This is a genomic window from Sphingomonas endophytica (assembly GCF_001476895.1).
Taxonomy (GTDB): domain Bacteria; phylum Pseudomonadota; class Alphaproteobacteria; order Sphingomonadales; family Sphingomonadaceae; genus Sphingomonas; species Sphingomonas endophytica_A.
The window spans coordinates 1-46,847 of sequence record NZ_LDTB01000056.1; the positions used below are offsets into that span (position 1 = coordinate 1).

Sequence of the window (46,847 nt, forward strand, 5' to 3'; positions counted from 1 at the left end):
ATCCCGAACCGCTCGCGCAGCATGATGAAGCGATCGTCGTCGCGGTTCAGCCCCACCCGCGCCCGCCCGCCCTCGATCAGCGCGTCGCGGATCGCGCGCGCGATCTTCAGCGTCACGTCCTTCTCGCGCAGTCCGGTCGCGGGGTTGATCGCGCCCGGATCGTTACCGCCATGCCCGGCATCGATCACCACCAGCGGTCGCCCCGCCGGCCCCGCGATCCGGGGCAGGCGCACCCCGCGCGCAGGGGGTGGCACCGGCACCGTCACCTTGCGCGGCGGCGCATCCCCGCGCGACTTCCACGGCAGAAAGTCAAGCTGCGGCCCGACCGCCCCGGCTGCCGTCGCGATCGTCAGCGTCAGGCCGATCGCCAGCGCGGCGCATCGTGCGCGTCGTGTCGTTCCTCGTGCCCCCATCGCTCCTTCCCGCGTGCGTTATGTTCGTGCGTCGTGGCGTTAGCGTGCGTTGCGTGTGCGGGTGGTTAACGACATTCGACAAGAAAAACGAGCCTGTTGAAGAGCGGGCAATGCAATGCTACGTCACGCGATGACCGGAATGTTGCGCGAAGGTCGCGCGACGCAGCTCCGGTGCCACTGCCCGACCGGCGACATGCCGGCTCCGGGGTCATCAGGTTGACGCTCGCAATGCCGCATTCCGCCCGATCGCTGTTCCGCCCGGCTCGTGCCGGCGGCGGCACGATCGCGGTCGGCCAGTCCCGCTCGGTGGAGCGGGCGGCATCGCGAACCGCAGCAGACATCATCATCATCCGCGCCGCCGACCCCATCGGGCGGTCGGCCGCGCCTTATCATCGCGCCCCTTCCCCACTGGCGGAGGGCGGCGCGCGGAGAGTTTTCAATGACCACGCGTATGCTGATCGACGCACGCCACCGGGAAGAAACCCGCGTGGCCGTCGTCAAGGGTAACCGGATCGAGGAATTCGATTTCGAAAGTGCCGAGCGCAAGCAGCTCAAGGGCAACATCTATCTCGCCAAGGTGACGCGCGTCGAGCCGTCGCTGCAGGCCGCGTTCGTCGATTACGGCGGCAATCGCCACGGCTTCCTGGCGTTCAGCGAAATCCACCCGGATTATTACCAGATCCCCAAGGAGGATCGCGACGCGCTGCTGCGTGAAGAGGCAGAGCACGCCGCCGAGGAGGCCGCGCTGCGTGCCGAGCAGGACGCGCTCGATGACGGCGATTTCGACGACGACGCCGATCACGACGACGACCATCATGACGATGGCGAGCATGACGAGACTGCCGAGGGCGACGCCCCCGCGCCACGCCGTGGCCGGTCGGGCGGCAACGACGATCAGGTCGAGGCGCTGCGCCAGCGCCGCATGAACCTGCGCCGTCGCTACAAGATCCAGGACGTCATCCATCGCCGCCAGGTGCTGCTGGTGCAGGTCGTCAAGGAAGAGCGCGGCAACAAGGGCGCCGCGCTGACGACCTATCTGTCGCTGGCGGGCCGTTACTGCGTGCTGATGCCCAACACGTCGCACGGCGGCGGGATCAGCCGGAAGATCAGCAACGCCGCCGATCGCAAGCGGCTGAAGACGATCATGGCCGATCTCCAGCTTCCGGCGTCGATGGGCTGCATCGTCCGCACCGCGGGGCTTCAGCGCACCAAGACCGAGATCAAGCGCGATTTCGACTATCTCGCCCGCCTGTGGGACGAGATACGCGAAAAGACGCTGACGTCGAGCGCGCCGGCGCTGGTCTATGGCGACAGCGACCTGATGAAGCGCGCGATCCGCGACATCTACAACAAGGACATCGACGAAGTCATCGTCGAGGGCGACGACGGCTATCGCCAGGCGCGCGAATTCATGCGGCTGCTGATGCCGACGCACGCCAAGAAGGTGAAGCATTACAGCGACCCGGTGCCGCTGTACCAGCGCGCGGGCGTCGAGGATCAGCTTGCCGCGATGTACCACCCGGTCGTCCAGCTGAAGTCGGGCGGCTATCTGGTCATCAACCCGACCGAGGCGCTGGTGTCGATCGACATCAACTCGGGACGCTCGACCCGCGAGCACAATATCGAGCAGACCGCCACCGCGACCAATCTGGAAGCGGCGCAGGAAATCGCGCGTCAGCTCCGGCTTCGCGACATGGCGGGTCTGGTCGTCATCGACTTCATCGACATGGATAACGGATCGAACGTCCGTAAGGTCGAGAAGGCGATGAAGGAGGCGCTGAAGAACGATCGCGCGCGCATCCAGGTCGGCCGTATCTCGGGCTTTGGCCTGATGGAGATGAGCCGCCAGCGACTGCGCACCGGCGTTCTCGAGGCATCGACCCGCCCGTGCCCGCATTGCGAGGGCACCGGCTTCGTCCGCACCGCCTCGTCGTCGGGCCTGTCGGCGCTGCGGCTGCTGGAGGATGAGGCGGCGCGCGGTCGCGGCTCGATCCTGACGCTCCGGTGCAGCAACGAGGCGGCGGTGTACGTCCTTAACCGCAAGCGGTCGGACATCGCCGAGATCGAGGACCGCTACGGCGTGACCGTCGAGATCATCCCGGACGGCGAAGAGGAAGGCGCGCGCATGTCGGTCGAGGCATCCGGCCCGCCGCCCGCGCATCCGCCGAAGTTCTCGCGCCCGATCGTCGAGGACGATCTCGACGACCTGGTCGAGGACGAGGTCGACGAGGAAGAGGAAGAGCTGAAGGAAGAGGAGGAGACCGTCGAGGCGGCTCCGGCTTCCGAGGGCGAAGGCGGGCGCAACGGGCGGCGCCGGCGTCGTCGTCGCGGCCGTCGCGGTCGCGATCGTGTCGAGGGCGGTGAGGCCGAGACGGGTGCCGAAGACGCCGTTGCCGCCGAGGCGGACGAGGACGAGCCGGTCGAGACGACTTTCGGGGGAGAGGGTGACGCCGGCGACAGCGAGGACGCCGAGCGCGAGGGCGGCCGTCGTCGTCGTCGCGGTCGTCGCGGTCGTCGTCGCGAGGGCGATCGGGCTGCTGCCGATGGAGCCGTGACCGAGAGCGCCGTCGAGGAGGCCCCCGCCGCTGCCGAGGCAGAGGTGGAAGCGGACGTCGAGGCCGAACCGGCCGTGGCGGAGGAGCCGGTCGCGGAAGAGGCTGCCCCGAAGACGCGTCGGCGCCCGCGGGCGCGCGTCGCCGCCGAACAGGCACCGGCCCCGGCCCGCAAGCGCGGTCGCGCGGCTGCCGCCGCGACCCCGGTCGTCGAGGAAGCGCCCACGCCGGTCGAACCGGCTGCGGAGGAGGCGCCGGCCAAGCCGAAGCGCACGCGTCGCAAGAAGGCGGACGCGACGGTGGCCGAGGCTGCCGACGCCGCTCCGGTCGCCGATGCGCTCCCCGCGCCCGTCGCGGAGGAAGCGCCGGCCAAGCCGAAGCGGACCCGCAAGAAGAAGGTCGCCGAGCCGGTCGCGGACGCCGCGGCCGCCGCGGCCGCCGCGCCGGAGACGGCCGCCGAGGAGGCGCCGGAAGCTCCGGTCGCGACCGGGGCGACCGACGACGCCGCCGCGCAGCCGCGTCGCGGCTGGTGGCAGCGCACCTTCGGCGCGTGACGCGCACGGCCGGGCCTTCAGCGGCGGTTCAGCGGAACCGGCGCACAGGCCCGGCCGATGCCGGTATTCCTCCTCATGATCCGGCGGCGCGATGCGTAGGCTGAACCGCATCGTCGCCGCCGTCACGGGCGCGATCCTGCTGATCGCGCAACCCGCCCAGGCGCAGTCGTTGCTGCGCGATGCCGAAACCGAGGCATTGCTCCACGACATGTCGGCGCCGCTGGTGACGGCGGCGGGACTGCGCCCGACCGACGTGTCGTTCGCGCTGGTCAACGACGATTCGATCAACGCGTTCGTCGCGGGGGGCCAGACCGTCTATATCCACACCGGACTGCTCCAGCAGGCCGACAGCGCCAATCAGGTGCAAGGCGTGATCGCGCACGAGTTGGGGCATATCGCCGATGGCCATGTCATTACCGGCGCGCAGGCGCAAAAGCCGGCGATGGGCGTCTACCTGCTGTCGATGGTCCTCGGGCTGGCGGCGATGGCGGCGGGCGGCGGAGAGGCCGGCGCCGGCATCCTCGCGGCCGGACAGCAGGTGGCGATGGGCAAGTTCCTCGCCTTCAGCCGCGTGCAGGAGGCGACGGCCGACGCCTCGGCGGTCCGCTATCTCGACACCGCCGGGATCACCGGCAAGGGGATGCTGGAGTTCTTCAAGAAGCTGCAACAGCAGGAATATCGCTATGGCACGAAGAACATCGACCCCTTCATGCAATCGCACCCGCTGTCGGGCACCCGCGTCCAGACGCTGACCGCCGATGTCCAGGCATCGAAGGCGTGGAACAAGCCCGCCGATCCGCGCTTGCAGGAGCGTTTCCTGCGTGTCCGCGCCAAGCTCGACGGCTATCTGATGCCGCCGCCGCAGGCATTGCAGAAGTATCCCGACAGCGACCAGTCGCTCTATGCGCATTACGCGCGCGCTTATGCCTATCACCGCGCCGGCTATCCGGAGAAAGCGGATGCCGAGGCCGAGGCGCTGGTCGCCAGCGAGCCGAACGATCCGTATTTTCAGGAGATCATGGGCCAGATCCTGCTGGAAGCGGGCAAGCCGAAGCTGGCGCTTGCGCCGCTGAAGCGCGCCACCGAGGGCTCGCGCTCCAACCCGCTGATCGCCACCACCTATGGCCATGCGCTGATCGCGACCGAGGATCCGAAAAACTACGACGAGGCCAAGCGTGTGCTGCGCACCGCCGTGGCAAGGGACGACGAGAATCCGTTCGCGTGGTTCCAGCTCGGCACCGTCTATGAACTGACCGGCGACGAGGCGCGCGCCGCGCTCGCCAGTGCGGAGCGCGCCAGCATGATGGGCGACGACCGCACCGCCGTCGACCGCGCACGCTATGCGATGGCCGGCATCCCCAAGAACACGCCCGACTGGATCCGCGCACAGGATATCGCGATGACCGCCCAGAACGAGGTCGACAAGAACGGAAAGAAGAGACGGCGTTGAACCGGTTGATGGTGTTGGGGCTGGTCGCGATCGGCCTGTTGTTCGGGGCCGGCGGCATGTGGTTGGCGGATCGTGCCGCACCGGGGGCGATGGACGAGGCGCGGGTCGGGCGGATCGTGCGCGACTATGTGCTCGCGCATCCCGACCTGATCCCCGAAGCAATTGAAAAACTGCAACAGCGGGAGTCCGGCAAGGCGGTCGCCGCCAATCGCGGCAAGATCGAGGAGCCGTACGGCAATGCCTGGATCGGCAATCCGAAGGGCGATGTGACGCTGGTCGAATATTACGACTATAATTGCGGCTTCTGCCGCGCCAGCCTGCCGACGATCGAGAAGCTGGTCGCCGCCGACAAGAACCTGCGGGTCGTGTTCAAGGAACTGCCGGTGCTGGCCGACAGCAGCCGCACCGCCGCCCGCGCCTCGCTGACTGCCGCCGCACAGGGCAGGTTCAAGGCGTTCCATGACGCGCTCTACGCCGCCGGCCCGGTCAGCGACGCGACGATCGCGCAGGCGGCGCGCGCCAGCGGCGTCGATCTGGCGAAGGCGCCCGCCGATATCGATGCGGTGATCCGCGACAATCTCGAAACCGCCGCGAAGCTGGGCGTGACCGGCACCCCGGCGTGGGTGGTCGGCGATCAGCTGCTGTCCGGCGCACTCCCGCTTGATCGCCTGCAGGAGGCGGTGGCGAAGGCGCGGGCGTCGTGAGGTCGATCTAACCGATCGCCTCAGTTCCCCTGCCCCAGTCGCCAGCGCAGCATCCGCACGAACGGCTCGGGGTCGTCGAGCCGGAACGCAACGCGCTCGACGGCCGGCTTGCGGCGCAGCAGCGAAGCGCGCGATAGCGGCTGGTGGAGCCGCAGCATCACGTTCGGCCATGCCAGCAGCGCCGCATTCAGCGTCGTAGTCGCCCGCACCTCCTCCCCGCGCACATCGCCGTCCACCCCGGCGATCGCCTCCAGCGGCACCAGGCGGTCGATCAGGAACCCGGCGCGCACCCGCACGCCGTCCGGGGTCAACAGGATCGGGCGGAAGCGGAACGACTTGATGAAGCCCAGCAGGTAGACGAAGCCAAGGTCGCTCAGCACGAACATCACGATCGCGCCCGTCCGGCTCCAGTGACTCAGCAGCAGGTGGTAGACCGTCATCTCGATCACCGACAGGATCAGCAGCGCCGCGCACATCGGCGCGAGATGGCGGTGATAGGCGAAGGCGCGCGCCTCCGCCGGCACGTCCCCCGCCCCGCCCCAGCGGAACAACGCCATGTGCAGCACCGTCAACTCCGCCGTCGCCAATCGCAGCAGCGCGGGCGGCAGCAGCGTCGCGGCGATCCGCTCCCATCGCTCGCGCAGACCGGCCATGGGCGCACGCCAGACGCGTCCCGCCTGCCGCGCCGCGACACCGACATGCGCCAGCACCAGCCCCGCCATGCCCACGATGAGCCACGGCATCGCCAGCAACGCGGCGCGCAGCGGCGGCGGACTGCTGACCGCGACCGTCAGGCTCGCCCCCGCCAGCACCCCCAGCACCGGCCGCCACCCGGGTTTCCCGGACGCCCGGGCGAGCAACGCCAGCATCGTCGTGTCGGCGACGATCCAGAGGAACAGCAGCAGCGCCGCCAACGGATAGGCGGCGGCGAGCGACGTGCGCGCGGCCATCGCGGCCGATCCGACCACGACGACCGGCAAAATCGCCGTCGCCGCCCCCTGGCCCGATCCGAGCCTCGCCGCCCGCTCCGTCATTCCGATCCTCCCGCTTCCGGTCCCGCCATCTTTTCATAGACTTTCGTGCGCCCGACCGCCATCGCCGCATCGATCCGGTCACGGAACCACGCGCGCGCCGCAACGTAGCGCATGACAGCATGTGAAGGGGGGCGAATGCCGGAACCGATCCTGACCGTCGCGGGTGTGTCAAAGACCTACAGGAATGGTCCGACCGCGCTCGGCACCGTCGATCTGACCGTCAATCGGGGCGAGATCTTCGCCCTGCTCGGTCCGAACGGGGCGGGAAAGACCACCCTGATCAGCATCATCTGCGGCATTGTCACCCCCTCCTCAGGCTCGGTGACGGTGGCCGGGCACGACGTGGTGCGCGATTACAAGGCGGCACGCCGCGCGATCGGGCTGGTGCCGCAGGAACTGGCGACCGACCAGTTCGAAACGGTGCTGGCCACGGTCACCTTCTCACGGCGGCTGTTCGGACGCTCGGGCCATTCCGTCTATATCGAACAGGTGCTGCGCGACCTGTCGCTCTGGGATAAGCGCCACGCCCGGATCAAGGATCTGTCGGGCGGGATGAAGCGCCGCGTGCTGATCGCCAAGGCGCTGGCGCACGAACCCGATATCCTGTTCCTGGACGAACCGACCGCCGGGGTCGACGTCGCGCTGCGCCGCGACATGTGGAAGCTGGTGCATCGTCTGCGCGCCGACGGCGCGACAATCATCCTGACCACGCATTACATCGAGGAAGCCGAGGAAATGGCCGATCGGGTCGGGGTCATCACCGGCGGCAAGCTGCTGCTGGTCGAGGAGAAGAACGCGCTGATGGCCAAGCTCGGCAAGCGACAGATGGACCTGACACTGGTCGAGCCGCTGGACGCGGTGCCGCCCGCGCTGTCGGACTGGCCGCTGACGCTGGAGAACGAGGGCCACACGCTGCGCTACGTGTTCGATGCCAAGGCGGAGGACACCGGCATCCCGCGGCTGCTGGAGCGGCTGGCGCAGGAACAGATCGCGTTCCGGGATCTGGAGACGCGCAAGTCGAGCCTTGAAGACATTTTCGTCGATCTGGTCGGGGAACGCGCATGAACCTGCATGGCATCTGGGCGCTGTACCGGTTCGAGATGGCGCGGTTCGGGCGGACGATCTGGACCAGCCTCGCGACGCCCGTCATCACCACCACGCTCTATTTCATCGTGTTCGGCGCGGCGATCGGGTCGCAGATGCGCGGCGTCGACGGGGTCAGTTACGGCGCATTCATCGTGCCGGGGCTGATGCTGCTGACGATCTTTTCCGAAAGCATCTTCAACGCCAGCCTGGGCATCTACATGCCCAAGTTCACGGGCACGATCTACGAGCTGCTCTCCGCCCCGCTGTCGGCGGTGGAGACGGTGCTGGGCTATGTCGGCGCGGCGGCGACCAAGTCGATGGTGATCGGGTTCGTGATCTTCCTGACCGCGCATCTGTTCGTCGACCTGCACATCGCGCATCCGGTGGCGATGGTGCTGTACCTGCTGCTGGTCGCGGCCAGCTTCTCGCTGTTCGGCTTCTGCCTGGGCATCTGGGCGAACGGGTTCGAGCAATTGCAGATCATCCCGCTGCTGGTCGTCACACCGCTGACCTTCCTTGGCGGCGCCTTCTACTCGATCGACGTGCTGCCCGAACCGTGGCGGACGGTGACGCTGTTCAACCCGATCGCGTACCTCATCAACGGCTTCCGCTGGACGTTCTTCGGGGTGAGCGACGTGTCGTTCGGCCTGTGCATCGCCGTGACCGCCGGGTTTGCGGCGCTGTGCCTCGCGGCGGTGGTGACGATCTTCCGCACCGGCTGGCGCCTGAAGAGCTGATCCGCTTGCCTGACGGGCGGCGGCCCGCCATGCGGAAGCCCTCTCCCGCCCCGGACAACGACCGATGCCGATCCGCCAGCTGTTCCCGACCCTGTTCTACGAAGCCGATCTGGGCGACGCCACGCTGCTCGCCGAACTCGACGAATCGTGCCGCGCACTGGCGCAGGACGACACCGCCGGCCGCCGCTGGTCGAAGGCGCATGGCTATCGCGGCTATACCAGCTACGCCTCGCTGAACGACCTGCCGCTGCGCGACCCGGTCTTCGCCGACCTGAAGAAGGCGCTCGACCGACACGTCGCCGCCTTCGCCAAGGAGGCGGGCTTCGATCTGGGCGGGCGCAAGCTGAAGCTCGACAGCCTGTGGGTGAACGTCATGAAGCCGGGCGGCACGCATTCCGGCCACATCCACCCGCACAGCGTCGTGTCCGGCACCGTCTATGTCGCGGTGCCGGAGGGGTCGGGCGCGCTGAAGCTGGAAGATCCGCGTCTGCCGATGCTGATGGCCGCGCCGCCGCGCGACGGCACCTTCGTCTATGCCGAACCGCGCGCCGGATCGCTGTTCCTCTGGGAAAGCTGGCTGCGGCACGAGGTGATGACCAGCGCGGCGAAAGCGGAGCGGATCAGCGTCAGCTTCAATTATCGCTGGTAGGGTATATCCGAACGGTCGTGGCGTCCGGGGCGGACATGTTCCGAGGTCCACTGCTCCGCACGATCAACAGATGGTGGGTCTGCGGGTCGGTGGATGCCGGAACATGTCCGGCATGACGAGGTGAGGGTCGCGACGGCCGCGCTCACCCCCCGGTGGGATAGTCCGCCCCCAGCGCCACGTCGCGCGCGCCCTCGATCTCCGACAGCCGCGCGCGCAACCGCTCGGTCACATGGTCGAAGCCCCATTTGCCGAGCACCAGATGGCGCGGCGGCCGCTCCTGCTCGACCGCCGCGATCATCGCCTCGGCGGCGCGCACCGGGTCCCCGGGCTGGTTGCCCGAATAGCCCTTCGTCGCGGCCATGCGCGCGGCGGCGGTGTCGGCGTAATCGGCGATGCGGCTCTCCGTCTGGCGTAGCGAGCGGCCCGCCCAGTCGGTGCGGAACGGTCCCGGCTCGACGCAGGTCACGGCGATGCCCAGCGGGGCGACCTCGGCGGCCAGTGCGTCGGAGAAACCCTCCACCGCATGTTTCGACGCCGCGTAATAGCCCGACGACGGAAAGCCGATCAGACCGGCGACGGAGGTGATGTTGATGATCGCGCCCTGCCGTCGCGCGCGCATCCCCGGCAGGACGGCGCGCGTCATCGCGAACAGGCCGAAGACATTGGCGTCGAACTGCGCGCGGATCTCGGCATCCTCGCCCTCCTCGATGCTCGACTGATAGCCATAGCCGGCGTTGTTCACGAGCACGTCGACCCGCCCGAATTGCGCCTCCGCCCGCGTGACCGCTTCGGCGATCGCGGCGGGGTCGGTCACGTCGAGCGCCAGCGGCAGCGCGCGGTCGCCCTGCCCCTCCGCAAGATCGGCCACCCGGCCCGCGTCGCGTGCCGTCACCACCGCGCGCCATCCGCGCGCCAGCACCAGCCGCGCCAGCTCGCGCCCGAACCCGGTCGAGCAGCCGGTGATGAACCACACCGGATCGGCAGGGAGCGTCATATGAAATATCCCGAAGTATAAAGACCTTGCGGAAACGTCACACGATCGGGCTGCGTTCCCGCTGGCAATCGTCTGGCGAAAGGCGCATGGAGGGTTCTTCATGGACTTCCCGAATCTCCCCCCCGCGCTCGCCAGCGCGCTCGCCACGCGTGGATATGCCACGCTCACCCCCGTTCAGGCCGAGGTGACCGCCGAGGTCGCGCATGGCCGCGACCTGCTCGTCTCCGCGCAGACCGGCTCCGGCAAGACCGTCGCCTTCGGCCTCGCCATGGCCGAACAATTGCTGGGCGAGGACGGCAACCTGCCCCCCGCCGGTCCGCCGCTGGCGCTGGTCATCGCACCGACGCGCGAACTGGCGTTGCAGGTCGCCAAGGAACTGACCTGGCTCTACGCCGGCGCGCGCATCGCGACCTGCGTCGGCGGCATGGACGCCAGCCGCGAGCGCCGCGCGCTGAACCACGGCGCGCATATCGTCGTCGGCACGCCGGGCCGCCTGCGCGACCATGCCGAGCGCGGCGCGCTGAACCTGTCGAAGATCCGCGCCGCCGTCCTCGACGAGGCGGACGAGATGCTCGACATGGGCTTCCGCGACGATCTCCAGGCGCTGCTCGACCAGACGCCGACCGAGCGCCGCACCCTGTTGTTCTCCGCGACGCTGCCGCGCCCGATCGTGGCGCTGGCCAAGGCGTATCAGCGCGACGCGCTGCGTATCTCGACGGTCAGCGAGCAGCGCGGGCACGGTGACATCACCTATCGCGCGGTCACGGTCGCGCCGTCCGAGATCGAACATGCGGTCATCAACCTGCTGCGTTACTACGAGGCGGAAACCGCGATCCTGTTCTGCGCGACCCGCGACAACGTGCGCCACCTGCACGCCGGGCTGGTCGAGCGCGGCTTCGCGGCGGTCGCCCTGTCGGGCGAGCATTCGCAGAACGAGCGCAACCATGCGTTGCAGGCGCTGCGTGATCGCCGCGCGCGCGTCTGCGTCGCGACCGACGTCGCCGCGCGCGGGATCGACCTGCCGACGCTCAGCCTCGTCATCCACGTCGAGATGCCGCGCGATGCCGAGGTGTTGCAGCACCGGTCGGGGCGCACCGGGCGCGCCGGCAAGAAGGGAACGGCGGTGCTGATCGTCCCCTATCCGCGCCGTCGTCGTGTCGAGATGATGCTGCGCGGCGCGCGCATCGCCGCCGAATGGGGCGACGTGCCGAGCGCCGAGGCGATCCGCGCCAAGGATCGCGAGCGGCTGCTGGAACGGCTGCTCGCGCCGGTCGAGGTCGATGACGACGACAAGGCGCTGGCCGCCGAACTGCTGACGCAGCGCACGCCGGAGGAGATCGCGGCCGCCTTGGTCGCCGCGCAGCGCGCCGCGCTGCCCGCCCCCGAGGAGCTCGCCGATCGCAGCGAGATGACCGAGCGTCAGCAGAAGGGGCATCGCGACGGCTTCGACGACGTGGTGTGGTTCCACATGAACGTCGGCCGCCGCCAGAACGCCGACCCGCGCTGGGTGCTGCCGCTGCTGTGCCGTCGCGGCCACGTGACCAAGGCGGAGATCGGCGCGATCCGCATCGGCGCGACCGAAACGCAGTTCCAGGTGCCGCGCGCCTTGGCGGCGCGCTTCGCGGCGGCGGTGAAGGCCACCGCCAATGCGGACGGCGAGGACGAGAGCGGCGTCCGTATCGAGCCGATGCCCGCGAATGCCGCCCCGATCCGCAACGCCGGTGCGCCGCCGCAGCGTCGCCACGGCGGCGGCGCGCCGCGCGGTGGGCCGCGCCCGCGGCGCTAACGCTTTTCGTCATGGCGGGCGCGGCGACGCCACCGGGGTGAGATCAGGACGCCCTGGATTGCTTCGCTGCGTTCGCCATGACGATCGGTGGTAGGAACCGGGCCCTTTCCCCCGATAGCATCACGCTCCCTGGAAAACGGCGACCGTGGCTCCGCGCCACGGTCGCCGTTTTCGTCTCCGGCCCGATACCGCCCTACCCTCGCGGGCGGAGCGACACCGGAACGCCGCGCTTACAGCCCGACGACGCCGCCGTCGTTCTTGGTGATGACCACGGTCGCCGCGCGCGGGCGGCCGGTGCCGGTGCCCGTCGCCTGGCTCTGCGGCCAGTGCGAGGTGATGTTGGCGTAGTCGCCGTCCTCGCCCGGGTGCTGGACGTTGATGAAGATCGAGCGGCCGTCGGCGGTCGAGGTGATGCCGGTGATCTCGCACTCCTTCGGCCCGACCAGGAAGCGCTTCAGCTTCGCGCCCGGCGCCGCACCGACGCGCGCGGTCGCCGTGGCGGTGCCGCCGAACGAACTGGTCACGGTCCTGGTCGTGCCGTCCCCGACGCGGCCGGGCATCCCGATCAGCATCATGCAGTTGGTGACGTCGGTATAGGCACCGTCGTCGGTCTGCACGAACAGCAGCGGCGACGCCTGCCCGCCCGCGTTGGTCGGCAGCCCGAACCACAGCCCGTCCGGCGAGGAGAAGTCGTTGGTATCGTCCAGCCCCGACAGATTGACGTTGTTCGCGTCGGCGGTCGAACGTGCGCCGAACGCATAGACGTCCCAGGTGAAGCTGGTCGATTCGGTCGAGTCGTTCGCCTCGCGCAGCCGGACGACATGGCCGTTTGCGTTGCCCGTGCTGGTGCCACCATCGGTGCGCGTGTCGACATAGGACCGGGGATTGGCGGCATCGATCGACCGCTGGCTGCTGCTCGACGCCACGCCGCGGCGATTCGAATTGTTGGTCAGCGTGCAATACATCTCGCCGTTGACCGGGTTCACCGCGGTCCATTCCGGCCGATCCATCGGCGTCGCGCCCAGCGCGTCGCCGGCGAGGCGCGCGTTGGCGAGCACGTCGGCCTGACTGGCGAAGGGATAGCGCGTGTTGTTCGCGTCCAGCCCGTTCTGCCCGAACACCAAGGGCAGCCACTGGCCGGTGCCGTCGGCGTTGAACTTCGCCACGTACAGCGTGCCGGTGTCGAGATACTTGTCGCCGGTCGCCAGACGATCCGTCGGGGTCGCATCCGCCGTCGACCAGGCGGTCGCCGACACGAACTTGTAGATATATTCGTTGCGGCCGTCGTCGCCCATGTAGAAGGCCGGCTTCACGCCCGCGACCATCCGGCCCGCCATCACGCCTTCATGCGCCATGCGGCCCAGCGCGGTGCGCTTGCGCGGGGTCGAGGCCGGATTGTACGGGTCGATCTCGACCACCCAGCCGAAGGTGAACGGCTCGTTGCGGAAATCGGCGGTGCCGTCCGCCGCATTGGCCGCGACCGCCGAGGCGTTCCAGCGCGAGAAGATCGTGCTGGTGGGGTCCGTCGCGGCGACCGTCTGCCAGCCGTAGCGGCTGTTGGTGCCGACGCCGTAGCGCGACAGCGACGTCACCTGCTTGGCATTGCCCGTCGCGGTCCGGACCGAGGCATCGGTCGACGCGCGCGCGAAATAGCCCGCCCAATTCTCCTCGCAGGTCGCGTAATCGCCCCACGGCAGCGCGCCGTTCGCGCAATTGTTGATCGTGCCGCGCCCGGTGGTGCCGTCCTTGGAATAGACGGTGCGCAGCATCGCGTCGCCCTTCACCGGACCGCTGAACGCGACCGGCGTATTGGGGGTCACGCGGCGGTTGAGCGCGCTGTTCGGGACATAGCTCCACGCGCCCGTGTTGCCCGCGCGGGCGACCTCGACCACCGACACGCCGTGCGCCTCGATCTCCTTGAGGACCTCCGCCTCCGGACGACGCGCGACGCCGTTCGCGTCGGTCGTGGTCGTCGGCGCGCCGACGTGCATGTAACCGGGATTGATATATTCGTGGTTGATCGCCAGCAGGCCGCGCGTGTTGTTGGACGCATCCGGCGTGTTGCCGCTGGCGGCGAGCCCGAAATAGCTCATGCCGTCGTGATTGTCGCCCGCGCGCTGCGCGTAATTGGTGTCGGTTCCGTCGTTGGCGAAGGCGGCGACGCCCGAGGCGATCGGGTCGCCGGCGCGATACAGCACCGACACGGTGTACCCCGACGGCACGGTCACGATGTCGTTCTTGTTCTTGGCCACCGCCGCGAACGCCAGCGTCGCGGGGCTGACGACGACGGTCGAGCGCTCGCTGCTGCTGCCGGTGCCGTTGCTGGCGGTGAACTGCAGCACGATATTGGTCGTGGTCGTGACGTTCGGCGCGACGAAGCTCACCGAATTGCCGCTGGTCTGGAGCGCGACGGTCGGGCCGCCGACCTGCGTCCAGGCGGTCGTCGCGGCGTTGGCGGTGGCGCTGGACGTCAGCGTCACGACCCGTCCGCCCTGCGTCTGGACGGTCGTGCCGTCGGTGACGGTGATGACGTCGGCCTTGTCATCGCTCTCGCCGCAGCCCGCGAGGAGCGAGGCACCGAAGGCGGCGGTGGTCATCGCGCTCATCCCGCCCATCATCTGACGCCGCGAATAACGCTGCTCGACCAGTTCGCCCAGCGTGGTCGTGGTCGAAGGATTGGCGTCGACGTCACCGTCGTAATCGTTGCCGATGATAAGGTTGTTCACGATCGTTCCCCGGATGCGGTTACGCGGTCGTCATTGGCGGCGGCAAAAGGCACGGGCGTGAAGGATCGGCGACATCCGCGCGACAAATCCGCGTCAGATCGATGACATCACCGCCAGGGCTTGACGCGTGACCGGAAACGGCTAAGAGCGCCCGGTCGCCGGGTCTTGCCCGGCACACCGTCCGAGACAGTGGGTGGCCCCTCGCGGCCTTAATTCCCCACCGAGACGGGGACAGGATCGACGCCACCCTTGTCATGCTGAATCAGCATGGCCGGTAGCCGGTCATTCCCCATCGCTGGACAATGCCCCCGGCCCTGCACCCGCAGGACCGGAGGTTCGTACCCGGAAGGGCTTGCGTGTTTCGGCACGCCCCTTCCCAATGTGGAGAATGGCATGGATCGTAGTCAGAAGACCGCGGCCGTCGCCGAGCTCAACCGTACCTTCTCCGAGGTCGGCGTGGTGGTTGTCACCCGCAATCTCGGGATGACGGTGGCGCAGTCGACCGACTTGCGCAACCGGATGCGGGATGCCGGCGCGACCTACAAGGTCTCGAAGAACAAGCTTGCCAGGATCGCACTCGACGGCACCGACTATGGCTCGATCAGCGACATGCTGACCGGTCCGGTCGGCCTGGCGACCTCGACCGATCCGGTCGCGGCCGCGAAGGTTGCCGCCGAATTCGCCAAGACGACCGACAAGTTCGAGATCGTCGGCGGTGCGATGGGCGCGACCCCGCTCGACGTGGCGGGCGTGCAGGCACTGGCCACGCTGCCGTCGCTGGACGAGCTGCGTGCGAAGATCGTCGGCCTCATCGTGGCGCCTGCCACGAAGCTGGCGACCATCACCCAGGCCCCGGCCGCGCAGATCGCGCGCGTGCTGGCAGCTTATTCGGAGAAGGAAGCGGCCTGATTTCGGGCAGCATCCTGTTGATGTGTTGGAATATGGGGCACCTGTCCCCGTTTGATAGGAAGTAAGATCATGGCAGACCTGAACGCGCTGGTTGACCAGCTGAGCGAACTGACCGTCCTGGAAGCGGCCGAGCTGTCGAAGCTGCTCGAAGAGAAGTGGGGCGTTTCGGCCGCTGCGGCGGTTGCGGCTGCTCCGGCAGCTGGCGGCGGCGCTGGCGCCCCGGCCGCTGAAGAGAAGACCGAGTTCGACGTGATCCTGACCGGCGACGGTGGCAAGAAGATCAACGTCATCAAGGAAGTCCGCGCGATCACCGGCCTGGGCCTGACCGAAGCCAAGGCGCTGGTCGAAGGCGCGCCGAAGCCCGTCAAGGAAGGCGTGAGCAAGGACGAGGCCGAGAAGGTCAAGAAGCAGCTGGAAGAAGCCGGCGCGACCGTCGAGCTGAAGTAAGCCGAAGCGGTGGAGCGGGCCCAGGCCCGCTCGACCGCAAGGCCGGCCGGCGAGCGGCCCAAGCCCGCTCGTTCGACGTTATCGGAGTGAAAGGCCGATCATGCCCCCGGCATAATCTGAACGATGCGGGACATCGTTCACCTTCCACTCTCTGATGACGCGGCCGCCAGCAGAAAAGGGGCGACACCCGACCCGGGTGCCGCCCCTTTTTCATGTCCGCCCTCAGGCCTGACGGGCGATCGGCAGCGCGACACGGCGGCGACGCATCGCGGCACCGACGACGCCGAAGCCCATGATCATCATCGCCCAGGTCGCCGGCTCAGGCACACCGCCGCTCACCTCGATCTTGATCTTCCGGCGCAGCGCGTCCTCGAACGTGTTGAAGTTGGCGTTGATCGAGAACGAGCCGACCCCCGCCTGCACCGGTGCGCAGCGCGCCCCCGCGCCGATCCCGAGGCAGTTGATCTGGTCCAGGCCCTTCGCCAGCGCCGCCTGCTGCGCCGAGGCCAGCGAGCCGCCATTATCCTCGCCGTCCGTCGACACGTCGATGACCTGTCGGTCGGACTGGATCGCATTGCCGAAGATCTGATCGGTCAGCGTCGTGATGGCGGCGCCGATGTTCGTGCCGCCGCCACGCTGCTGCATCGCAGCGAGCGCCGCCTTCAGCGACGCGAAATTGGCGCTCGTGATCTCCTGCATCGTGAAGACGGTGACGACGTTCGAGCTGAACTTGACCACGCCGATCGCGACCGATCCGTCGAGCGGCAGAACCGTCGGATCGGACAATGCCGCGATATAACCCTGTTTCTGCAGGTTGAAGTCCGAAGACGTGATGCTGCCCGACTCGTCGATCGCCAGCCCCAGCTCCAGCTTGGCCGCCTGCGCCGGCGCACCGATCATCAAACCCAGCGCGGCGATGCCCGCGCTTATGCTCATCTTCGACATGCTCTACCCTCCCGTTGGACATGCACTGGACGTGCACCATCGTTCCTCGCCGCACGATGCGACGGACAAGCAAATACAGCCGCACGCTTCCCGCAAAGGAGCGCGACACCCGCTGACGCAAACTATGGACTCGTGCGACCGACGACCTTCACGGTTCTGCACGCTCTTCTTGGATACCAGAGCATTACTGCCCTCCCAAGCATCTTAAGTTACAATTCATCCATTTTTCGGCAACCGTCCCCTGGACACTCGCAACCCGGTTACTGTCGGCAAGCGCCACCGGGCGCGTTCGGGTCGCGGTTGACGCTGGTGCGCCATGATCCTATATCGCGGCCAATCTCCACCGCTCCGGGATATGGCACGCCGTCGCGCAGCGTGTCGCACGAATGGGGGCATTGGAAAACAGGACGCTGACCGGCTGCCGTCTCCCGTTGTTCGGGATCAGACGTGCGGCCTTTCAGTGTTGCTGGCGCTCGTGAATAACGGCTGACGAGGCACAAGCTTTTATGGCGACCAATCCGATCGACGCGGGCACCGCGCGGACCGACAAGGCGGGTACGCGCAAGCGTCGTATCCGCAAGGTTTTCGGCAACATCCACGAAGTGGTGCAGATGCCGAACCTGATCGAGGTCCAGCGCGAGAGCTACGAACAGTTCCTGCGCTCCGACCCGTCGATCGGCTATGTCTCGGGCCTGGAGAAGACGCTGCGCAGCGTGTTCCCGATCCGCGACTTCGCCGGCACCGCCGAGCTGGACTTCGTCAACTATGAGCTGGAGCCGCCGAAGTTCGACGTCGAGGAATGCCGCCAGCGCGGCATCACCTATGCCGCGCCGATGCGCGTGACGCTTCGCCTGATCGTGTTCGAGGTGGATCCGGATACGGAAACCCGTTCGGTGCTCGATATCAAGGAGCAGGACGTGTACATGGGCGACATGCCGCTCATGACCGAGAACGGCACCTTCTTCATCAACGGGACCGAGCGCGTCATCGTGTCGCAGATGCACCGCTCGCCGGGCGTGCTGTTCGACCATGACCGTGGCAAGACCCACGCGTCGGGCAAGTACCTCTTCGCCGCGCGCGTGATCCCGTATCGCGGCTCGTGGCTCGATTTCGAGTTCGACGCCAAGGACATCGTCAACGTCCGTATCGACCGCAAGCGCAAGCTGCCGGTCACCGCGCTGCTGTACGCGCTGGGGATGAACGGCGAGGAGATCCTTAACCACTTCTACAACCGCCTGACGTTCGTGCGCGGCGAAGGCGGCTGGCAGATCCCGTTCCAGGCCGAGAACTGGCGCGGCGTGAAGCCGACGTTCGACATCGTCGACGCCAAGTCGGGCGAGGTGATCTTCGCCGCCGGCACCAAGATCACGCCGCGCGCCGCCAACAAGGCGGGCAAGGACGGTCTGGAGACGCTGCTGATCCCGACCGAGGAGATCTACGGCCGCTACAGCGCCTATGACCTCATCAACGACAACACCGGCGAGATCTATGTCGAGGCCGGTGACGAGATCGGCCCGGACAATCTCGAGAAGCTCGACCAGGCGGGCATCGACCGGATCGAACTGCTCGACATCGATCATGTCGCGACGGGTCCGTGGATCCGCAACACGCTGAAGGCCGACAAGGCCGAGGAGCGCGAGCAGGCGCTGAGCGACATCTACCGCGTCATGCGCCCCGGCGAGCCGCCGACGCTGGAGACGGCGGAGTCGCTGTTCGCCGGCCTGTTCTTCGATCCCGATCGCTACGACCTGTCGGCGGTGGGTCGCGTCAAGCTGAACATGCGCCTCGACCTCGACGCCGAGGACACGGTGACGACGCTGCGCACCGAGGACATCCTGGCGGTCGTCAAGACGCTGGTCGACCTGAAGGACGGCAAGGGCGAGATCGACGACATCGACAATCTCGGCAACCGCCGCGTCCGTTCGGTGGGCGAGCTGCTGGAGAACCAGTATCGCGTCGGCCTGCTCCGCATGGAGCGCGCCGTGAAGGAGCGCATGTCCTCGGTCGACGTCTCGACCGTGATGCCGAACGACCTGATCAACGCGAAGCCCGCGGTCGCCGCGGTGCGCGAGTTCTTCGGTTCGTCGCAGCTGTCGCAGTTCATGGACCAGACCAACCCGCTCTCCGAAGTGACGCACAAGCGTCGCGTCTCGGCGCTCGGGCCGGGCGGCCTGACGCGTGAGCGCGCGGGCTTCGAGGTGCGCGACGTCCACCCGACCCACTATGGCCGTATCTGCCCGATCGAGACGCCGGAAGGCCCGAACATCGGTCTGATCAACTCGCTGTCGACCTTCGCGCGCGTCAACAAGTACGGCTTCATCGAGACGCCGTACCGCAAGATCGTCGACGGCAAGGTGACGAACGAGGTCGTCTATCTGTCGGCGATGGAAGAGCAGAAGCACACCGTCGCGCAGGCGTCGGCGGAGCTGAACGAGGACGGCTCGTTCGCCGAGGAGCTGGTCTCCGCTCGGCAGGCGGGCGAATTCCTGATGGCGCTGCCGGAAACGGTGACGCTGATGGACGTGTCGCCGAAGCAGCTCGTGTCGGTCGCGGCCTCGCTGATCCCGTTCCTGGAGAACGACGACGCGAACCGCGCGCTCATGGGCTCGAACATGCAGCGTCAGGCCGTGCCGCTGGTGCGCGCCGAGGCGCCGTTCGTCGGCACCGGCATGGAAGAGACCGTGGCGCGCGATTCGGGCGCGGCGATCTCGGCCAAGCGGGCGGGCATCGTCGATCAGGTCGACGCGGCGCGTATCGTCGTCCGCGCGACCGGCGAGATCGACTCCGCGAAGTCGGGCGTCGACATCTACACGCTGATGAAGTTCCAGCGTTCGAACCAGTCGACCTGCATCAACCAGCGTCCGCTGGTGAAGGTGGGCGACGTGGTCAACGCCGGTGACGTGATCGCCGACGGCCCGTCGACCGAGTTCGGCGAGCTGGCGCTGGGCCGCAACGCGCTGGTCGCGTTCATGCCCTGGAACGGCTACAACTACGAGGACTCGATCCTCATCAGCGAGCGGATCGTGAAGGACGACGTGTTCACGTCGATCCACATCGACGAGTTCGAGGTGATGGCCCGCGACACGAAGCTCGGGCCGGAGGACATCACCCGCGACATCCCGAACGTCGGCGAGGAAGCGCTGCGCAACCTCGACGAGGCGGGCATCGTGTACGTCGGCGCCGAAGTGGAGCCGGGCGACATCCTGGTCGGCAAGATCACGCCGAAGGGCGAGAGCCCGATGACGCCCGAGGAGAAGCTGCTCCGCGCGATCTTCGGTGAAAAGGCGTCGGACGTGCGCGACACGTCGCTGCGCCTGCCGCCGGGCGTTGCCGGTACGATCGTCGACGTCCGCGTCTTCAATCGCCACGGCATCGACAAGGACGAGCGTGCGATGGCGATCGAGCGCGAGGAGATCGAGCGCCTGAAGAAGGACTCGGACGACGAGCGCACGATCCTCAACCGCGCGACCTGGTCGCGTCTGCGCGAGATGCTGCTGGGGCAGGTCGCGACCGGCGCACCGAAGGGCGTCAAGAAGGGCGTGACCATCGACATGGACGTGCTCGACTCGGTCGAGCGCCATGACTGGTGGAAGTTCGCGGTCCAGGACGATGCCGTGCAGGCGAACCTGGAGGCCGTGAAGGGCCAGTATGACGAAGCCGCCAAGCGCATCCGCGACAAGTTCGAGGATCGCCGCGAGAAGCTGGAGCGTGGCGACGAGCTGCCGCCGGGCGTGCTGAAGATGGTCAAGGTCTTCGTCGCGGTGAAGCGCAAGCTGCAGCCGGGCGACAAGATGGCCGGCCGTCACGGCAACAAGGGCGTCATCAGCCGCATCCTGCCGGCGGAGGACATGCCGTTCCTCGCCGATGGGACGCCGGTCGACCTCGTGCTCAACCCGCTGGGCGTGCCGAGCCGCATGAACGTTGGGCAGATCTTCGAGACGCACCTCGGCTGGGCCGCGCGTGGCCTCGGTCAGCAGATCAAGCACGCGCTGGAGGACTGGCGGGAGGCGAACCCGGACGCCAAGGCGGGCGAGATGCCCGACGCGGTCAAGGATCGTCTGCGCACCGTCTATGGCGAGCATTATCTCGACGACATCGACTCGCGCGATGCGGGCGAGATCATCGAGCTGGCGCAGAACCTGACCCCGGGCGTCCCGATGGGCACGCCGGTGTTCGACGGCGCGGTCGAGCGTGACGTGTCCGACATGCTGGAGCTGGCGGGTCTCGATCCGTCGGGTCAGTCGGACCTGTTCGACGGCCGCACGGGCGACAAGTTCGACCGCAAGGTGACCGTGGGCATCATCTACATGCTCAAGCTGCACCACCTGGTGGACGACAAGATCCACGCCCGGTCGATCGGGCCGTACTCGCTCGTCACCCAGCAGCCGCTGGGCGGCAAGGCGCAGTTCGGCGGCCAGCGCTTCGGCGAAATGGAAGTCTGGGCGCTCCAGGCGTATGGCGCGGCGTACACGCTCCAGGAAATGCTGACGGTGAAGTCGGACGACGTGGTCGGCCGCACCAAGGTCTATGAGGCGATCGTCAAGGGCGACGACACGTTCGAGGCCGGCATTCCGGAGAGCTTCAACGTGCTCGTCAAGGAAATGCGCTCGCTGGGTCTCAACGTCGACCTTCGGTCGATGGAAGAGGCCGAGGACGACGGCATGGCCGAGGCCGCGGAGTGAGGTAACGGGTGCCGCATGACGAATGCGGCGCCCTCCCCGCCCCCGCCCGGACTGCCTACCCCTAGAGGGACAAAGACATGAACGAACTGACCAATTTCGCCAATCCGCTCGCGAAGCCGGAAACCTTCGACCAGATCCAGATCGGGATCGCGTCGCCGGACAAGATCCGCAGCTGGTCCTTCGGCGAGATCAAGAAGCCCGAGACGATCAACTATCGCACGTTCAAGCCCGAGCGTGACGGCCTGTTCTGCGCGCGCATCTTCGGTCCGATCAAGGACTACGAATGCCTGTGCGGCAAGTACAAGCGCATGAAGTACAAGGGCATCGTCTGCGAAAAGTGCGGTGTCGAAGTCACGGTGTCGAAGGTCCGCCGTGAGCGGATGGGCCATATCGAGCTCGCCGCGCCGGTCGCGCACATCTGGTTCCTGAAGTCGCTGCCGTCGCGCATCGGCTTGCTGCTCGACATGCAGTTGAAGCAGCTGGAGCGCGTGCTGTACTTCGAGGCGTATATCGTCATCGAGCCGGGCCTGACCCCGCTGGAGAAGTACCAGCTTCTCACCGAGGACGAACTGCTCGAGGCGCAGGACGAATATGGCGAGGACGCCTTCTCGGCCGGGATCGGCGCCGAAGCGGTCCGCATCATGCTCGAAAGCCTCGATCTCGAGGGCGAGAAGGTGCAGCTTCTGGAAGAGCTGGCGACGACCAAGTCGGAGCTGAAGCCCAAGAAGATCATCAAGCGCCTGAAGGTCGTCGAGAGCTTCCTGGAATCGGGCAACCGTCCGGAATGGATGATCCTCGAGGTCGTGCCGGTCATTCCGCCCGAGCTGCGCCCGCTGGTGCCGCTGGACGGCGGTCGTTTCGCGACGTCGGATCTGAACGACCTGTACCGCCGCGTCATCAACCGCAACAACCGCCTGAAGCGCCTGATGGAGCTGCGCGCGCCGGACATCATCGTCCGCAACGAAAAGCGCATGCTGCAGGAAGCGGTCGACGCGCTGTTCGACAACGGCCGTCGCGGTCGCACGATCACGGGCGCCAACAAGCGTCCGCTGAAGTCGCTGTCCGACATGCTGAAGGGCAAGCAGGGCCGCTTCCGCCAGAACCTGCTCGGCAAGCGCGTCGACTATTCGGGCCGTTCGGTCATCGTGACCGGGCCGGAGCTGAAGCTGCACCAGTGCGGCCTGCCGAAGAAGATGGCGCTCGAACTGTTCAAGCCGTTCATCTACGCGCGCCTCGACGCCAAGGGCCTCAGCATGACGCTGAAGCAGGCGAAGAAGTGGGTCGAGAAGGAGCGCAAGGAAGTCTGGGACATCCTGGACGAGGTGATCCGCGAGCATCCGGTGCTGCTGAACCGCGCGCCGACGCTCCACCGCCTCGGCATCCAGGCGTTCGAGCCGGTGCTGATCGAGGGCAAGGCGATCCAGCTTCACCCGCTGGTCTGCTCGGCGTTCAACGCCGACTTCGACGGCGACCAGATGGCCGTTCACGTTCCGCTGAGCCTCGAGGCGCAGCTGGAAGCGCGCGTCCTGATGATGTCGACCAACAACATCCTGTCGCCCGCGAACGGCAAGCCGATCATCGTGCCGTCGCAGGACATGGTGCTGGGCCTCTACTATCTCTCGCTGGAGAAGCAGAAGGAGCCGGGCGAGGGCATGATGCTGGGCGACATGGCCGAGGTGCATCAGGCGCTCTTCGCGGGTGCCGTGACGCTCCACACCAAGATCGTCAGCCGCGTTCCGCAGACCGACGAGCAGGGCAACCAGTATCTGAAGCGCTATGAGACCACCCCGGGTCGCATGCTGCTGGGCGAGTGCCTGCCCAAGAGCCACAAGGTGCCGTTCGACGTCGTCAACCGCGTCCTGACCAAGAAGGACGTCGGCGAGGTCATCGACGAGGTCTATCGTCACACCGGCCAGAAGGAGACGGTGCTGTTCGCGGACGCGATCATGGCGCTGGGCTTCCGTCACGCGTTCCGCGCCGGCATCTCGTTCGGCAAGGACGACATGCTGATCGCGCCGGACAAGGACAAGCTGGTCGACGAGACCCGCGATCTCGTGAAGGACTTCGAGCAGCAGTATCAGGATGGCCTGATCACGCAGCAGGAGAAGTACAACAAGGTCATCGACGCCTGGAGCCGTTGCGGCGACCAGGTCGCGAACTCGATGATGAACGAGATCAAGGCGGTGCGCCATTACGAGGACGGCCCGATGGTCGGCCGCGAGCGCGACATCAACTCGATCTACATGATGGCCCACTCCGGTGCGCGTGGGTCCCCTGCGCAGATCAAGCAGCTGGCGGGTATGCGCGGCCTGATGGCCAAGCCGTCGGGCGAGATCATCGAGACGCCGATCATCTCGAACTTCAAGGAAGGCCTGACCGTCCTCGAATATTTCAACTCCACCCACGGCGCGCGCAAGGGCTTGGCGGATACGGCGTTGAAGACCGCGAACTCGGGGTATCTGACCCGCCGTCTCGTCGACGTGTCGCAGGATTGCGTCATCATCGAGGAGGATTGCGGCACCGAGCGCGCGCTGGAGATGAAGGCGATCGTGCAGGGCGGCTCGACGATCGCGTCGCTGGGCGAGCGTATCCTGGGCCGGACCACGGCGGAGGACGTCGTGGATGCCAAGACCGGCAAGGTCGTCATCCCGGTCGGCACGCTGCTGGACGAGCCGATGGTCGCGCAGATCGAGGCGCTGGGCGTGCAGGCGATGAAGATCCGCTCGCCGCTGGTCTGCGAAAGCAAGATCGGCGTGTGCGGCAAGTGCTACGGGCGTGACCTCGCCCGCGGTACGCCGGTCAACATCGGCGAGGCGGTCGGCGTCATCGCGGCGCAGTCGATCGGTGAGCCGGGCACGCAGCTGACGATGCGGACCTTCCACATCGGCGGCGCGGCGCAGCTCAACGAGCAGTCGAACCTGGAGGCGCCGGTCGACGGCACCGTCGAGTTCCGCGACCTGCGCATCATCGAGGACCAGCGCGGCCGTCGTGTGGTGCTCAGCCGCTCGGGCGAGATCGCGATCGTCGACATGGACGGCCGCGAACTGGCGGTGCACAAGATTCCGTACGGCGCGTACGTCATGTTCGATGATGGCCACATCATCAGCAAGGGCGACCGGATGGCGGAATGGGATCCGTTCACCATGCCGGTGATCACGGAAACCGGCGGCACCGTGAAGTTCCAGGACCTGATCGAAGGCAAGACCCTGACCGAGCAGGTCGACGAGGCGACCGGCATCGCGCAGCGCGTGGTGATCGAATATCGCGTGACGTCCAAGTCGAAGGATGATCTGCGTCCGCGCATGACCCTCCTCGACGAAGGGTCGGGCGAGGCCGCGCGTTACCTGCTGGCGCCGGGCGCGGTGCTGTCGGTGGAGGACAATGCCACCGTCCATGCCGGCGACGTGCTGGCGCGTGTCGCGCGCGAAAGCGCCAAGACCCGCGACATCACCGGCGGTCTGCCGCGCGTCGCCGAGCTGTTCGAGGCGCGCAAGCCGAAGGAAAATGCGATCATCGCCAAGGTCTCCGGCCGCGTGGTGTTCGGCAAGGACTATAAGGCGAAGCGCAAGATCGGCATCCAGCCGGAGGACGGCGGCGAGGTCGTCGAGTATCTGGTGCCCAAGTCGAAGGTGATCGACGTTCAGGAAGGCGACTACGTCAAGCGTGGCGACAACCTGATCGGCGGCTCGCCCGACCCGCACGACATCCTGGAAGTGCTCGGCATCGAGCCGCTGGCCGAATATCTGGTCAGCGAAATCCAGGAAGTCTATCGTCTGCAGGGCGTGAAGATCAACGACAAGCACATCGAGACGATCGTTCGTCAGATGCTGCAGAAGGTCGAGATCATCGAGTCCGGCGACACCACGTTGCTGGTGGGCGAGCAGGTCGATCGCGAGGAAATGGACGCGATCAACGACAAGCTGGAGGACGGCCAGGCGCGTGCGCAGGGCAAGCCGATCCTGCTGGGCATCACCAAGGCGTCGCTGCAGACCCGCAGCTTCATCTCGGCGGCATCGTTCCAGGAGACCACCCGCGTCCTCACCGAGGCGGCGGTCCAGGGCAAGCAGGACACGCTGATGGGCCTGAAGGAGAACGTGATCGTCGGCCGCCTGATTCCGGCGGGCACCGGCGCGGGCATGAACCGCCTGCGCGTCGCGGCCTCGTCGCGCGACGCGGCGCTGCGCGCCCAGCAGCGCAAGTTGCAGGACGCGATGGTCGCGGCCGGCTCGGCTGGCACCGCCTCGCAGACCCGCGCGGCCGAGGAAGCGCGCTCGCCGCGCGAGGAGGTCGGCACCGGCAGCGATCCGCTGGCGGCGGTCGTCCCCTCCGGCACCGGCACGGACGCCGACGCGGGCGAGTATCTGAACGAGGAGTGATCCTCGGTCGGGCCCGCGCCTGACATGACGAAGCCGCCGTCCGGGATACCGGGCGGCGGCTTCTTCGTTGGCCGGGGGGCAAGCAAGGATCGCTGACGCTTGCACGCGCTGCACGCGCGATGATCCACGTTGCATTTGCCGCAACCGTCACGCTCGTTCACATGCCGGTCGTTCGCTGCGCCGCAGCACTTCAGCCATTAGCGAGGCCGTCATGCTTTATCTGATCTATCTGATCGCGCAGTACCGCAACGACGCGCGCGCGCGCACCGCAGCCAACGACACCGACTACCGTCAGGCCGCCTGACGCGATCGATCCGGGGTCAGCCGCCGGCCGACTTCGTGTACGGTACGAAGTCGCCCAGCAACAGCACGCCGCCCGGAATGCGGCTCATCGGGTTCATGGTCCGGACCTGATCGTTGCGGCAGAGCTGCGATCCCCATTGCTGGGTGATCAGCACGTCATCGTCGCGCAGCGTCTCGGCGCGCGCACGCGGCACGTTGACGTATAGTTTCGATCCGACCCGCCACACGATCGCCCGCCCGGTGACGATCTGCTGCGAATTGGTGACGTTGGTCGGGATGCATTGCACCGGCGCGCCGGCCACGCGTCCTTTCAGCAGGTCGGCGAGCTGCGCATCGGGGGAGAGCCGCTTGGCCTGCGCGGGGGCGGCGAACGTGACGGACAGTGCCGCCAGAGTGAGGAGGCTTTTCATGATCGTCTCCCTGCACCATCGCCGCTGAACCGCCGCTGACCCGGTCCTGATCTGCGACAAGACGTTTGTCGCGGAACGTCGCGCGGCGCCGGGCCGTTCCCGCCGCACCCTGCCCGCCATTGCCGAAACCGCCGCGATGCTTGCCGAGGCGCTGGCGCAGGGCGACCTGATCGCCGCGATGGTGGACGAGGTGCGCGCCGCGATGGTCGCGCAGGCGCTTGCCGCCGCCGCGCCCGATGCGACCGTCATCCTCTGCCCCGGCAGCGACGCGCTGCCGGGCGAGGATGCGCCCCCTTCCCCCGCCAATGTCGGCCAGCGCGTTTCGGCACTGCGCCGCGCGCGCCGGCTGGTCGCCGAGACGCAGCGCGCACCGGTCGCGCTCATCACCACCGGCGAGGCACTGGCCCGCGCCTATCCGCCGCCCGCCGCCTTCGACTCGGTGCCGCCGACCGTCCGGCATGGCGCGGCGCTCGACCTGCCGACCTTGTTCGAGGAACTGACCGCGCTCGGCTATATCGCCGACGAGCGGGTCGACGAACCCGGTGAGGTCGCGCTGCGCGGACAGGTGCTGGACGTCTTCCCGGCCGACGCCGCGCTGCCGCTGCGGATCGAGGTCGCCAACGGAACGGTCGTGGCGCTGCGTTGCTACGACCCCGCCGACCAGCGCTCGATCGACGACATCGCCGAACGTGAGCTGGGCCGCGTCGCGGAGCCCGTGCCCGGTGACGATCGCACCACGCTGCTCGATCACCTGCCCGGCGCGCAGGTGATCGTCGATCCGGATGCCGACGAGCGCCGACGCCGCTTCCTGACGCTGGTCGCCGACGCCACGCGCCGCATGCCGCAGCGCGCGCTCCGCGATGTCGTCAACGACGCCATGTGGCAGGCCGCGCTCGCCGATCGTACCCCGATCGTCCTGACCCGCGAGGGCGAGCCCCCGCCGCGCTTCGCCGAACGCAAGGCGCCGTTGCGGGCCTTCGCCACCCTGGTCCGCAAGGAGTGTGAGGAGGGAACGCGCGTCGTCCTGCTCGGCAGCGCGCGCGACCTGCGCTTCCTGCGCCGCCGCGTCGCCAAGGCGTTGAAGGACGACCCCGTCACCGTCGCCGACTGGCGCAAGGTCGCCAAGGCGAAACGCGGGGCGCTGCTGATGCTCGAACTCGCGGCCGATCGCGGCTTCCGGCGCGCGGGCGTGCTGGCGATCGCCGCCGCCGACCTGCTCGGCAGCCGGGCCGAACGTGAGCAGGTGGCCGGCGCCGCCACCGATACCGGGCTGTTCGAATTCGGCGAGATCCGGATCGGCGATGTCGTCGTGCACGAAGACCACGGCATCGGCGTCGTCGCCGGGCTGGAGCAGCTTCCCGACGACGGCGGCGACGCGATCCGCCTGACCTATGCCAATGACGGCGTGCGGCTGGTGCCGGTCGCGGAGGCCGATCGTCTCTGGCGCTACGGGGCGGAAGCGGATGCGGTCACGCTCGACCGGCTCGACGGGTCGAGCTGGCAGAAGCGGCGCGGCGAGATCGACGCCGCCATCGCGCAGAGCGCGCGCGACCTTACCGCGCTCGCCGCCGAACGCGCCGGGCGCGACGCCCCGGTGCTCGATCCCGATCCCGCCGCCTACGAGCGCTTCGCGTCCGGCTTCGCCTTCACCGAAACCGCCGATCAGGCGAAGGCGATCGCCGCCGTGCGCGCCGATCTCGCCGCCGGACGCGCGATGGACCGGCTGGTGATCGGCGATGTCGGCTATGGCAAGACCGAGGTGGCGCTCCGCGCCGCCGCGCTGGCGGCGCTCGCCGGGCATCAGGTCGCGGTCGCCGCCCCCACGACGGTCCTCGCCCGCCAGCATCTCGACACCTTCACCGCGCGCTTCGAGGGGACCGGGATCGAAGTCGCCGGCCTGTCCCGGCTGTCGAGCGCCGCCGAGAAGAAGCGCGTCAAAGCCGGGCTGGCCGACGGCTCGATCGGAGTGGTCGTCGGCACCGGCGCGGTCGCGGGCAAGGGCGTCGCCTACGACAGCCTCGCCCTGGTCGTGATCGACGAGGAACAGCGGTTCGGCGCGGCGGACAAGGACAGGCTGCGCGCGCTGTCGGCGGGGCACGTCCTCACCCTGTCCGCCACCCCGATCCCGCGCACGCTGCAATCGGCGCTGGTCGGGCTCCAGCAACTGTCAGTGATCGCCACCCCGCCCGCGCGCCGCCAGCCGATCCGCACCGCGGTCAGCGCCTTCTCGCCCGAGACGCTGCGCGCCGCGCTGCTCCGCGAAAAGAGCCGGGGCGGGCAGAGCTTCGTCGTCGTGCCCCGGATCGCCGACATGGCGCCGCTCGCCGAACAACTCGGCAGGCTGGTCCCCGAACTCGACGTGCTACAGGCGCATGGCAAGCTGCCCGCCGATGACATCGACGCGGCGATGGTGCGCTTCGGGCGCGGCGACGGCGACGTGCTGCTCGCCACCAACATCATCGAGGCGGGGCTCGACGTGCCCCGCGCCAACACGATGGTGATCGCGCACGCCGACCGGTTCGGGCTGTCGCAGCTTCATCAGTTGCGCGGGCGCGTCGGTCGCGGCAGCCGGCGCGGTCAGGTGCTGCTGTTCACCGACCCGGATCATGCGATCGCGCCGCGCACGCTCAAGCGGCTCCGCACGCTGGAGGCGTTCGACCGGCTCGGCGCCGGCTTCGCGATCAGCGCGCGCGACCTCGACATGCGCGGCGCGGGCGACCTGCTGGGCGAAACGCAGGCGGGGCACATGAAACTCATCGGCATCGACCTCTACCAGCAATTGCTGGAGGGCGCGCTGCGCCGCGCGCGCGGCGAGGAGGTCGAGCGCTGGACGCCGGAATTGCAGGTCGGGGTCGAAGGGCGCCTGCCCGAGACGTGGATTCCCGATGAGGAACTGCGCGTCACGATCTACACGCGGCTGGCGCGGATCACCGATGGCGACGCGCTCGACGCGCTGGAGGACGAACTGGAGGATCGCTTCGGCGCGATCCCGGACGAAGCGCGCACCCTGCTGGCGACCGCCCGGCTGCGCGTCGATGCGCGCGCGGCGGGGATCGCGAAGGTCAGCGCCGGCCCCGCCGCGCTGGCGCTGGAGCCGCACAACGGCACCGCGATCGACGCGGCGGCGTTCGGGCTGGAAGAAAAGGATCGCCGCTTCCTGCTGCGCGAACGGATCGACGATCCCCTCGCGCGGCTGGAGCGCGCCGGCGAACTGGTGCGCGAGATGGCGGAGGCGTAATCGCTTCCTCCGTCATTGCGAGCATCGCGAAGCAATCCCGGACGTCCCGATGCGGCTCTGGATTGCTCCGCTCGCAATCACGAACGGGAGAGCGCCACCGCGGGCCCTCCCTCCCGCCTCGCCTCGCGTCAGAACCGCACGCGCCCGCCCAGCGACAGCACGACGGCCTTGGCATTCTCCAGCCGCCCGTTGACCAGGATCGGCGTCTGCGCGGCCGTTCCCGCATAGGCCGCCGTCCGCCGGTCGATGGTGGTGTCAGCGAAGTCGACGTAATTCGCCGCCGCGTCGATCGTGAAGTTCGGCGTCACGTCGAACGACCCGCCGACCGCATAATTCCAGCGGTTCGAATCCGGCACGCGCGCATCGCGCTCGCCGTCGCGCGTCGGAGTCAGCGCGCGCTGCACGCCCGCGCGCAGCGTCAGGCGCGGCGACACCAGATAGTCGAAGCCGCCGGCATAGCTCCAGGTGCTGCGATAATTCTCCGGGATCGCGGCATTCACCGGCGCACCCAGCCGGATCGCGTCGAACTTCTCCCAGGTATAGCGGATCGTCTGCGCGTTCAGCGTCAGCGCGTCGCTCACCTTGAACCGCCCGCCGACCATGATCTGCGCGGGCGTGTAGAAGCGCGCCTCGACCCCGTTCAGCGAGCGGTTCTGCGTCGCCAGCGGCCCCAGCAGGCCCGACACGGTCAGGTCGCCCTTCAGCGTGTGCTCGATCGCCGACTTGTAGCTGACGCCGACCGTCGCCCAGTCGTTGTGCATCTGGAACCCGGCGCTCCAGCCCACGTCCCAGCCGTCGCCCTTCAGCGTCTGGTTGCCGTCCGCCAGCGCGGCGGACAGGTTGGGCAGCGCATTGCCCAGGCTCGCCTCGACATGCTCGACGTTCACCGCGCCGCCGACGCGCAGCCAGTCGGTGACGGCGATCGCCGCCGACGGCTGGATGTCGAAGGTGCGCAGATAGGTGCGGTCCGCACTGTACCGCGCCCAGCTGTCGCCCGGATAATCGGTGGTGAAGCTGTAGGGCGACGTCACCGCCAGCCCGACCGCCAGCCGGTCGCCCAGCGGCACCGCGATCGCGCCCGACGGCAGCACGCCCTTGTTGATCGGATCGCGCGACCGCGCCGATCCCCCGACCGGCGCGAACGTGCCGCCCGGCCGACGGATCGCGGTGCCGTTGTCGATCACGTCACCCGACGGCAGGATCGCCGAGGCGCTGACCGTCGCCTCGGCGCGGTCGATGCCCGCGATCGCCGCCGGGTTCCACCACAGCGACGCCGCGCCGGTGTCGGCCGTCTCGCCGGAAAAGGCGCGTCCCGCCGCGCGTGCGGCCTGTTCCTGAAGGTAGAAGGCCTGCGCGTGCGCGGTTCCGGCGATGGCGCTCGCGCCCGAAAGGACGGCGACCGAAAGCGCGATGCGATGACGGTTGTATGTGGAAGGGGTTTTCATGGCGATCCTCATGTCTTTTTATGTCCGGGCCGGTATCCTTGCGCCGCGCAACGCTGAACGCGGGTTGAATGTCCCTCCGCCCCGGCCCGGCCGGCGGAGGGGGTTGGAAGCGACCGGATCAGTTGCGCAACGGCTTGCCGGTCATCAACATGCTCTCGACGCGCGCATGGGTGCGTTCGTCGTGCGCGCTTTCCATGAACGCGGCGCGTTCGAGATCCAGCAACTGCTGCTCGGTGACGGTATCGACCAGATCGGCCTCGCCCCCGGTCAGCACGTTGGCCAGCCGCCCGGCGACGACCTCGTCATAGGCGGTGGCCATGCCCTTGCGCCGGAAGTCGGCGACCGCGCCCGCCAGTCCGGTGCGCCCGCTGGCCCCCGGCAGGCGGTACGTCGGCGGCTCGGGCGAGCTATAGCCGTCGACCAGCGCCAGCGCTTTCGCCTTGGCATCGGCCAATAGCCGGTCGCGGTTCATCGTGATCCCGTCGCTCGGACGCAGGAACGCCATTTCCCTGGCCTGCGCCGCCGACCGCGACACCTGCGCGGTGGAAATCAGCTCGAACGCCTTCATCACCGCCGGCATCGGCCCGCGCGGCATGCCCTTCGACTTGGCCAGCCGGTCGAGCAATTCGCCATGCCCGCCCCAGCCGGGCACCAGCCCGACCCCGGCCTCGACCAGCCCGATATAGCTTTCGGCATGCGCCTGCACCGCGTCCGAATGGAGCAGCACCTCGCACCCGCCGCCCAGCGCCATGCCCGCCGGCGCACTCACCACCGGGAACGGCGCGTACTTCAGCGCCTTGAACGCCTGCTGCCCGCCGACGATCAATTTCTCGATCTCGCCCCACGCGCCCGCCTTCACCGCGAACAGCGCGAGTCCAAGGTTGGCGCCCGCCGAGAAATTACTGCCTTCGTTATAGATCACCAGCGCCTTGAAGCGCTCCTGCACGATCGGGATCGCCTGCTGGATCAGGCTCGCGACCTCACCGTCCAGCGCGTTCATCTTCGCGGTGAATTCCAGGCACAGCACGCCGTCGCCGACATCCCACAGCGCCGCCGACGCGCTCTTCGCCACCGGCTCCGACCGCCGCTTGACGTCCTCCAGCAACAACACGCCCTCGGGACGCGGCACGTCGTGATAATCGCCGTCCGCGCCCAGATATTGCCGCACCCCGCCCTCGACGCGGTAGAAGGGCCGCTCGCCCGCCACATCGAGGATCGCAGGCACGTCGCGCCCGTCGGCACGCAGCCGCTCGGCCAGCTTGCCCGGCCCCAGCCGGTCGATCAGCTCGAACGGCCCGAACTTCCAGTTATAGCCGAGCTTCATCGCGTCATCGATCGCGACCACGTCGTCGGCGGCCTCGCCGACCAGCATTGCGGCATAGCTCAGCACATGGCCGAGGATCGTCCACGCATAATCGCCGACCTTGCCCGGCACCGTCACCAGCGCGGCGAGATCCTTCTCCGCCGCCGGGGACAGCGCTTCCGGCTTCGCCTCGGGCCGGTACTCACCCGTGGCCAGGTCGATCGCCAGCTTGGTGCGCTTGCCGTCCGCGCCCTTGTCGAGCCGGTAGAAACCGCCCTTGCCCTTGCGACCCGTGAATCCCTCCGCAATCATCCGGTCGACCAGCGGCAGCGGGCGCACCGTCGCGAAATACGGGTCACCCTGCGGCAGCGTGTCCGACAGGCTCTTGGCGAGCAGCGGCATCAGATCGACGCCGACCAGATCGATCAGCGCGAAGATGCCCGTTTTCGGCACCCCCATCGGCCGTCCGCCGATCTGGTCCGCCTCCTCGACGGTCAGGCCCTGATCGATCGCGGCATTCACCGCCACCGCCAGCCAGTAGGTCCCGATGCGGTTGGCGATGAACCCCGGCGTGTCCTTCGCGCGCACGATGCGCTTGCCCATGAAGCGATCGACGAACGCCTCGACCTTTTCCGCGACGCCCGCGTCGGTATCCGCCCCGCGCACGATCTCGACCAGCCGCATGTAGCGCGGCGGGTTGAAGAAGTGCGTGATGAGGAAGTCCTGCCGGAACTGCGCGCTGCGCCCCTCGACGAGCCGCTCCAGCGGGATCGTCGAGGTGTTCGACGACACCGCCGTCCCCGGTCGCTTCAGCTCTTCCAGCCTGGCATAGAGCGACTGCTTGATATCCAGCCGCTCGACGATCGCCTCGACGATCCAGTCGCATTCCGCGACCCGCGCCAGATGGTCGTCGATATTGCCGGTCTCGACCAGCTTCGCCGCCGCCTTCGACATGAACGGCGCCGGCTCGGTCTTGAGCATCTTGGCGACCGCGCCCTTGGCCACCGCGTCACGATCCGCGCCGTCCTTGGCGGGGATATCGAGCAGCAGCACCGGCACGCCCGCATTGGCGACCTGCGCGGCGATCCCGGCCCCCATCACGCCCGCGCCGATGACACAGACTTTTTTTACAGTGTCCGCCATCACACGCGCTCCAGCACGGTGGCGATGCCCTGCCCGCCGCCGATGCACTGCGTCGCCAACGCGTAGCGCTTGCCTTCGCGCGCCAGCAGCGCCGCCGCCTTGCCGACGATCCGCGCGCCGGTCGCGCCCAGCGGGTGCCCGATCGCGATCGCGCCGCCGTCGAGGTTGATCGTCTCTTCCTTCAGGCCGAGATCGCGGATGCACGCGATCGCCTGGCTCGCGAACGCCTCGTTGATCTCGACCACGTCCAGATCGCTCGCCGAAATCCCGGCGCGCTCCAGCGCCTTTCTGGATGCGCCGATCGGCCCCAGCCCCATCGTTTCGGGATCGCAACCCGATACGCTGATCGCCTTGATCTTCGCGAGGATCGGCAGGCCGTGCTTCCTGGCGAACTCCTCCGACGTCACCAGCACCGCGCTCGCGCCGTCGGTCAGCGGCGAGGATGTCCCCGCCGTCACCGACCCGTCCTGAGAGAAAGCCGGCTTCAGCCCCGCCAGCGCCTCGACGGTGGTGTCGGGGCGCAACGTCCCGTCCTGATCGACCACGCCCGCCTTCGACTGGATCGGCACGATCTCATCGGCCAGCCGCCCGTCGGCACGCGCCGCCCCGGCCTTCTGCTGGCTCTTCACCGCGAACGCTTCCTGCTCGGCGCGGGTGATCTGATACTTCTCCGCGACGTTCTCGGCGGTCTGGCCCATGCCCATATAGGCGCCCGCGCTCTTGGCGGCGAGGTCGGGATTGGGCAGCGGGTTGTACCCGCCCATCGGCACGCGGCTCATCGATTCCAGCCCAGCGCAGATATACGCCTCGCCCGCGCCGACCGCGATCTGCCCCATGGCGATATGGATCGCGCTCATCGACGATCCGCAGAAACGGTTGACGGTCATGCCCCCCACCGACAGCGGCAGATCGGCGAGCAGCCCGATCATCCGCGCGACGTTCAAGCCCTGCTCGCCCTCCGGGAAGGCGCAGCCCAGCACGATATCCTCGATCAGGCTGGCATCGACCCCGGTCTTCTCGATCAGCCCGCGGATCGTCTGCGCCGCCAGATCGTCCGGCCGTACCCGCGCCAGCGCGCCCTTCCCCGCCAGATGGAACGGCGAACGGGCGTAACCCGCAATCACGACTTCGGTCATCGCATTCAGCCTCTCGATTGGATGATCTGATTGCCTGCCGTTTACGTCAACGTCATTTGTGGCTCAAGGGAATTTCGCGCGGATCCGCTCCGCACCCGCATCCACGGACGGTCCTAACGCAGCCTTCCCGACAGCCACGGGCGCACGACCAGTCCGTTGAGATCGATTGCGGCATGGACCAGCATCGCGACCCACAAATGCCCGGAAAGAAGGTAGATGAGCGTCAGCAACACGCCCGCCAACAATGTGCCCGCAATACCGGGCACGCCCTGATAGCGATGCGCATAGCCGAACAGGACGGTCGCCACGACGAACCCCGCCACCGCCGAGCCGCTCAGTTGCGCGATCAGCAACGGCAGCAGCAGTCGAAAGAACACTTCCTCGGTCACGCCCGCCTCGACCGCCAGCAGCACGCCCCAGCCGAGTTCCGCACGCCGCACCGGGGTCACCGCGCGCAGGTCGCCCAGCGCCACGCGTCGCCCGCGCCGCTCCAGCACCGCCGCGATGATCGCCCCCGCCAGTGCGCCGAGCGCGAGCGGCTGCCACGACGGCTGCCCGATCCAGCGGACGGCCATTGCCCGCGCGGCACCGAACTCGGGCGGGAAGGCCACGACCGTCCCCAGCCGCCCACCCGCCGCGAGCAGCACCACCGCCACCATGCCGAAATGCACCAGCGACCGCAGCGCCAACCGCGCGAAATGCCGGTGCCGCACCGCGCCGGAGGCCCCCTCCGCCGGACGTGGCCAATACCCCCAACGCGCGCCATGCAGCAACAGCGCGAGACTGGCCAGCGCGACCGTCAGCGCCGCCGCCGCCATCACGTCGCCACGATCACTGGTCGAGGCGATGCTCGCCCTTCACCCAGCGCACCGTGCCCGACGAAGCGCGCATCACCACGCTCTCCGTCGTCATCTTGCCGCCGTGGCGCTTCACGCCCTCCAGCAGCGAGCCATCGGTCACGCCGGTCGCCGCGAAGATGCAATCGCCCTTCGCCAGCTCCTTCAGGTCGTACTGACGGTCGAGATCCTCGATCCCCCATTTGCGGGCGCGGGCGCGTTCGTCGTCGTTGCGGAACAGCAGCCGCCCCTTGAACTGTCCGCCGACGCAGCGCAGCGCCGCGCACGCCAGCACGCCCTCCGGCGCGCCGCCCGATCCCATATAGACGTCGATCGTCGTGTCCGGGTCGCTGGTCGCGATCACCCCCGCGACGTCGCCGTCGCCGATCAGCACCACGCCGCAGCCGATCCCGCGCAGCTCCGCGATCAACGCCTCGTGGCGCGGACGGTCGAGCACGCAGGCGATGATGTCCTTCGGCTGGACGCCCTTGGCGGCGGCGATCGCCCGGACGTTCTCGGTCGGCGTGCGATCGAGATCGATCACCCCGGCGGGCAGCCCCGGCCCGACCGCCAGCTTGTCCATATAGACGTCCGGCGCGTTCAGCAGCCCGCCCGCCTCGGCGATCGCCAGCACCGCCAGGCTGTTCGGGCCCGACTTGGCGCAGATCGTCGTCCCTTCCAGCGGATCGAGCGCGATATCGATCGCCGGGCCGTTGCCGGTGCCGACCTTCTCGCCGATGTACAGCATCGGCGCCTCGTCGCGCTCGCCCTCGCCGATCACGACCGTGCCGTCCATGTCGAGTTCGTTGAGCGCGGCGCGCATCGCCTCGACCGCTGCGGCGTCCGCCGCCTTCTCGTCCCCGCGCCCGGTCAGCGTCGAGGCGGCGATCGCCGCAGCCTCCGTCACGCGCACCATTTCCAGCACGAGCACACGGTCGAGAACCTTGCTGGCGGTCGGCATATCGGCGTCCTTTTCCTGTCCTGCGGCACGGATAGGCGGCTGACGTTACGCTGTCGAGGCATTTTGTTTTACATGTTATACACGACGGTCCAATGTGGCGCGCACGCAATTACCTTCCGTCACCCCGGCGAAGGCCGGGGTCCAGCGACCCGCAAGCGCGTCGACGTCGGCTCTTGCGGATACATGGATCCCGGCCTGCGCCGGGATGACAGACGTTCTACCCGATCAATCCCGCAACAGGTCGTTGATGCTGGTCTTGCTGCGCGTCTGCGCATCCACCCGCTTGACGATCACCGCGCAATACAGCGCCGGCTTGCCCTCGCCGCCGCCGATCGAGCCCGGCACCACCACCGCATAGGGCGGCACCTCGCCACGGAACGTCTCGCCCGTCTCGCGATCGATGATCTTGGTCGATGCGCCCAGATAGACACCCATCGACAGGACCGCGCCCTCGCCGACGCGCACGCCCTCGGCGACCTCGGCGCGCGCGCCGATGAACGCGCCGTCGCCGATGATGACCGGATCGGCCTGCAACGGCTCCAGCACGCCGCCGATTCCCGCGCCGCCCGACAGGTGGACGTTCTTGCCGATCTGCGCGCAGCTGCCGACGGTCGCCCAGGTGTCGACCATCGTGCCCTCACCGACATGGGCGCCGATGTTGACGAAGCTCGGCATCAGGATCGCGCCCTTGCCCACGAACGCCCCGCGCCGCACCACGCTGCCCGGAACCGCGCGGAAGCCGGCGGTGCGGAACTCGGCCTCGCTCCACCCCGAGAACTTGCTCGGCACCTTGTCGAACCAGTGGCCCGCGCCCGGCCCGTTGTCGATCAGCGCATTGTCGTTCAGCCGGAAGCTGAGCAGCACCGCCTTCTTCAGCCACTGATTGACGCGCCAGCCGCCCGCCCCATCCGGCTCGGCAACGCGCGCCTGCCCGGCGTCGAGCAGCGCCAGCGCGCGATCGACCGCGACGCGCACCTCACCCCCGGTGGTCAGTCCCAGCTCGGCGCGGTTCTCCCACGCGGCGTCGATCGTGGCGGAAAGCTCGGCGGTCATTGGTCCTCCAACAGGGATTGGACCCACGCGGTGACGTCGGTCACGCGGTGGTCGACATAGGATCGGTCGGCGTCGTGGTCCTGCTCGGACCCGTTGTCCACCCAGACGGTGGTCATCCCGATCGCCTTGGCGGGTTTCAGGTTGCGCGCCATGTCCTCGACGAACAGCGCGCGGGTCGGCGCGATATCGAATGCGGTGCACAGCCCCACATAGGCGCTGGCGGCGGGCTTGGGCGTCAGGTCCATCGCGACGATGTCGTGCACCGCCTCGAAACTCTGCCCCAGCCCCAGCCGCTCCAGCACCTTCAGCGCATAGGGCCGGTCGCCGTTGGTGAAGACCAGTTTGCGCCCCGGCAGCTGCGCCAGCCCGGCGGCGAGCGGGGCGTTTTCCTCCAGCGCGTCCATTTCGATATCGTGGACGTACGCCAGGAAGGCGTGCGGATCGACGTCATGATCGGCCATCAGCCCGGCGAGCGTCGTGCCGTGGCCGAGGAAATATTCCTTCTGGATGCGCCGCGCCTCGACCGGATCGACGCTCAGGAAGTCGGCGATGAACGCGGTCATCCGGCGATCGATATGCGCGAACAGATCGGCGCGCGCCGGATAGAGCGTGTTGTCGAGATCGAAGATCCACGTATCGACGTGCGCGAAGTCGGGCTGCATGGCCGCGCGTCTAGAGACTTTGAATGGGCACGTCATCCCCGCCGCTGCTCCGTCATTCCGCGCCCTACGCCTGCCGCTCCCTTCTTCGTCATTCCCGCGAAGGCGGGAATCCAGAACCTCTGACCTTGCGACCCTTGCGAAGACCTGCGCGTCTGGATTCCCGCCTGCGCGGGAATGACGAAAGACGGCGGGAATGACGAAAGACGGCGGGAATGACGGACGACGGCGAGTGTGACGAATATCGTCGACAAACCCAGCCTATCGCGCGCGATAGCACACCGTTGCTGGCGCTAACCCACCCCCGTCCCCACCTTTCGCTCATGACCCTCTATTCCCTCCTCGACCTCGTCCCCGTCACCGAAGGTGGATCGGTCGCGCAATCGCTCGCCCATGCCGCCGATCTCGCCGCCCATGCCGAGGCGCTCGGCTTCCACCGCTATTGGGTGGCGGAGCATCACGGCATGACCGGCATCGCCTCCGCCGCGACCGCCGTGGTGATCGCGCATGTCGGCCATGCGACGAAGCATATCCGCATCGGCGCGGGCGGGATCATGCTGCCCAATTCCGCCCCGCTCCAGATCGCCGAGCAGTTCGGCACGCTCGACGCGCTGTTTCCCGGACGCATCGACCTCGGGCTCGGCCGCGCGCCCGGCTCGGACCAGCGCGTCGCCCATGCGCTGCGCCGGAACCTGAACAGCGACGCCAACGAATTTCCGCGCGATGTCGTGGAGTTGCAGAGCTATTTCGCCGATGACGGCCGCACCGGCATCACCGCCACCCCCGGCGCGGGCGCGAAGCCGGAAATGTGGATCCTTGGCTCCAGCCTGTTCGGCGCGCAACTCGCCGCGATGCTGGGGCTCCCCTATGCCTTCGCCTCGCACTTCGCGCCCGACGCGCTCGATCAGGCGCTCGACATCTACCGCCGCGACTTCCGCCCCTCGCCGACGCTGGCCAAGCCCTATGCCATGGCCGGCTTCAACGTCTTCGCCGCCGACACGCGCGAGGAAGCGGAATTGCTCGCCAGTTCGCAGCAGCAGCAGTTCGTGGCGCTGCGCACCGGCAATCCGGGGCGGATGAAGCCGCCCGTCCCCGGCTATCGCGCCTCGCTCCCGCCGCAACATGCCGCGATCCTCGACCATGCGCTGTCGGCCAGCGCGATCGGGACGCGCGACGACGTGGCGCGCGGGATCGCGGCATTCGTCGCGCGGACCGGCGTGGACGAGCTGATGCTGACCAGCGCCGTGTACGACCACCAGGCGCGCCGCCACTCGATCGCGCTCGCGGCGGAGGCGATGCAGGGGATGAAGCTGGCGGCGTGATTCAATCTACCGACGTCACCCCAGCGAAGCCGGGGTGTCGAAAGATTACCGACAGCAAACCGCCTGGGGGCGCTGCCGCTCCATCAAGACCCCACCGTCGCCCCTGCGCAGGCAGGGGCCCATGTCTGTATCGTACCGAGAATCAACGGCGACGCCTCTCGTCGCTCGTGTGTCGAACACACCGACAAACGCGACAGCAATAGACCCCTGCCTCCGCAGGGACGACCGCAAGGCAATATTGCCGATCGCGCGACTTCGAGCCCGCCTGCGCAGAGGCGACATCAGGTGAACTTTGCCGATTGCCCTCCCCGCCCCCTCCGGCTAACCGCGCCCGATGGCGCACGTCGGCATCATCATGGGCTCCACCTCGGATTGGGAAACGATGCGGCACGCGAGCGAGACGCTCGACGCGCTGGGCGTGGCCCATGAATGCAAGGTGGTGTCCGCACATCGCACCCCGCAGCGGCTCTACGACTACGCCACCGGCGCGGCCGATCGCGGGTTGAAGGTCATCATCGCCGGCGCGGGCGGCGCGGCGCATCTGCCCGGCATGGCGGCGTCGATGACGCATCTGCCGGTGCTGGGCGTGCCGGTCGAGTCGAAGGCGCTGAAGGGCATGGATAGCCTGCTCTCGATCGTGCAGATGCCCGGCGGCATCCCCGTCGGCACGCTGGCGATCGGCAAGTCGGGCGCGATCAACGCCGCGCTGCTGGCCGCCGCGATCCTGGCCCTGTCCGACGACGCGCTGTCGCAGCGGGTTCGGGACTGGCGCGCGAAGCAGACCGATAGCGTCGCGGTCGATCCGGCATGAGCGTGATCCCGCCCGGCAGCACGATCGGCATCCTCGGCGGCGGTCAGCTCGGCCGCATGATCGCCAGCGCGGCGGCCGATCTCGGCTATCGCACCCATGTCCTCGCCCCGGATCGCGAGAGCGTCGCGGCGCAGACCGCCTCCGCGCTGACCCGCGCCGATTATCACAACAAGGTCGTGCTCGCCGACTTCGCCGCGCAATGCGACGTCGTCACCTACGAGTTCGAGAATATCTCGGCGCTACCGGTGCAATGGCTGGCAGAGCGCGTGCCGGTCCATCCCTCGCCGCTCAGCCTTGAAGTCGCGCAGGACCGTGTGCGCGAGAAGCGGTTCGTCGAGCAGGTCGGCGGGCGCCCCGCGCGCTGGGCGGCGGTCGACTCGCGCGAGGAACTGGACGCCGCGCTCGCCGCGATCGGCTGCCCGGCGGTGCTGAAGACGACGCGCTTCGGCTATGACGGCAAGGGCCAGATGCGGCTGTCGTCGCCCGCCGACGCCGATGCGGCGTGGGAAGCGATCGGCGGGCCGGCGGTGCTGGAGGCGTTCATCACCTTCAGCCACGAATTCTCGATCATCCTGGTGCGCGGGAGCGACGGCACCGTCACCAGCTATCCGCCGCCGTGGAACGAGCATCGCAACGCGATCCTCCATCGCTCCACGCTGCCGGCACCCGCCGCGATCGCCGCGCAATGGACCGAGGCGGCGGCGCTGACCGGCCGCATCGCCGAGGCGCTGGGCCATGTCGGCGTCCTGACCTGCGAGTTCTTCGCCGCGGCGGACGGCCCGGTGTTCAACGAAATGGCACCGCGCGTCCACAATTCGGGGCATTGGACGATCGAGGGCGCGGCGACCTCGCAGTTCGCCAACCACGTCCGCGCGATCTGCGGTTTGCCGCTCGGCGACACCGCGTTGGTGGCGCAGCGCGTCGAGATGGAAAACCTGATCGGTGCCGACTGGGAACGCTGGCCCGACTATGTCGCCGCGCGCGACACCTATCTCCACCTCTACGGCAAGCGCGAAACGCGCGAGGGCCGCAAGATGGGGCACGTGACCCGGCTGGAGCGATAGCGCCGGCCTTCCCTCCCCTCAGTCGGTGATCGCGTACGTGACATAGACCTGCGCCCGTGTTTCGATCGGTCGCGGCTTCGCGTCGATCTGGATCGGCGGCGGAACAGGAGGCGGTGGCGGTGGCGGCGGCGCGCTGGCGGCGAAGCGGACCTCGCCCGCGTCCGGACTATATCCCATCTGGTCGCTGAGCCGAATGATCGGTCCCAGCCGCACCCCCGCTCCGCTCGCCAGCGCCGTCGCCTGTCGGCGGGCATTCCCGATCGCCGCCGCCCGTGCGCGCGCCCGCGCCCCGTCGAGGTCCGACAAGGCGAACCCGTCCAGCCGCGCATCGCTCGCGCCCAGTCGGGAGGCGAGCCCGGCGGCGGTGGCCGCCTTGTCGACCCGGTGCGTGCGCACCGCGCTCTGCATGGTGGCGATATAGCCGGTGACGGTGCAATCGCCGGCGCTGAGGCGCGGCGTGCTGTTGTACCCGCGCCCGTCCTCGCACGCCTTGCCGCGCGCCTGGATGACGGTGACGTTGCCGGTCGTGAGGTCGCTGTCACCACCGAGGAAGCCGGCCAGCCCGGCCGCGACGGCCTTTTGCTTCGCCGCGAGATCGCCGGTCGCGGCATCGGGAGTCGTACCCTCGCCCCGCAGCCAGATGTTGAGCATCGCGACGTCGGGCGGCGTTTGCACCACCCCCGCGCCCGTCACCTGAATGGTGCGCGTCGCCGGCTCCTGAGCCCAGGCCGCCGGCGTCACCAGCAGGCCGATCGCGACACCCCAACAGCGCCTCATCATCACACCCCCAGCGTATCGTACACCACCACCTTGCGCCACAGCTTTTCGCAATCGGCGACGAACTGGCGGTGGATCGGATGGTCCTGATACGCCTTCTGGTCGGCGACCGTGTCGAAGAACATCAGCTCCGACACCTGATAGCTGCCGTCCACCACGTCGCGCGCCTCGGTGTCCGCGGGCACGCCGATGTGGAGCGCGCGGATGACCGGGATCGCCGCCAGCGTGCGCAGCCCCGCGATCAGGCGGTCACGATCGGCGGTCGAGCCTGCATCCTTTAGCCAGAAGAAGACATGGTGCAGCACCTTGGCGGGCACGGTCGCCGCCCCCGCCCCGGCCTTTGCCTCCGCCGCCTCGCCAGGCAGCGTCGCCGCCAGTCCCGCGCCGCCGATCGCCATCATCGCCATCATCTCCCTGCGTCCCGCATCCACCGCGTATCTCCCCGTAACGAAACGCAAGTTTGGCGTGCCCGCGCGCAAAGCGCCAGCGCCCGATAGTCGTACGGCGCGGAAAGGGGTGTCCCTTCCGCGCCGCCCGTCAGCCCGCGATCGTTCGAGGATCAGGCGGTGCGCGTCCCGTTCAGCGGGAAGCTGCCGAACGCGCCCGCGCCGACGCTGCCGGTGATCGCATCGCCATCGACGGTCGCGGTGATGTCGAGCGTCATCGGCATCGGCACCGTCATCTGCTGCTTCCAGGCCAGCGTGTTGCCCTCGACCGTGCCGTGCACGTCCGACGATCCCATCGCGCCCGACGCCTGTCCGGTGAACTCGCCACCCGATTGCGTGACCGTCAGCGTCAGCTTCTGGTCGCCCAGCGGGGACTTCACCGTGCAGTCGTACGTTCCATCCACTCCGGCCATGTCCTTGGACTCCCTTATTTCGCCACGGATGCCGGAGGCGTTCCGGCGACCGCGGCGGCCGGCATGACCTCCACCGGCAGCCCCAATGTGTCAAGCTGCGGCTTCACCTTGGCCGCCTCGCCGACCACCACCCAGACGAAGCGCGCCGGATCGATCACCGCCTTGGTCGCCTGCGTCACCTGCGGCAGCGTCAGCGCGCGATATTTCTGCGTGATCGTCGCGTAATAATCGTCGGGGCGGCCATAGAGGTCGTTCGATTGCATCGCCGCCAGCACATTGTCCGACGTCTCGAAATCGCCCGACAGCGAGCGGGTGCCCGAGTTGATCGCGCGCGTGAATTCGTCCTGCGTCATCGGCTTCGTCGTGACATATTGCGTCACGTCGTCGCGCAGCGCGGCGACCGCCGGGCCGGTCTGGTCGGCCTGTACCGGCGCATAGACGACATAGGGCACCGCCATCGCCTTGCGGCTGTAATTGCCCTGCACGCCGTAGGACCAATGGCGATCCTCGCGCAGGTCCATGTTCAGCCGTCCCAGGAAGCTGCCGCCCAGCGCGTCGTTGCCGACCTCCAGCGGCAGCAGGTCGTCGGTGCCCTTCAGCCCGGTCGGCGACGCTCCCGCGATCAGCGACTGCGGGCTGTCGGGCCGGTCGATCAGGACGATGCGCGGGGTGACGCCGTTCACCGTCGCCGGGAAGGTCTTGGTGCCGGGCGTGCCGCTCGGCTTCCAGTCGCCGAAGCGCGCCTCCATCACCTGCCGCACCTCGGCGAGCGGTCGGTCGGACACGACGAAGATCTTCGCCTTGTCGGGCCGCAGCCACGCCTGCTGGAACGCGACCAGATCGGCGCGCGTCAGCGACTGCACCGCCGCCGCATCGCCCGATCCCTGCGCCTTGGCGTAGGGCGAGCCGGCCGATACCAGTTTCGGCAGGACGCGCTGCACCAGCCCCTGCGGGCTGGTCAGTTCCTGCGCGATCCCGGCCAGCTGCTGGTTCTTGACGCGACCCAGCTCGCTTTCCGGAAAGGACGGCGCGCGCGCGATATCGGCCCACAGCTGCGTCCCCGCCGCCAGATTGGCGCTCGGCACGCGCAGCGACAGCGTGGTGCGATCCGCGCTGCTGCCGCTGTCGATCGCCGCGCCCAGCCGCTCGCGCGCCTCCGCGATCTGGATCGAGTTCAGCCCCTTCGTGCCCTCGTCCATCATCGCCAGCGTCAGCTGCTGCGTCCCCAGCTTGTCCGCGACATCGGCGGCCACACCGGCGTCGAAGCTGAGCACCGCCTGGGTGATCGGCACGACCGAACGATTGGCGTAGATCAGCTCGATCCCGTTCGACAGCTTCGTCCGCTCGACCTTCGGGAACGACAGCCCGGCGATCTCGCCCACCTCGGGCAGCGGGCCGCGATCGCCCTTCACCGCCGGAGTCGGCGCCTCGACCACCTTGGCGGGCGGCACCGCCTTGGCATCGGCATAGGCATCGCGTTCGCCATTCACGATCTGCAGTTCATAGGACGGGCGCGACAGCCAGCGGTCGGCCGCCGCCTTCACGCTCGCCGGGGTCTGCGCCGCCAGCGCCGCGAGCTGCTTCTTGTAGAAGCCCGGATCGTTGGAATAGAGCGCGCCCTCGGCCAGCGCGGTCGCCTTCCCGCCGAAGCCGCCGACCGCCTCCAGCCCGTCGATGCGGCTGGACAAGGTGCTGGTGACGTAGCGGTTGACCTCATCGGCGGTCGGGCCGGTCTTCAGGAACTCGGCGACCAGCTGGTCCAGCCGCTGCGACACCAGATTGGCGTCGACACCCGGGCGGACGATCGCGGTCAGCTGGAACGTGCCGACCTGCGCGAACGGCTCGTACTCGGCCGACGCCTGCACCGCCAGCTTCTCGCCCTTCACCAGCACATTGTCGAAGCGCGAGCTGGCGAGGCCACCCAGCACGCCCGCCGCAACCTGCAAGCCGGCCGCATCCTTGTCGTTCAGGCCCGGGACCGCCCATTCCTTGAACACCATCGTCGCGGCGACGCGGTCCTTCATCACTTCCTTGGCCGGGCCGGGCAGCCCGGTCGGAACCGGCGCGGGCGGCGCGACGCTTTCCGGCCCACGCGGGATATCGCCGAAATACCTCTCCACCAGCGGCCGGGCGGTCGCGACATCGATATCGCCCGCCAGCACCAGCACCGCATTGTTCGGGCCGTAATGGCTGCGGAACCAGTTCTTCACGTCCGCCAGGCTCGCGGCGTCCAGATCGGCCATCGATCCGATCGTGGTGTGGCCATAGGGATGATCGGCCGGGAACAGCCCCTCGGTCGCCTTGTAACGGAGCAGGCCATAGGGCTGGTTGTCGCCCTGACGCTTCTCGTTCTGCACCACGCCGCGCTGCTCATCCAGCACGCCTTGCGTGATCGCGCCGGTCAGGTGCCCCATGCGATCCGACTCGAGATACAGCGCGCGCGCCAGCGCCTTGGTCGGCACCGTCTCGAAATAATTGGTGCGGTCGAAATAGGTCGTGCCGTTGAAATCGGTCGCGCCGACCTGTTGCAGCGGCTCGAAGAAATCGCCCGGCGCATTTTCGCTCCCGTTGAACATCAGATGCTCGAACAGGTGCGCGAAGCCGGTCTTGCCCTTCGGCTCATGCTTCGATCCGACGTCGTACCAGACACTGACCGCGACGATCGGCGCTTTGCGATCGGTATGGACGATCACGCGCAGGCCGTTCTTCAGCGTGAATTCCTGGTACGGAATGTCCACCGCCTTCACCAGCTGGGATACCGGCGCTGGGGCGGGCACCGCCGCCGTCTGGGCCGCCGTCTGGGCCGCTGCCGCCTGGGAGAGAACCGCCAGCGCGCAGCCGGCCGTCAGAAACGCACGATAAGCCAACAGTGAAGCTCCCACAGGGACAAGGTGTCGATCGAAACCATAGCGCGCGCGCCGCCCCCCGCAAGCCGCGCACCCGGGCAACGCGACGAAACAAAGGCATTGACTGCCTCGGCAATGGTTGCCAAGGCAATCGATATGACCTTCTACCATCCTGACGACTACACGCCCGAACGGTCGATCGGCTACATCATGAAGGTGTGCAACCAGCTCGGCATGACGGTGCTGGACCGCGCGTTCGCGCCCGACGGACTCAACAGTTCGCAATGGTCGGCGCTGATGGGGATCCGCCATCATATCGAACCGACGTGCGCGGTGCTGGCGCGCGACATGGCGCACGACAAGGGTGCGATGACACGGATGATGGATGCGCTGGAAGCACGCGGCTGGGTCGAACGGACCCGTAGCCCCGACGACCGCCGCGTCGTCCACCTGTCGCTGACCGCCGAGGGCGAGGCGGTGACGAACCGCTGTCAGGCGAAGGTGATCGACTACTGGAACCGCTGCCTCGCCGACTGGCCGATGGCGGAGATCGAACAATTCCTCGCGCAATTGCAGAAGCTGCGCCGCTCGCTGGAGGAGATCGCGACATGCGCCTGACCCCGCCCGCCCCGCTGGC

33 protein-coding genes are annotated in these 46,847 nt (G+C 68.3%); 16 read left to right on the top strand and 17 right to left on the bottom strand.

What is annotated here, in order from left to right:
- Nucleotides 1-413 (bottom strand): N-acetylmuramoyl-L-alanine amidase family protein (locus NS334_RS12905; protein ID WP_193753094.1); only part of this gene is annotated, 413 nt, incomplete at its 3' end.
- A gap of 451 nt (nt 414-864) precedes the next feature.
- Between NS334_RS12905 and NS334_RS12910 the strand changes: the two genes are divergently transcribed.
- The 3 genes from NS334_RS12910 (at nt 865) to NS334_RS12920 (ending at nt 5,673) form a co-directional block, all read left to right on the top strand.
- Nucleotides 865-3,519 carry an Rne/Rng family ribonuclease gene (locus NS334_RS12910; protein ID WP_058756397.1) on the top strand — a complete coding sequence of 885 codons (2,655 nt, stop codon included), beginning with the start codon at nt 865-867 and terminating at the stop codon, nt 3,517-3,519.
- A 91-nt stretch (nt 3,520-3,610) separates the two neighbouring features.
- Entirely contained in the window at nt 3,611-4,969 is a 1,359-nt protein-coding gene (locus NS334_RS12915) for a M48 family metalloprotease (protein ID WP_193753095.1), read from the top strand.
- The gene (locus NS334_RS12920; protein WP_241491943.1) at nt 4,966-5,673 is read left to right on the top strand and encodes a DsbA family protein; all 708 of its coding nucleotides are present in this window, start codon (nt 4,966-4,968) and stop codon (nt 5,671-5,673) included. Before NS334_RS12915 ends, NS334_RS12920 begins: the two co-directional genes overlap by 4 nt.
- Before the next feature lie 20 nt (nt 5,674-5,693).
- Here the strand turns inward: NS334_RS12920 and NS334_RS12925 are convergent, their stop codons facing one another.
- Nucleotides 5,694-6,707 carry a hypothetical protein gene (locus NS334_RS12925; RefSeq protein ID WP_058756370.1) on the bottom strand — a complete coding sequence of 338 codons (1,014 nt, stop codon included), beginning with the start codon at nt 6,705-6,707 and terminating at the stop codon, nt 5,694-5,696.
- 135 nt (nt 6,708-6,842) lie between these two features.
- On the opposite strand from NS334_RS12925, the gene NS334_RS12930 reads away from it, so the two are divergent.
- From NS334_RS12930 to NS334_RS12940, 3 genes are all read left to right on the top strand, one after another.
- Complete coding sequence (locus NS334_RS12930) at nt 6,843-7,772, top strand: ABC transporter ATP-binding protein (protein ID WP_058756371.1); 930 nt, start codon at nt 6,843-6,845, stop codon at nt 7,770-7,772.
- On the top strand, nt 7,769-8,530 hold the full coding sequence (locus NS334_RS12935) for an ABC transporter permease (protein WP_058756372.1): 762 nt from the start codon (nt 7,769-7,771) through the stop codon (nt 8,528-8,530). The genes NS334_RS12930 and NS334_RS12935 overlap by 4 nt, the downstream gene beginning before the upstream one ends.
- Before the next feature lie 64 nt (nt 8,531-8,594).
- A complete protein-coding gene (locus tag NS334_RS12940; RefSeq protein ID WP_058756373.1) occupies nt 8,595-9,179 on the top strand; it encodes a TIGR02466 family protein in 585 nt (194 codons plus the stop codon).
- Nucleotides 9,180-9,321: 142 nt separating this feature from the next.
- Here NS334_RS12940 and NS334_RS12945 read toward each other — a convergent pair whose 3' ends face one another.
- Nucleotides 9,322-10,173: an oxidoreductase gene (locus tag NS334_RS12945; RefSeq protein WP_058756374.1), complete on the bottom strand. Its 852-nt coding sequence runs from the start codon at nt 10,171-10,173 to the stop codon at nt 9,322-9,324.
- 100 nt (nt 10,174-10,273) lie between these two features.
- Here NS334_RS12945 and NS334_RS12950 point away from each other — a divergent pair, with 100 nt between their 5' ends.
- Nucleotides 10,274-11,959 (top strand): DEAD/DEAH box helicase, encoded by a 1,686-nt coding sequence (locus NS334_RS12950; protein WP_058756375.1) that lies wholly within the window; start codon nt 10,274-10,276, stop codon nt 11,957-11,959.
- 230 nt (nt 11,960-12,189) lie between these two features.
- Here the strand turns inward: NS334_RS12950 and NS334_RS12955 are convergent, their stop codons facing one another.
- Complete coding sequence (locus NS334_RS12955) at nt 12,190-14,688, bottom strand: PhoX family protein (RefSeq protein ID WP_058756376.1); 2,499 nt, start codon at nt 14,686-14,688, stop codon at nt 12,190-12,192.
- Nucleotides 14,689-15,078: 390 nt separating this feature from the next.
- On the opposite strand from NS334_RS12955, the gene rplJ reads away from it, so the two are divergent.
- A complete protein-coding gene (gene rplJ, locus NS334_RS12960) occupies nt 15,079-15,594 on the top strand; it encodes a 50S ribosomal protein L10 (RefSeq protein WP_058756377.1) in 516 nt (171 codons plus the stop codon).
- 69 nt (nt 15,595-15,663) lie between these two features.
- Nucleotides 15,664-16,041 (top strand): 50S ribosomal protein L7/L12, encoded by a 378-nt coding sequence (gene rplL / locus NS334_RS12965; RefSeq protein ID WP_058756378.1) that lies wholly within the window; start codon nt 15,664-15,666, stop codon nt 16,039-16,041.
- A 222-nt stretch (nt 16,042-16,263) separates the two neighbouring features.
- Here rplL and NS334_RS19130 read toward each other — a convergent pair whose 3' ends face one another.
- The gene (locus NS334_RS19130) at nt 16,264-16,986 is read right to left on the bottom strand and encodes a DUF1194 domain-containing protein (protein ID WP_058756379.1); all 723 of its coding nucleotides are present in this window, start codon (nt 16,984-16,986) and stop codon (nt 16,264-16,266) included.
- 506 nt (nt 16,987-17,492) lie between these two features.
- Here NS334_RS19130 and rpoB point away from each other — a divergent pair.
- Together rpoB and rpoC are read left to right on the top strand one after the other, a co-directional pair.
- Nucleotides 17,493-21,668, top strand: coding sequence for a DNA-directed RNA polymerase subunit beta (gene rpoB / locus NS334_RS12975; protein ID WP_058756380.1), 4,176 nt, complete (start codon nt 17,493-17,495; stop codon nt 21,666-21,668).
- 77 nt (nt 21,669-21,745) lie between these two features.
- Nucleotides 21,746-26,044 carry a DNA-directed RNA polymerase subunit beta' gene (gene rpoC, locus NS334_RS12980; RefSeq protein ID WP_058756381.1) on the top strand — a complete coding sequence of 1,433 codons (4,299 nt, stop codon included), beginning with the start codon at nt 21,746-21,748 and terminating at the stop codon, nt 26,042-26,044.
- Between the two features lie 320 nt (nt 26,045-26,364).
- Here rpoC and NS334_RS12985 read toward each other — a convergent pair whose 3' ends face one another.
- Nucleotides 26,365-26,757 carry a hypothetical protein gene (locus tag NS334_RS12985; RefSeq protein ID WP_058756382.1) on the bottom strand — a complete coding sequence of 131 codons (393 nt, stop codon included), beginning with the start codon at nt 26,755-26,757 and terminating at the stop codon, nt 26,365-26,367.
- A 136-nt stretch (nt 26,758-26,893) separates the two neighbouring features.
- Here NS334_RS12985 and NS334_RS12990 point away from each other — a divergent pair, with 136 nt between their 5' ends.
- A complete protein-coding gene (locus NS334_RS12990; protein WP_058756383.1) occupies nt 26,894-29,995 on the top strand; it encodes a TRCF domain-containing protein in 3,102 nt (1,033 codons plus the stop codon).
- A gap of 128 nt (nt 29,996-30,123) precedes the next feature.
- On the opposite strand, the gene NS334_RS12995 is transcribed toward NS334_RS12990, so the two are convergent.
- The 7 genes from NS334_RS12995 to NS334_RS13025 form a co-directional block, all read right to left on the bottom strand.
- Nucleotides 30,124-31,440: an OmpP1/FadL family transporter gene (locus NS334_RS12995; RefSeq protein ID WP_058756384.1), complete on the bottom strand. Its 1,317-nt coding sequence runs from the start codon at nt 31,438-31,440 to the stop codon at nt 30,124-30,126.
- A 118-nt stretch (nt 31,441-31,558) separates the two neighbouring features.
- Nucleotides 31,559-33,886, bottom strand: a complete 2,328-nt coding sequence (locus tag NS334_RS13000; RefSeq protein WP_058756385.1) for a 3-hydroxyacyl-CoA dehydrogenase/enoyl-CoA hydratase family protein — start codon at nt 33,884-33,886, stop codon at nt 31,559-31,561.
- Complete coding sequence (locus NS334_RS13005) at nt 33,886-35,022, bottom strand: thiolase family protein (protein ID WP_058756386.1); 1,137 nt, start codon at nt 35,020-35,022, stop codon at nt 33,886-33,888. Before NS334_RS13005 ends, NS334_RS13000 begins: the two co-directional genes overlap by 1 nt.
- 113 nt (nt 35,023-35,135) lie before the next feature.
- The gene (locus NS334_RS13010; RefSeq protein ID WP_058756387.1) at nt 35,136-35,840 is read right to left on the bottom strand and encodes a CPBP family intramembrane glutamic endopeptidase; all 705 of its coding nucleotides are present in this window, start codon (nt 35,838-35,840) and stop codon (nt 35,136-35,138) included.
- Between the two features lie 13 nt (nt 35,841-35,853).
- Nucleotides 35,854-36,819 carry a class II fructose-bisphosphatase gene (glpX, locus tag NS334_RS13015; RefSeq protein ID WP_058756388.1) on the bottom strand — a complete coding sequence of 322 codons (966 nt, stop codon included), beginning with the start codon at nt 36,817-36,819 and terminating at the stop codon, nt 35,854-35,856.
- A gap of 225 nt (nt 36,820-37,044) precedes the next feature.
- Nucleotides 37,045-37,872 (bottom strand): 2,3,4,5-tetrahydropyridine-2,6-dicarboxylate N-succinyltransferase, encoded by an 828-nt coding sequence (gene dapD, locus NS334_RS13020; RefSeq protein ID WP_058756389.1) that lies wholly within the window; start codon nt 37,870-37,872, stop codon nt 37,045-37,047.
- Entirely contained in the window at nt 37,869-38,534 is a 666-nt protein-coding gene (locus NS334_RS13025; protein ID WP_058756390.1) for a pyrimidine 5'-nucleotidase, read from the bottom strand. Before NS334_RS13025 ends, dapD begins: the two co-directional genes overlap by 4 nt.
- Before the next feature lie 320 nt (nt 38,535-38,854).
- On the opposite strand from NS334_RS13025, the gene NS334_RS13030 reads away from it, so the two are divergent.
- The 3 genes from NS334_RS13030 (at nt 38,855) to NS334_RS13040 (ending at nt 41,728) form a co-directional block, all read left to right on the top strand.
- A complete protein-coding gene (locus NS334_RS13030) occupies nt 38,855-39,853 on the top strand; it encodes an LLM class flavin-dependent oxidoreductase (RefSeq protein WP_058756391.1) in 999 nt (332 codons plus the stop codon).
- Between the two features lie 334 nt (nt 39,854-40,187).
- Complete coding sequence (purE, locus tag NS334_RS13035; protein ID WP_058756392.1) at nt 40,188-40,664, top strand: 5-(carboxyamino)imidazole ribonucleotide mutase; 477 nt, start codon at nt 40,188-40,190, stop codon at nt 40,662-40,664.
- Complete coding sequence (locus NS334_RS13040; protein WP_058756393.1) at nt 40,661-41,728, top strand: 5-(carboxyamino)imidazole ribonucleotide synthase; 1,068 nt, start codon at nt 40,661-40,663, stop codon at nt 41,726-41,728. The genes purE and NS334_RS13040 overlap by 4 nt, the downstream gene beginning before the upstream one ends.
- A gap of 18 nt (nt 41,729-41,746) precedes the next feature.
- On the opposite strand, the gene NS334_RS13045 is transcribed toward NS334_RS13040, so the two are convergent.
- The 4 genes from NS334_RS13045 to NS334_RS13060 all read right to left on the bottom strand — a co-directional run bounded on the left by NS334_RS13045 (nt 41,747) and on the right by NS334_RS13060 (nt 46,231).
- On the bottom strand, nt 41,747-42,505 hold the full coding sequence (locus tag NS334_RS13045) for an SIMPL domain-containing protein (protein ID WP_058756394.1): 759 nt from the start codon (nt 42,503-42,505) through the stop codon (nt 41,747-41,749).
- A gap of 2 nt (nt 42,506-42,507) precedes the next feature.
- A complete protein-coding gene (locus tag NS334_RS13050; RefSeq protein ID WP_241491944.1) occupies nt 42,508-42,915 on the bottom strand; it encodes a Dabb family protein in 408 nt (135 codons plus the stop codon).
- A 149-nt stretch (nt 42,916-43,064) separates the two neighbouring features.
- On the bottom strand, nt 43,065-43,364 hold the full coding sequence (locus NS334_RS13055; protein ID WP_058756395.1) for a hypothetical protein: 300 nt from the start codon (nt 43,362-43,364) through the stop codon (nt 43,065-43,067).
- A gap of 14 nt (nt 43,365-43,378) precedes the next feature.
- Nucleotides 43,379-46,231 carry a M16 family metallopeptidase gene (locus tag NS334_RS13060; protein ID WP_241491945.1) on the bottom strand — a complete coding sequence of 951 codons (2,853 nt, stop codon included), beginning with the start codon at nt 46,229-46,231 and terminating at the stop codon, nt 43,379-43,381.
- Nucleotides 46,232-46,366: 135 nt separating this feature from the next.
- On the opposite strand from NS334_RS13060, the gene NS334_RS13065 reads away from it, so the two are divergent.
- Nucleotides 46,367-46,828 (top strand): MarR family winged helix-turn-helix transcriptional regulator, encoded by a 462-nt coding sequence (locus NS334_RS13065; protein ID WP_193753097.1) that lies wholly within the window; start codon nt 46,367-46,369, stop codon nt 46,826-46,828.
- Nucleotides 46,829-46,847: the final 19 nt, after the last annotated feature.

What these genes read in the sequence shown, in the direction of transcription:
- NS334_RS13055 (WP_058756395.1), bottom strand. Translation starts at nt 43,364, where the DNA reads ATGGCCGGAGTGGATGGAACGTACGACTGCACGGTGAAGTCCCCGCTG.
- NS334_RS12930 (WP_058756371.1), top strand. Translation starts at nt 6,843, where the DNA reads ATGCCGGAACCGATCCTGACCGTCGCGGGTGTGTCAAAGACCTACAGG.
- NS334_RS12935 (WP_058756372.1), top strand. Translation starts at nt 7,769, where the DNA reads ATGAACCTGCATGGCATCTGGGCGCTGTACCGGTTCGAGATGGCGCGG.
- dapD (WP_058756389.1), bottom strand. Translation starts at nt 37,872, where the DNA reads ATGACCGCCGAGCTTTCCGCCACGATCGACGCCGCGTGGGAGAACCGC.
- NS334_RS12950 (WP_058756375.1), top strand. Translation starts at nt 10,274, where the DNA reads ATGGACTTCCCGAATCTCCCCCCCGCGCTCGCCAGCGCGCTCGCCACG.
- NS334_RS12985 (WP_058756382.1), bottom strand. Translation starts at nt 26,757, where the DNA reads ATGAAAAGCCTCCTCACTCTGGCGGCACTGTCCGTCACGTTCGCCGCC.
- rplL (WP_058756378.1), top strand. Translation starts at nt 15,664, where the DNA reads ATGGCAGACCTGAACGCGCTGGTTGACCAGCTGAGCGAACTGACCGTC.
- NS334_RS12990 (WP_058756383.1), top strand. Translation starts at nt 26,894, where the DNA reads ATGCTTGCCGAGGCGCTGGCGCAGGGCGACCTGATCGCCGCGATGGTG.
- glpX (WP_058756388.1), bottom strand. Translation starts at nt 36,819, where the DNA reads ATGCCGACCGCCAGCAAGGTTCTCGACCGTGTGCTCGTGCTGGAAATG.
- NS334_RS13045 (WP_058756394.1), bottom strand. Translation starts at nt 42,505, where the DNA reads ATGAGGCGCTGTTGGGGTGTCGCGATCGGCCTGCTGGTGACGCCGGCG.
- NS334_RS13030 (WP_058756391.1), top strand. Translation starts at nt 38,855, where the DNA reads ATGACCCTCTATTCCCTCCTCGACCTCGTCCCCGTCACCGAAGGTGGA.
- NS334_RS12915 (WP_193753095.1), top strand. Translation starts at nt 3,611, where the DNA reads ATGCGTAGGCTGAACCGCATCGTCGCCGCCGTCACGGGCGCGATCCTG.
- NS334_RS13025 (WP_058756390.1), bottom strand. Translation starts at nt 38,534, where the DNA reads ATGCAGCCCGACTTCGCGCACGTCGATACGTGGATCTTCGATCTCGAC.
- NS334_RS13010 (WP_058756387.1), bottom strand. Translation starts at nt 35,840, where the DNA reads ATGGCGGCGGCGGCGCTGACGGTCGCGCTGGCCAGTCTCGCGCTGTTG.
- purE (WP_058756392.1), top strand. Translation starts at nt 40,188, where the DNA reads ATGGCGCACGTCGGCATCATCATGGGCTCCACCTCGGATTGGGAAACG.
- NS334_RS12945 (WP_058756374.1), bottom strand. Translation starts at nt 10,173, where the DNA reads ATGACGCTCCCTGCCGATCCGGTGTGGTTCATCACCGGCTGCTCGACC.
- NS334_RS12995 (WP_058756384.1), bottom strand. Translation starts at nt 31,440, where the DNA reads ATGAAAACCCCTTCCACATACAACCGTCATCGCATCGCGCTTTCGGTC.
- NS334_RS13065 (WP_193753097.1), top strand. Translation starts at nt 46,367, where the DNA reads ATGACCTTCTACCATCCTGACGACTACACGCCCGAACGGTCGATCGGC.
- NS334_RS13040 (WP_058756393.1), top strand. Translation starts at nt 40,661, where the DNA reads ATGAGCGTGATCCCGCCCGGCAGCACGATCGGCATCCTCGGCGGCGGT.
- NS334_RS12940 (WP_058756373.1), top strand. Translation starts at nt 8,595, where the DNA reads ATGCCGATCCGCCAGCTGTTCCCGACCCTGTTCTACGAAGCCGATCTG.
- NS334_RS13050 (WP_241491944.1), bottom strand. Translation starts at nt 42,915, where the DNA reads ATGATGGCGATGATGGCGATCGGCGGCGCGGGACTGGCGGCGACGCTG.
- NS334_RS12910 (WP_058756397.1), top strand. Translation starts at nt 865, where the DNA reads ATGCTGATCGACGCACGCCACCGGGAAGAAACCCGCGTGGCCGTCGTC.
- NS334_RS13005 (WP_058756386.1), bottom strand. Translation starts at nt 35,022, where the DNA reads ATGACCGAAGTCGTGATTGCGGGTTACGCCCGTTCGCCGTTCCATCTG.
- rpoC (WP_058756381.1), top strand. Translation starts at nt 21,746, where the DNA reads ATGAACGAACTGACCAATTTCGCCAATCCGCTCGCGAAGCCGGAAACC.
- NS334_RS19130 (WP_058756379.1), bottom strand. Translation starts at nt 16,986, where the DNA reads ATGTCGAAGATGAGCATAAGCGCGGGCATCGCCGCGCTGGGTTTGATG.
- NS334_RS13000 (WP_058756385.1), bottom strand. Translation starts at nt 33,886, where the DNA reads ATGGCGGACACTGTAAAAAAAGTCTGTGTCATCGGCGCGGGCGTGATG.
- rpoB (WP_058756380.1), top strand. Translation starts at nt 17,493, where the DNA reads ATGGCGACCAATCCGATCGACGCGGGCACCGCGCGGACCGACAAGGCG.
- rplJ (WP_058756377.1), top strand. Translation starts at nt 15,079, where the DNA reads ATGGATCGTAGTCAGAAGACCGCGGCCGTCGCCGAGCTCAACCGTACC.
- NS334_RS12925 (WP_058756370.1), bottom strand. Translation starts at nt 6,707, where the DNA reads ATGACGGAGCGGGCGGCGAGGCTCGGATCGGGCCAGGGGGCGGCGACG.